This window comes from Dysgonomonas sp. GY617, assembly GCF_015233815.1.
In the GTDB taxonomy this organism is placed as follows: Bacteria; Bacteroidota; Bacteroidia; order Bacteroidales; family Dysgonomonadaceae; genus Dysgonomonas_A.
Map to the genome: position 1 here is coordinate 115,344 of NZ_JADCLR010000002.1, position 43,724 is coordinate 159,067.

33 protein-coding genes (1 of these 33 only partly in view) are annotated in these 43,724 nt (G+C 36.0%); 21 read left to right on the top strand and 12 right to left on the bottom strand.

The features are described 5' to 3' along the window. The 7 genes from IR022_RS04145 to IR022_RS04175 all read right to left on the bottom strand — a co-directional run. Nucleotides 1–3,119: the 5' portion of an efflux RND transporter permease subunit gene (locus IR022_RS04145; RefSeq protein ID WP_194202725.1), read on the bottom strand. It extends 706 nt beyond the left edge of the window; only the first 3,119 of its 3,825 coding nucleotides appear in the window; its start codon is at nt 3,117–3,119; its stop codon lies beyond the left edge, outside the window. A 4-nt stretch (nt 3,120–3,123) separates the two neighbouring features. Beyond that, the gene (locus tag IR022_RS04150) at nt 3,124–3,534 is read right to left on the bottom strand and encodes a rhodanese-like domain-containing protein (protein ID WP_194202726.1); all 411 of its coding nucleotides are present in this window, start codon (nt 3,532–3,534) and stop codon (nt 3,124–3,126) included. A 146-nt stretch (nt 3,535–3,680) separates the two neighbouring features. Beyond that, nucleotides 3,681–4,163 carry an HYC_CC_PP family protein gene (locus tag IR022_RS04155; RefSeq protein ID WP_194202727.1) on the bottom strand — a complete coding sequence of 161 codons (483 nt, stop codon included), beginning with the start codon at nt 4,161–4,163 and terminating at the stop codon, nt 3,681–3,683. Nucleotides 4,164–4,342: 179 nt separating this feature from the next. After that, on the bottom strand, nt 4,343–6,403 hold the full coding sequence (locus tag IR022_RS04160) for an alpha-L-fucosidase (RefSeq protein ID WP_194202728.1): 2,061 nt from the start codon (nt 6,401–6,403) through the stop codon (nt 4,343–4,345). A 142-nt stretch (nt 6,404–6,545) separates the two neighbouring features. Then, nucleotides 6,546–7,046, bottom strand: a complete 501-nt coding sequence (locus IR022_RS04165) for a GNAT family N-acetyltransferase (RefSeq protein WP_194202729.1) — start codon at nt 7,044–7,046, stop codon at nt 6,546–6,548. A gap of 141 nt (nt 7,047–7,187) precedes the next feature. Next, nucleotides 7,188–9,233, bottom strand: a complete 2,046-nt coding sequence (locus IR022_RS04170; protein ID WP_194202730.1) for a RagB/SusD family nutrient uptake outer membrane protein — start codon at nt 9,231–9,233, stop codon at nt 7,188–7,190. A 13-nt stretch (nt 9,234–9,246) separates the two neighbouring features. Further along, complete coding sequence (locus IR022_RS04175; RefSeq protein WP_410492793.1) at nt 9,247–12,390, bottom strand: SusC/RagA family TonB-linked outer membrane protein; 3,144 nt, start codon at nt 12,388–12,390, stop codon at nt 9,247–9,249. A 737-nt stretch (nt 12,391–13,127) separates the two neighbouring features. On the opposite strand from IR022_RS04175, the gene IR022_RS04180 reads away from it, so the two are divergent. The 6 genes from IR022_RS04180 (at nt 13,128) to IR022_RS04205 (ending at nt 16,311) form a co-directional block, all read left to right on the top strand. Then, nucleotides 13,128–13,556, top strand: a complete 429-nt coding sequence (locus tag IR022_RS04180; protein WP_050708668.1) for an SRPBCC domain-containing protein — start codon at nt 13,128–13,130, stop codon at nt 13,554–13,556. A gap of 26 nt (nt 13,557–13,582) precedes the next feature. After that, nucleotides 13,583–14,017, top strand: a complete 435-nt coding sequence (locus IR022_RS04185; protein WP_194202732.1) for a VOC family protein — start codon at nt 13,583–13,585, stop codon at nt 14,015–14,017. Between the two features lie 14 nt (nt 14,018–14,031). Next, nucleotides 14,032–14,421: a VOC family protein gene (locus IR022_RS04190; RefSeq protein WP_194202733.1), complete on the top strand. Its 390-nt coding sequence runs from the start codon at nt 14,032–14,034 to the stop codon at nt 14,419–14,421. 32 nt (nt 14,422–14,453) lie between these two features. Continuing rightward, nucleotides 14,454–14,891 (top strand): SRPBCC domain-containing protein, encoded by a 438-nt coding sequence (locus IR022_RS04195; protein ID WP_050708671.1) that lies wholly within the window; start codon nt 14,454–14,456, stop codon nt 14,889–14,891. After that, on the top strand, nt 14,888–15,361 hold the full coding sequence (locus IR022_RS04200; RefSeq protein ID WP_194202734.1) for a VOC family protein: 474 nt from the start codon (nt 14,888–14,890) through the stop codon (nt 15,359–15,361). The genes IR022_RS04195 and IR022_RS04200 overlap by 4 nt, the downstream gene beginning before the upstream one ends. Before the next feature lie 308 nt (nt 15,362–15,669). Beyond that, nucleotides 15,670–16,311 (top strand): DUF4136 domain-containing protein, encoded by a 642-nt coding sequence (locus tag IR022_RS04205; RefSeq protein ID WP_194202735.1) that lies wholly within the window; start codon nt 15,670–15,672, stop codon nt 16,309–16,311. A 167-nt stretch (nt 16,312–16,478) separates the two neighbouring features. Here IR022_RS04205 and IR022_RS04210 read toward each other — a convergent pair whose 3' ends face one another. From IR022_RS04210 to IR022_RS04225, 4 genes are all read right to left on the bottom strand, one after another. Continuing rightward, the gene (locus IR022_RS04210; RefSeq protein WP_050708674.1) at nt 16,479–16,724 is read right to left on the bottom strand and encodes a hypothetical protein; all 246 of its coding nucleotides are present in this window, start codon (nt 16,722–16,724) and stop codon (nt 16,479–16,481) included. 200 nt (nt 16,725–16,924) lie between these two features. Beyond that, the gene (locus tag IR022_RS04215; protein WP_194202736.1) at nt 16,925–17,884 is read right to left on the bottom strand and encodes a DUF5106 domain-containing protein; all 960 of its coding nucleotides are present in this window, start codon (nt 17,882–17,884) and stop codon (nt 16,925–16,927) included. 100 nt (nt 17,885–17,984) lie between these two features. After that, nucleotides 17,985–18,890 carry a phosphatase PAP2 family protein gene (locus IR022_RS04220; RefSeq protein ID WP_194202737.1) on the bottom strand — a complete coding sequence of 302 codons (906 nt, stop codon included), beginning with the start codon at nt 18,888–18,890 and terminating at the stop codon, nt 17,985–17,987. Between the two features lie 70 nt (nt 18,891–18,960). After that, nucleotides 18,961–19,731: an NYN domain-containing protein gene (locus IR022_RS04225; RefSeq protein WP_050708681.1), complete on the bottom strand. Its 771-nt coding sequence runs from the start codon at nt 19,729–19,731 to the stop codon at nt 18,961–18,963. Nucleotides 19,732–20,096: 365 nt separating this feature from the next. On the opposite strand from IR022_RS04225, the gene IR022_RS04230 reads away from it, so the two are divergent. Next, on the top strand, nt 20,097–22,796 hold the full coding sequence (locus IR022_RS04230) for a cation-transporting P-type ATPase (RefSeq protein ID WP_050708677.1): 2,700 nt from the start codon (nt 20,097–20,099) through the stop codon (nt 22,794–22,796). Between the two features lie 99 nt (nt 22,797–22,895). Here the strand turns inward: IR022_RS04230 and IR022_RS04235 are convergent, their stop codons facing one another. Continuing rightward, nucleotides 22,896–24,824, bottom strand: coding sequence for a sialate O-acetylesterase (locus tag IR022_RS04235; RefSeq protein WP_194202738.1), 1,929 nt, complete (start codon nt 24,822–24,824; stop codon nt 22,896–22,898). A 909-nt stretch (nt 24,825–25,733) separates the two neighbouring features. Here IR022_RS04235 and IR022_RS04240 point away from each other — a divergent pair. The 14 genes from IR022_RS04240 to IR022_RS04305 all read left to right on the top strand — a co-directional run. Beyond that, nucleotides 25,734–26,696, top strand: a complete 963-nt coding sequence (locus IR022_RS04240; RefSeq protein WP_050710377.1) for a hypothetical protein — start codon at nt 25,734–25,736, stop codon at nt 26,694–26,696. Between the two features lie 351 nt (nt 26,697–27,047). Beyond that, nucleotides 27,048–28,010: a hypothetical protein gene (locus IR022_RS04245; protein WP_194202739.1), complete on the top strand. Its 963-nt coding sequence runs from the start codon at nt 27,048–27,050 to the stop codon at nt 28,008–28,010. A 729-nt stretch (nt 28,011–28,739) separates the two neighbouring features. Next, complete coding sequence (locus IR022_RS04250; protein WP_050710375.1) at nt 28,740–29,582, top strand: helix-turn-helix transcriptional regulator; 843 nt, start codon at nt 28,740–28,742, stop codon at nt 29,580–29,582. A gap of 315 nt (nt 29,583–29,897) precedes the next feature. Continuing rightward, nucleotides 29,898–30,335: a DUF3868 domain-containing protein gene (locus IR022_RS04255; RefSeq protein WP_050710374.1), complete on the top strand. Its 438-nt coding sequence runs from the start codon at nt 29,898–29,900 to the stop codon at nt 30,333–30,335. Nucleotides 30,336–30,392: 57 nt separating this feature from the next. Next, nucleotides 30,393–31,649 (top strand): FimB/Mfa2 family fimbrial subunit, encoded by a 1,257-nt coding sequence (locus tag IR022_RS04260; protein ID WP_194202740.1) that lies wholly within the window; start codon nt 30,393–30,395, stop codon nt 31,647–31,649. Between the two features lie 118 nt (nt 31,650–31,767). Further along, entirely contained in the window at nt 31,768–32,778 is a 1,011-nt protein-coding gene (locus IR022_RS04265; protein WP_194202741.1) for a hypothetical protein, read from the top strand. Nucleotides 32,779–32,813: 35 nt separating this feature from the next. Beyond that, entirely contained in the window at nt 32,814–33,413 is a 600-nt protein-coding gene (locus tag IR022_RS04270; RefSeq protein WP_050710371.1) for a DUF3575 domain-containing protein, read from the top strand. An 11-nt stretch (nt 33,414–33,424) separates the two neighbouring features. Next, nucleotides 33,425–35,341 carry an OmpA family protein gene (locus IR022_RS04275; RefSeq protein ID WP_194202742.1) on the top strand — a complete coding sequence of 639 codons (1,917 nt, stop codon included), beginning with the start codon at nt 33,425–33,427 and terminating at the stop codon, nt 35,339–35,341. Between the two features lie 15 nt (nt 35,342–35,356). Next, nucleotides 35,357–37,819, top strand: coding sequence for a Calx-beta domain-containing protein (locus tag IR022_RS04280; RefSeq protein WP_194202743.1), 2,463 nt, complete (start codon nt 35,357–35,359; stop codon nt 37,817–37,819). Between the two features lie 151 nt (nt 37,820–37,970). Beyond that, entirely contained in the window at nt 37,971–38,471 is a 501-nt protein-coding gene (locus tag IR022_RS04285; protein WP_050710369.1) for a hypothetical protein, read from the top strand. A 99-nt stretch (nt 38,472–38,570) separates the two neighbouring features. Continuing rightward, the gene (locus tag IR022_RS04290; protein ID WP_194202744.1) at nt 38,571–39,992 is read left to right on the top strand and encodes a fimbrial protein; all 1,422 of its coding nucleotides are present in this window, start codon (nt 38,571–38,573) and stop codon (nt 39,990–39,992) included. Between the two features lie 12 nt (nt 39,993–40,004). Beyond that, nucleotides 40,005–40,985 (top strand): hypothetical protein, encoded by a 981-nt coding sequence (locus tag IR022_RS04295; RefSeq protein WP_194202745.1) that lies wholly within the window; start codon nt 40,005–40,007, stop codon nt 40,983–40,985. Nucleotides 40,986–41,021: 36 nt separating this feature from the next. Then, on the top strand, nt 41,022–41,504 hold the full coding sequence (locus IR022_RS04300; protein ID WP_194202746.1) for a hypothetical protein: 483 nt from the start codon (nt 41,022–41,024) through the stop codon (nt 41,502–41,504). Between the two features lie 6 nt (nt 41,505–41,510). Then, nucleotides 41,511–43,724 (top strand): PKD-like domain-containing protein (locus tag IR022_RS04305; protein WP_199330263.1); only part of this gene is annotated, 2,214 nt, incomplete at its 3' end.

Sequence of the window (43,724 nt, forward strand, 5' to 3'; positions counted from 1 at the left end):
ACAACATCAACCTCTGCTTTGCCTCCTATCTTGTCGAAAATGACATACCCTAAAAGAAAAGTATTCTCACTCTGAATCATTTGAGCGCCTTTAGTGTATTCTATATCGGCTACCTCTTTTAGTGGAATCTGTGCTCCTGTTGCAGTAGGCACAATTAATCTGGCTAATTCATCGGGGTTACTTCTCAACTCTCGTGGGTATCTCAAGCGTACGGGAAAACGTTCCCTGCCTTCCACTGTCGTGGTGAGAGCCATTCCTCCCACGGCTGCACTAATTACATCCTGTAAATCTGCAACTGTAATTCCATAACGAGCCATATTCTGTCTGTTCAACTTAATCTCTATATATGGTGCGCCTACTGCACGATCATAAAAGACAGTCGAAGGTAAAATAGAAGGTACATCTTTGAGCGCTTGCTCCATGGCTCGTCCTCCTTGCTCGATAGATTCCAGATCGGGGCCAGATATTTTTAATCCCATCGGAGCACGCATTCCAGTGGATAACATTACCAAACGAGCTTCAATAGGTTGTAGCTTTGGTGCAGATGTTAATCCCGGCATATGAGAAACATTTACTATTTCTTGCCAGATATCATCTGTGTTCTTAATATGAGGACGCCATTGACGGAGATAATCACCTCCATTATCAGCCACAAGACTATCGGCAGGTATTAATCTGAATCCGTCTTTTGGCTTATAAACAGACCCGTCTTTAAGTACGAATTCGCCATCTCGGTTTACTTTGAACCTCTTGCGATGACCATTCTCATCCAAAATATATTCAGAGCGGTAGTTAATTGTATTCTCAAACATCTGAGTTGGAGCAGGGTCTAGAGCCGAGTTTACACGTCCCCATTTACCTACTGCAATTTCTACTTCGGGAATGTTGCTTATGCGTTTATCCAGAGTTTCTATAAATTGAAGATTCTGTTCTATCCCTGTATGCGGCATACTTGTGGGCATCAATAAGAATGATCCTTCGTTGAGGCTTGGCATAAACTCTTCACCTATTCCCGGGAATCTCTCGCTTGATGCTTGCCAAAATCCTGTTTGTCTGAAACTTTTCCAACCAACAGTTTCAAAACCTTTGGCTACTACACCAAAAGTAGTATCGAAGCCTAGCCATATAACGATTCCGAAGAATACGGTTATAAGAGGCAACATCATAAATTTCCAGCGATGAGCCAGACACCAGCGTAAAATGCCTTCGTAATAGATAACTAATACCCACAATATTCCCAATATGATGGCGATAGACGCTATCACAAATACAAAATTGATAGATAAACCTTCTTGTGTTCCTATCGGTAACCATTCTATAGTCAGATAATAAACTGCTATTAAAAGAGCTATTCCAATATTTATATATGTAGGTATCTTGTTGTTCTCCCAATAATAGGCGAATAGATTATTCAAGCCTAATAAGGTAAGCCCAAGAGCAGCAATAACTCCTGTGAAAATAAAGAGAATAATACCTCCTGCTACAAGAACTATATTGGCTACTTTTTTTACTTGCTTAGATGTTATTTTAAGTGAGAAAATATAATAAGCAATGGTTGGCAGCATAGCAATACCCAACAAAAATGCTGAAACCAGAGCAAATGTTTTTGTATATGCCAAGGGTTTAAATAGTTTACCCTCCTGAGCTTCCATCGCAAAAACGGGAAGGAAACTGATTATTGTTGTAAGCATAGCTGTGGATAAAGCTCCCGATACTTCGCTTACACTCTTATAGATAAGATTGACAAAGGCTTTTCCTTTCCTGACGGTTAGATTCTCTTCCTCTTCCATATGCCGGATTATATTCTCGACAAAGACGACACCCACATCTATCATAACCCCGATAGCAATGGCAATACCCGATAGTGCTACAATATTAGCTTCTACACCGGTGTACCGCATTATTATAAATGTACAGAGTACCGCAATTGGGAGAATACTCGATATGATAATGGATGCCCGTAGATTGAATACGAGAACAATAACTACTATAATACAAATAAGTATTTCATGCGAAAGAGCTGTTTCGAGTGTTCCTATTGTTTCTTGAATCAATCCCGATCTGTCATAGAAAGGTACAACTGTAACTTTAGATACAGTACCATCCGCCAGAGTTTTTTGAGGAAGACCTGCTTCCATCTCTTTGATCTTTTCTTTTACATTGTTGATTACCTGCATGGGGTTAGATCCATAGCGGGCAACAACTACACCACCTACGGCTTCAACTCCTTCTTTATCTAATCCGCCTCTTCGGGTAGCAGGACCTAGGTTGACAAATGCAACATCTTTTATTTTAACGGGTACACCGTCTCTAACTGTTATTGCAGCCTCTTCGAGATCAGATACATTTTTTATATAACCTAATCCTCTGACCAGATATTCTACTTTATTTATTTCTATGGTTTCTGCACCTATATCGAGGTTACTCTTTTGGATTGCATTCATTACATCCATCACCGAGACATTAAATGCTCTCATAGCATCAGGATTTATCTCCACCTGATACTCTTTGATAAAACCTCCAATAGAGGCTACTTCCGATACTCCTTCGGCAGACGATATAGAGTATTTTGCATAGAAGTCTTGAATGGTTCTTAATTCATCGGGATCCCATCCTCCGGTAGGTTCTCCCGTTTCAGGGTTTCTACCTTCTAGAGTGTACCAATATACTTGTCCCAAAGCAGTTGCATCGGGTCCTAAACTAGGCTGTACACCTTCGGGTAAAGTACCTGAAGGTAGAGAGTTGAGCTTTTCAAGAATACGCGAACGACTCCAGTAAAATTCAACATCGTCATCGAATATTATGTATATAAACGACATACCAAACATCGAAGTGCTTCGGATAGTTTTTACTCCCGGAACTCCTAATAATGAGGTTGTCAGAGGATAGGTAACTTGTTCTTGAATATCTTTTGGAGAACGTCCCATCCATTCGGTTGCTACAATTTGTTGATTCTCCCCAATATCGGGAATTGCATCCACGGGAACAGGATCACGAGGCAATAAGCCTCCGTGCCAATTGAATGGGGCGGTCGATAATCCCCATGCAATAATCATAATAAGTAATAATATTGTTATTAACCTATTATCAAGAAAATACTTGATTATTCTGTTGATCATAGTTTTATTTTTTAGATTTAAGTTTTGTGTCTAAAGTTTGCCAGCCTCCGGCATTATATACATTAGTAAACCCTTTAAGGGTAAGTAATGTTTTTGCTTGCTCAGCTCTTTTTCCACTTTTACAGACAATTACAATGTTTTTGTATTCTTTTAAAGGCAAAAGAGAGTCTTCAAGAGTTTGCAAAGGCATATTTACAGATGTTTCTATATGACCTTCTTCGAACTCTTCGGGAGTACGCACATCAATAATAATTGTAGACGGCTCATCTACCAACTGTTTGATAACTTCGTACTGTGGTTGTTCTGTTCTTGAGATTACAGAATCATTCGTAATAGTTTGCTCGTGGCACGATTGTGCCATGGTATAGCTTGTTGATAAAGCGATACCCATTATTAATACATATAAAGGTTTCATTGTTCATTAATTTTATAAACATATACTAAATTTGATTATAGATATATCGAAAACACAAATAGTACGAAACTTGAATGGCAAAATTTCCACACATGTTTAGACATAAAAGTGCCTTGCCTATAATTAATTATTATAGACTTATAAAATTAAATACGGTAGATGCAGATGTAAGTAAGTAGGTCTACATGTTGATTGATGAGACCTCCGGGCGGAAAAGTTTGTCGAACTTCAACTGTATTATCAGGTTCAATCGAGTTTATTATATAGTTTAATGTAAACCATACATTGTCAAAAGATGGCAATATATGATTGGTGTTAAGCTGTCTTTCTTGACGCTGATAATCGTCTGTTGAGATTTTTATTTTTTGAATGTCACAACAATCTTCGTGCGATTTTGATAATCCTGATTTTTTATGATGAGATGTTGCTTCAGAATTTTCCGCACAACAAGATTGTGGTTCATTATGCTGTGGCATATTTGACATATCATCACAACACGATTTTTCTATATCATTATCTAAGATACCTACCGAATGTAAATTCCCTTCACAAAAATGCATTGCTAGTACCGGATGGGCACCAACAACAAGCATTAATAAAAGTAGAAATATAGATACGATCCGTTTCATTCAATAATTAGAATAATATGTGATGCCACAAAAATAGACATATTTTCCATTTTCGAACAATCATTTTGATTTTTTTAAAGATTACCCGTTTATATTCGAGGTTATTTAAAAACAAAGAAGCTATTCGATAATTCGAGTAGCTTCTTGTTCTTATTATCTAGGTAGATGCTTATTCTTGATTAATCAGTAGTCAAAACTGAGAATTCACCTATACTAGCGCGTTTAACATCGTCAACAACTCGCATGATTTTTAAGCGAACTGTTTGACCTCTGATCGGGTCGAATTGAATTCGTTGTTCTATCGGATTGTGCTTAATGTTCGAGAATTCGCCCGAAGCGACCATTTTATCGTCTACATAAAATTGATAACTATCGATATGTCCTTGAGAATCGCGTCCTTGATTAGGTACATACACAAAGCCGTTGATTGTTTGAGGTTCTGTAAGAACTACTACCAACTCATCTACTGCTTCGGGTAGATAGTAAGCCGAAAAGCCATTTCCATCAAACATCGCAGAAGTCTTCTGATCGTTTATATTCGAAACTCTATAAGATGAAGATGGGATATCAAATCGTCGAGCACTAACAGGGCTCTGTTTATTTAGTCGGCGGTCGTAAGTGATAGCGTTTATGGTTCCTTTTCGAGGAAACGAAAATGGAGCGCTATATACCATTGCTGTTTGCGGTGTGGGTTCGCTACCGTCAGTAGTATAAAGTATTTCGGCGCCATCGCTAGTCGAATTTATGCGAACTTCGTCTTTTCCGTTACGTGTTATTCTCGGTTCTTCCATCAACATGGGTGTAAGATATGCTTCTACATTGTTGATACATAGAGGACCTCGGGCTCTTGTGAAATTGATTCGGATTCGAGTTGCTTCTGTTGTAGCAAAACGTAAGATGCGCTTATAGCCAACGGTAGTCATGGAGTCAGAAGTTGCTATAGGAGACCATTGCCCTTTATTCTGAATTTCAACATTAAACGAAGCTACTCTTTGTCCGAGAGGAATATATTCCTGAATCAAAAGTCTGTTTACAAGTGAAGGTCTCTTTAATGCAATAGTCAAAGAGCCCGTGGTTACTTCATCCGAAGTTGCCCAATAGGTATTCCAATTTCCATCATTTACCATACTTGGCGAAAAGGCTTTGTCTCGAGTATTGGTTGCTGTAACTGTAGCTCCTTTAAGAACATTGTCTTTCAATTCGTCTTGCATTGCTCTATGCCAATCCATTATACGAAGAGAGTCGATAGGGTGAATTCTTCCACTCAAAGCTACTGGAAAATTGAGCAGTAGGTTTGCATTACGTCCTACACTTTCGTAGTATAAGTTTACGAGATTACCAACAGAGCGTACTTGATGATCTTCGCGATCGTGATAGAACCATCCCGGACGGATTGATACATCGCATTCGGCAGGTAGCCATGTGTGACCATCCTCCATTCCCCATTGGTTTTGAGTATAGTGAGTCTCTTTATCGGGCGATATCATAGACCAGTTTGTTTGTCCTGCCCACCCTTCTTCGTTACCTACCCAACGGATATCGGGGAAAGAACCTCCAAAGATCATAGCCGAAGGATGTTTTGCCTTAATCATATCGCGGGCAACTTTATAGCCGTAATAGGTGTTAGCGTCAATAGAGCGGGTTTCATCTGCACCACCATACCAGCCATTACCACCATTAGCTCCGTCGAACCAGTATTCGAATAAAGGCCCATAATTAGAGATTAGTTCATTTATCTGTTCGTGGTATATCTTTACATATTCGTCTTTGCCATAATGGGCACTGTTTCTATCCCAAGGCGAAAGATAAATTCCGAATTTCAAACCTTGGCGTTTGCAGGCATCAGATAAATCTTTTACCATGTCTCCTTTTCCATCACGCCATGGTGAGTTTTTCACACTATATTCTGTGGTTTTGGTAGGCCATAAGCAAAAACCATCGTGGTGTTTAGCAGTAAGAATTACGCCTTTCAAACCAGCAGCTTTTATGATAGAAACCCATTGATCGCAATTCAGATCAGTAGGGTTAAAAGTTGAAGCGGGTGTATTTCCGTAGCCCCATTCCAGATCATTAAACGTATTTAATCCGAAGTGAACAAAGGCATAGTTTTCCATCTTTTGCCATTGCACTTGCTCGGGAGTGGGTATGGGTAAAATAGGTGAGGGTGGAGGTACATCAGCATACAATGAGAATATACCGGTATAAATTCCTAACCCGATTAGTAAATGTTTTAAATACATGGTTATATTGATTTATTGTTAATGCCAATCAGAAGTTTAGAAGTACTTCGTCAAAGGCTTTTCTTTATAAAGGATGAACAGATTTGGTGATAAAAGTAATCTATATATGACTATAAAATGTTACATTTTTGTCTTTTGTAAATTATGGTTTTCTTATAGCATAGATGAATTCATCAAGATACTCTCCATTTTTGAATAATACCTTTTCGAATTTGGCTTCAAGTTTAAATCCTGCTTTTTCGAGGACACGTTGTGATTTTTCATTGTTGGAAAATGGACGGGCAAATATTCTGGTAATATCAAACGTTTTGAATCCATAATCAACAATTTGTTTTATGGCTTCGGGCATAATTCCCTTACCCCAATGCTCTTCAGATAGCCAATATCCTATTTCTGCATTTTTACAATGAATATCAGTTTGAGGAAATACACCAATAGAGCCTGCTGCTTCGCCACCTACTTCTATTGTAAAAACGTTAGTAGGATTGTTATCTCTTATCAACAATAAATAGTTTTTTGCATCTTCGATATTATAAGGGTGTGGAAACTGATTGGTGAGGTATTTCGCTATATTGTAATTGTTTGCATGTTTTGTTATACTATCTACATCCGAATCTTGCCATTTTCTTAACTTCCATTCCATACTATATCGTTTTATTGAATTCTAAATTTCAAATATAGTGGTTTATGCTATCTTCGGAAAATTAGAGCAGCCGTAAAACGAAATAAAAACTATAAAGGGAGTAATTTACACTCCCTTTATGTTTTTAATATTGATTAGATTTTATTCCAGTGCCGATTCGTTTGCTTTAGTTGGCCAATATGGATTCTGATACAAAGGCGAAGTTGAAGCATCATCCATATTACTTGCTGTAATCCGAATTTCATAAGCAGGTATAGGTGTCAGATAATTTGCTCTACTCCATGTATAACCATTAAATACTAAGTTGTTTGTAGATATTATCTGGTATGGACGTAAATACTTACTAACCTTTCTCGAGGATACATTTGGAGTTCCACTTGCAGCATTGTCGGGTTCTATTAAACGATCTATGAATTTGCCCGTAGGTTTTCCGTTTGGATCAAGTATTTCTTCTTTATAATGAGCATTTTCGAACGCTTGATCCCATAGATTGAAACCTTCAATCACATAATTATTAACCTGATCTAATGCTCTCCAACGTTTCAGATCATCCCAGCGCATAGCTTCACCCATAAACTCGTTTCTTCTTTCGCGGCGAATATTGTATAGGGTTGCATCCACTAGCTGTCCTGCTGAATATTTAGCCCAATCGTTTTCTTTATCGAGATTAGTTGCGGCAATTGTCTTGCTGTAATCTTCGTCTACATTTGCTCGGCGGCGGATTTCTTTCCAATACAAAGCAGCCGTTCCGTCAATTGACTTTTTCTTCATGTAAGATGCTTCGATATAGTTAAGATAAGCTTCTACGCCTCTGAAAACAATACTTCCAAATGAACTGTTCATACCATTTACTGGTGATTGAGTGGGATCATAGTTATAACATTTACGCATTCTATATCCTGTAACATCCCTTTGGTCAATTAAATTAATAATCTCGGGCATATTATAAAAGACAGAGTTGGGGCGTGTTGGGTCTCCCGTCATCAATAGTCGGTCTTTTTCTCCGAATACAAATAGTTGTAAACGTCCGTCACGATTGTTTTTTGTTTCTTCAATCGTTTTATCACCACTATATCCTGATCCACTAGCATAAATAGGCAATCCGTTTTTCATAAGATAACTGTCTATAAATCCTTTAGTAACACCATTATTGCCTCCACCTCTGATGTATACGCCTACCGAGTGAGTAAGGTTTAACCCTTTGTCGAAAGCTCTCCAGAATAATACCTCTGAGTATTTACTCATATCTGTATCGCTAAACATATCAAAATAAGGATTCCATCCTGCGGGATTATCTCCTTGCGGATTATAGACTCCCGTATTTGCAGTTAATTGAACATTGTCTGCAACAGCTTTAGAGGCATCCATTGCTGCGGTTAAGAAATAATCAATCTCAGAATCGATATTGATAGTGAATCCCTTGTTATAATCCATTTGCGCACCCGGCCAGTTAGGACCTCCTGGTACATGAGCTGTGCCATTGTGATAAGTAAGCCAGCTAGCTTCGTATAATGCTACTCTCGATTTGAGTAACAATGCTGCATTCTTGGTTATTCTTCTTTTATCTTTAAAGTTATCGCTTAAGAGTGATATTGCAGAGTCCAGATCTTGAATAATAAATCGTGCAACTTCGTTTCGAGGCTTTCTTTTACTTGCTTCTATAAGTTGATCTTTATTATCTTTCAAGGTGTTTTTTACGATAGGAAAATCACCATATATCTTTAATTTCAGAAAATATTCCCAAGCACGTATCATATACATTTCGCCTATGTAATGATCTATTTTGCTAGGAGTCCCTGCTATTTCGCCATTTTTCCATTTAGGTAAAACCTGCTCAAAAAAGAAGTTGGCATTTCTTATTTTCGTGAACGAATAATCACTGCTCGATTCGGGTACTCTCCATTGTCCCTTTGCCCATCTGCTGGTCGAAGGTGTGGTAGTAGCCATATTATCAGTATTTTCATCGGCCGTGATTATGTTGCCCAGCCCCCAAGTTTGTCCATGAGAAGGAAAGTCATATGACCCGATAGTATATGCCTCTAAATCTGCTTCATTTTTAAAATAAACTCCCGGGGTTACCTGATCTAATGGTTCTCTATCAAGAAAATCATTACAAGAGCTACCCATTATTACCAATGCTGATAATAGGCAAGAGATAACTGTGTACTTTTTTATATTGTAATCCATTGTTTTGTCTTTTTTAGAAATTTACATTAACTCCAAATGAGATCGTTCTTTGCAGAGGATAAGTTTTACCTGCTCCCCAGTCTCCACCCAATAGTTCAGGATCGAAAACTCCTGAGATATCAGATTTAGTCCACAAGTTCTCGCCTGACATATATATACGAACGAATTGTAAACCAATTTTCTGAGACATCATCGTTGGGATGGCATATCCTATCTGTAAGTTTTTTAGACGTAAATACGATGCATCTTGCAAGTAGCGTGATTGCGTTTGCTGATTTTTATCGCCCGAAGAGAATAGGGTGCGAGGATAATAAGCATCGAGGTTAGCTCCAAGTGGATCGCCTTCGGGACGGAAAAAATCCCAATGTTCTTTGAATGCAACAGACTGCCACATACCACCGGTAGCTCCCCAGAAATAGGCTCCACCTAACATATAATCTCTTTTGGCTACACCTTGGAAGAAGATACTTATATCTATCCCTTTCCATGCAGCTTCTAATGTCAAACCATATTTGAAGCGAGGAGTACTGTTTCCGATGATTGTTCTATCTCCCGGATCTGTTAAGGTGCTCGATCCTGCATCTATTTTTCCATCTCCATTGATGTCTTTATACATAATATCTCCGGCAGCCCAGTTAGATCCTATTGCATTTTGTCCACCATTTGGCAACGTTGCTAGGTGAGCATTCATCTCAGCATCGGATTTCGCAATTCCTATGGTTTGATATCCCCAGATAGTACCGTCCATTTTATTGGTATACCAAGTATCGATATTGCCTGTTTCATTCGGATATCGGGTTATCTTTTGCTGATTGTCAGCTAATACAAATCGGGCACCATACGAGAAATCACCAATTTTATCTCTCCATCCAACTTCTAGTTCAAAACCATAAGATTCCATATCAGAGTTGTTTACCTTAGGCACGCTTGTTCCCAGTATGCCTGGTAATTGAGGAGCAGGTCCAATCATATTCTTTGTTGTTCTTTTAAAATAATCGAACGATCCTGTTAGTCTGTTGTTTAAAGCAGCCCAGTCTAAACCGATATTCCAAGATTCAACCGTTTCCCATGTCATATCTCCGCTTACAATACCGGGAGCACTCGAAGTATTTGGTCTAACTCCATTATCAACAATCCAGCCACCGCTTTGAGTTCCGATAGGCATCGATTGGAAGAACGGATACCAAGCATCTGTATTCATATTACCCAATTGACCCCAAGAACCTCTCAGTTTCAAAGTGCTTATATGGTCTGATAGACTCCCGAAGAAATCTTCTTGTGCAATATTCCATCCCACAGAGAAAGAAGGGAAAACTGTCCATCTCTTATCGCTTAAGAAACGTGAGGATCCGTCATAGCGAAGATTTACTTCCGCCATATAACGTTCTTTGTAATTGTAATTGAGACGTCCAAAGAAACCGGCTACAGCCCATTCAGCATATCCGCCACCTGTTTTTTGATTTTGGGTAGCAGTATTTAGTGTAGGCACTTCAGGGCTTATTAACCCGTCCTTTTGCCCCCATACATTTCTCGTTTTCATTACCTCTGCATTGAAACCTCCCATTACTTTGAAGTTATGCCCACTCTCTAAATCTTTGGTATAATCGGTATATATATTCGTTGTTAAGAAGTTTTCTTTGTAGGCATTTTCATATATTTGAGTTTGTCCTGCAGCACGTCCATCCCATGAAGCTAAGAAGGGGTCCCCTTTTACATCGTGCCCGTAAATTGGGAGTACATCCCAATGCTCAAATTTATTTAAGGTACGAATATTACCTTCTGTATAGATTCTCCAATTTTTGATTGGCTCGAAAATAAACTGTATTTGATTATAAAGTTCATCTTTTTGTTCTCTATTACGACCGCCATCTTTCATTTGAAGAACTTCCATCCCATCCATAATAAACCCGTTATTATCGTAGACCGGATTGGTTGGCCAACGTCTGGCAATGTTATGATAGAACAAAGGAGTCATATAAGATGGGCGGTCATAATCGTTACGTATCCATTTTACATTATAATTCAGATCAACATAATCAGATAACTTAGCTGTTATACGTGAATTGATAGAATAACGTTTGAGATTGTCTCCTCCATGACGAATCAATCCATTTTGATCAAGGAAGTTACCACTAACAAGGTAAGTCATTTTTTCGCCACCTCCACTAATGCTAACATTGTGTTCGTGAGCTGGTACCGAACTTTTATACTGCTCTTTAAACCAATCGGTATTGGCATTAGCACCATCGTAGTCTCTCCATCTCCCAGTGTTCGGATTGGCTGTTGTACCCTCTTTAAGCTCTCCTCTTTGGTAAGCAAGAATACGACTCATCATTTCATCAGAGAAAACGGGAGATTGTCCATCATTTGTAGCAGCTCTATTGAAATACTGAGCAAACTTATAAGAGTCCATTATACTAGGAACCTGAATAGCACTCGAAAGACGTAGGTTACCTAAATAACTGACACTTGTTCTTCCCGACTTTCCGGTTTTGGTAGTAATCAATATAACACCAAATGCAGCACGTGCACCATATATAGAAGACGATGCGGCATCTTTCAGTACTGAGATAGATGCTATGTCATTAGGATTTAAGCTATTCATATCCCCCTCTATACCATCAATAAGAATAAGTGGAGAAGCTTTCGATCCGCTACCAATTGTGCCCGAACCCCGAATATTCACATTCATAGAACTGTTTAATGCACCTCCATTTGAACTGTTTACCGAGAAGTTAAGTCCGGGAACTACTCCTTGTAAAGCTTGACTGACGTTTGTAATTGGGCGGTTCTCAATAATGTCAGGGTTTACTACACTTACCGATCCTGTTACGTTTACTTTCTTCTGGGTACCGTAACCCACCACTACAACTTCGTCTAACAGTTGTAAATCTTCTTTGAGAGTTACATGCAGTTCTTTTTGTGAACCTACGGTTATTTCTTGTGTTCTATAACCAATAAAAGAGAAGACTAGTACCGACTTAGAGTCTGGAACCGTGATACTGAATTTACCATCCAAGTCGGTAGCTGTTCCTATTGTTGTGTTTTTCACTACTACGCCAATGCCTATCATTGGCTCATTTTTTTCGTCTACCACTGTTCCTTTTAAAGCTATTTGTGCTTGAGCAGATATTCCGATAAGCATCAGGGATATCATACAAACGAGCCTTATCAGGAATCTTCGCCGACCTTTTTTGTTAGGTTGATTTCTCATAATTAATTTAGATTTAATAATTTGTAATTGAGGATTATGTCGTCATTACGGATGACCAATGATGTTCTAGGTTAAATAAAATAACCTTTGTCGTGCAAATTGGGGGATCAGCAAAACAAAGGTTATTACGGAAATAGATTGAAATTTATAAAAACTAAAAACGGGAACTCTGGTATGTACAAATAAAGTAGCCCATATATCCAATAGATATACAGGTATGATAAAATAGATATTACGGAGTTGTATTATCCGATTATTTTCTTTATTTAAAGAAGAATAGGATGTTTTTTTGTAATTGGTTGGTAAACAGCTCTCTCTCTCTCTCTCTCTCTCTCTCTCTCTCTCTCTCTCTCTCTCTCTCTAATATTTTAGCACAAACCAACAAATCTGAAACGTTAAATTTCAGACATTTTGCAATGTTTTCTTGGTTTGATATGTAGTACATAGTATTTAGAATGGTTTAAGGCAAATGTATTATAATATTTTAATATGGAATGATTTTTTATTGTATTTTCTTGACATTTATCTAGTGTTTTACAACATGTGCTAAAAAATGTATTTTAACATTTTGTTTTATATATGACTATTTTTTTCTCAATAAACAAAACTTTATGCTATTCTGTTTTAAGTAGATAAGGTTTAATAAACTTATTTGTAAGAATTACTAATAATAATGCATTATGGAAGATTCAGCAGTTATTGTAGAAGCAATATATCCGGCTCCCCTCTCAAAGGTTTGGCAGGCTATAACAGATAAAGAACAAATGAAAGAATGGTATTTTACGATTGAGGACTTTGTTCTGAAAGAAGGAGCAGTCTTTAATTTTAGTGTATCTGATGAGGAAAAACTATATCGTCATCGTTGTGTTATAAAAGAGATTATTCCTAATAAGAGATTTCAACATACATGGACACACCCAGGTCAAAGTAAGGGCGAGTCTATTGTGACATGGGAACTTGAGCTTTTGGGAGATAACACAAAGGTGACTTTGACTCATGAAGGTCTTGAGACATTTTCTGACGGAGGTCCGGATTTTAAAAGAGAAAATTATTTAGCAGGATGGACCGAAATATTAAAAACGGAATTGAGACAGTTTTTAGTAAAATAATTATTTACCATTTAAATTAAAACACAATGGCAATAGCAATTCAGCCTTATCTAACCTTTAATGGTTATTGTGAAGAGGCTTTCAATTTTTATAAATCAGTATTTGGAGGTGACTTTGCACATATTTCTCGTTTTGGAGAAATGCCTCCTCAGGAGGGAATAAGTTTTCCTGAGTCATTCGCAAAAAAGATAATGCATGTGGCATTACCTGTAAGTGGTCAGTTTATGCTTTTTGGTAGTGATGCCGGAGGCGATTGTTCTCCCGAAGCTGTTGTCGGAAATAATATTTCCTTGTCTCTTCAGATTGGCTCAAAAGAAGAGGGCGATAAAATATTTGATGCTCTCTCGGCAGGAGGTACCATCACTATGCCTATGGAAGTTACTTTCTGGAATGCGTACTTTGGTATGTTTACTGATAAATTTGGAATTAACTGGATGGTTAATGTTGACCTGAACTCCTAAAGGAAATTATTAAGATGAAAGAAACTATTAATCCAGTAGGCTGGTTTGAGATTTATGTTGAAAATATAGATCGTGCCAGACGTTTTTATGAAACGGTTCTCGATAGAGAAATGTTTGATCTCCCAATGTCGGAAGATTTGGAGGATATGAAAATGGTAGTTTTTCCGATGTTGGACGATGCTCCAAATTCTTCCGGGGCTTTAGTCGAGATGAGAGGTGTTGAACCCGGAGGAAATAGCACAATTGTCTATTTCTCATCCGATAATTGTGAAATAGAGCAAAGCCGAGTTGAAGCAGCAGGCGGTAAAATCTTAAAGCCTAAATTTTCTATTGGCGATTATGGATTCATTTCTTTGATTGAGGATACCGAAGGTAATTGTATTGGTCTCCACTCTTTGAAATAAGGTGTTGTACCTAACTTAAAATAACTAAAACTATGGCAGAAAATAAGATTGTTATTACCATTCAGACAACAGTGAAAGCACCAATAGATATTGTCTGGAAGTGTTGGATAACCCCTGCCGATATTATTAAGTGGAATAGTGCTTCCGACGATTGGCACACAACAAAGGCTGTGAATGATTTTCATGTAGGGCGCAAATTCAGTTATAGGATGGAAGCTAAGGATGGAAGTATGGGCTTTGATTTTGGTGGTATCTATGATAGTATCACTGATCATAAGCAAATTAGTTACACGTTGGAAGATGGGAGGACAGCTACTATTACTTTCTCAGTTATAGGCGATGAAGAAACTGAAGTTATCGAATCCTTTGATGCTGAAAATTTCAATCCTATTGAGATGCAACAAAATGGTTGGCAGGCTATTTTAAACAGTTTTAGAAAATATGCAGAACATCAATTCTCTGAACAATGACAGATAAAATTGTACCATGCCTTTGGTTTGATAATCAAGCTGAAGAGGCAGCCATTTTTTATACTTCGGTTTTTAGAAATTCAAAGATCGAAAGTATATCTTATTATGGCAAAGAGGGGTTTGATATTCATCACCAAAAAGAAGGAACTGTAATGGTGGTTGAATTTCAAATTAATGGACAGTTCTTCACCGCTTTAAATGGTGGTCCTATTTTTAAATTCAATGAATCTATTTCGCTTCAGGTGTTTTGTGACAATCAGGCAGAGATAGATTATTATTGGGATAAGCTCACAAGCGATGGAGGAGAAGAGGGTGAGTGCGGATGGCTGAAAGATAAATACGGACTTTCGTGGCAAATAGCGCCATCTATTCTACCCAAGCTCATGAAAGATCCTTTGAAGGCTGATAAACTAATGAAAGCATTTATGCAAATGAAAAAAATAGATATTGATAAATTGATGAAGGTTTAAGGATGAGCTCGCACTTCGAATATTCATTATTATATAGGTAAAAGAAGAAAGTGAGAGCAACTTATTATACTTAAAGCAGGTAAGGCGAAAAAAGTCTTTTAGAAATTTACTTGTTATTTATATAATTGGGGAAAGTTGGTGAACATTATTCATAAAAGTAATGTTATAGAAAGTGAAATAAAATGAGTGTTCGGACTAAGCTAATTCGAAAAGTGTAAATTATAAACAATATACAGCTATTTCTTGTTAACATAAGACGGAAACTTAATCTAGAAGAATTGGATGAACAAAAATAAAATTATAAAATTATGAGAACTTTAAGACTTTTTTCGCTTGTGTTATTTAGCGCCTTAATGTTTGCTTCATGTAAATCGTCATTGACTGTATCCACAGATTATGACCGTAGTGTCGATTTTTCAAAGTATAAAACATTTGGTATTTATAAATTAGACGCCGAAGCTCAAACTATTAGCGAACTAAATAGAAACCGTATTTATGCTGCTATAAAAGCTGCTTTAACAGAACGAGGATTGACAGAGTCTGCTACACCCGATCTTTGGGTAAATAGCTTGGCTTTTGTAGAGTCTAGAGAATCACACTCAAGCACTACTATGACTACCGGTATGGGTATGGGCATGGGTGGTATGGGTATGGGCGGCATGGGTATGGGTGGTTTTCACCGTCCTTACATGTGGGGAGGTCCTATGATGATGACCGGATCGAGCGTAGCCCGCACTCAACACAATGTAGATATTTATCATAAAGGATCGTTACTAGTCGATTTGATTGATGCAAGAACTAATACTCTTGTATGGCATGCTGCAGGTAACAGAGACGTTGATAAAAACTTTGGACGTGATGCAGATGAAAAAATTGCAAAATATGTATCGAAGATGTTTGTGAGCTTCCCTCCTGCAACTATCGTAAATACCACAGTGAAAACTAAATAAGTTTTAAAGTACACAATTAATATATAAAGCTGTTCCTAATTAGGAGCAGCTTTTTTTGTGACTCTTATATTCTAAATAAAGTAATAGGGAGGTATTAAATAAGAATCCCACCAACTCTTTAGAGAGTGGGCGGGACTAATTAATTTGTTACGTGTGACATTATATGATCACTTTATGGGTTTTATACCTATGTTTTTTATGTAATTCTGCACATGCTCGTTTCGCTCTTCTGGCGTAAGGCTGGCAGGAAGTTCAATTGATGTTCTGCTATCAATTACTACACAAACAACTTCACCTATTCTTTTTTTATGATCTTCTAGCATTTGGCTAACTAAGTCATTTGCTCTTACTCGTTCAGATCGGTTAATAGCACCATCTTTTCCTTTTTGAGGTGCTCTTTTTTTAGTTTCCATATTCTCCACTATTTATAAGTAAATAAATAAAACAACCTTCTCAGGCTTGATTTTTGTGAATATACTCAATAATAATCAGATAAACAATTATTTAACAAATTTAGACAAGTGGAGAAAGCCTAAATTTGAATATAATTAGGTTGTTTTTTAGATGGAGAATGAATGCAGTAATAGGATTCCTTATTAGTTGCAGGAGAAAACTATCGGAGTATAACCATCGGTTTATTTTCGAATAACCATTTTTCGAGAATTACAAAATCAACATCTTTTAATATAACCTTTTTATCCTTATCGAGTAAATAAATAGTTGGGATTGCTTTCAGATCATATACCTTTTTATTTTGTACTATTTGATTCTTATCATATCCATTTATCCAATAAGTTGGAATGTCATTCAAGTGTTTTTTCCAGATCTCTAAATCTGCATCGGGATAGAAAGAAAGTACAGCGAGATGCTTGTTCTCTAGTCCATCGTTTATAATATTGGAATTTTTGATGGCTGCAATTACTTCTGCACAAGCATGGCAGTCGGGGTTGTAAAACAATACAATGGTATATTCGCTCTTTATATCATATAGAGTTCCTGTTTTTCCCGATGCTAAAGTATATGCGAAATTTGTAGCTTTATCTCCGATTCTGTTTTTAAGTAACATTTTTAGTTTGAAGTTTGCACGCTCTTTATCAGTTGCATTGGTTTTATTTGACTCTATAATGTAGTTCAGAACGGGAATGTAATATTCTTCGTTTCGCATAGGCGAATTAGGGTCGTAGAGATATTTCTTATACATATCCAGAAAATAAGTATTTATACTACTGTCAGCTTCAGCTTTTATCAAAGTGTTTTTGATAGCCATGCAAGTAATATCCTTATTGGCATGAGGCAGAATCTCAATATAATTTGCCATTGCTTGCTCCGTTATATTCGGTAAATGAATGTAAGCAGTATCTGTGAAATCAAAATTATCCCAGTAATGTTCTACAAGATAATTAGCTCGGTCTAGAGGCGTTTGCAGCGCTTCAGGAATCGTAGCCATTATAAATGTGCGATCTTTCTTTTGCTCGGTTATAAGTTCCTTTTGTTTACTTGCATTACTACATTCCAGAAAGCAGAGCCCAAATAATAGGCACAAGAAAAGACAAATAATATTATGTTTTTTCATAATTGCATTTTGAAGTATTATAGAACATTTTTCCCAAAGTTATAAAAAAAGCATATTCTGGGACTATTTTTTAGTCGTCGTTCTAATATGTTTTGGATAGTTAGAAAGCATATGCTAAGGCTATACCCATATTGCCGGTATTAACTGTTGGTACAATCACGAGACTTTTTTCTTTTTCTTTTATCCCAAGTATATTATGCCATACAGGTAATAGCATATAACCGAGCTCTGTACTTAAGATACCTATGCCTGCACCCGTAACAACATCACTTACCCAATGTTTCTTGTTCAATACTCGCATAGTGCCAGTTGCTGTTGCCACTGCATACCCACCGATGCCAATCCATGGAGATGTATCTTTATATTCTTTGAAAAGAATGTGTGCCCCTACAAATGCTGTAGCGGTATGCCCCGAGGGAAACGAATTATTATTAGAGCCATTTGGGCGTGCAATATGTGTTGTGCTTTTCACAGTTTGAACGGTTGCACCCATTATCAGATATGATGTTGCCATAATGAGTGTTTGGTCTCTAAAATTGTGTTTCGCTTTTACCCCTGCAAAACTTAAACTGTATGTCATTATAGCAGGAGCAAATTGTATATAATTATCGAGCGGGTTTTTCTTTGAGATATGCTCTCCAACTTCATGGTTTGTGCTTAAGTCTAATTCTCTCAGTGGCTTATTGGTTCTTGTTAATACTCCATAAGCAATAAATGTGGTAGGAATAATAAATTTAGAATAGGACGAATTGAAAAACTTCTTTTCTTTAGGTATATCAAAGTTAAAAGTCTTTTCCTCCTTCGAGAAATCAAAACCATTTTCATCGATATTTGTGGGATTATTAACCATAGATTCTATTTGAATACTATTCTGATTAAATTTCAGGGAATCCGGATTTAATAATTTTGATATAGACTGTTGGTGCATTCTTGTTGTATCTTCTTGTGCAGAAGAGAATGATATACACCCGATAAATAATAAAACAAGTAAGGAGAAACGCTTCATCGTTTTATTTTGCAATAGATATTGTATTTGATAGCTAGTGACTGACATGTCTTACATTTTGCAACTACTTTTATTCTTTGATCTTTACATAGATATGTTTGATATGCTTTTTATCGGCAACTCTCACATCAATGTCGAAAACCTTGTTTAGAGATTTAATCAAAGGTGTAAGTTTTGGATAGCCATAATTTCGGGGGTCAAAATCGGGTCTCTTCTTGATGATCAAATTTCCCATATCTCCAAGGAATGCCCATCCGTCATCGTCAGCTAAATCCATGACCGTAGTTTTTAGAAGCTGAATAAGCTTTTTATTTATAGGTTCAATATTGGAATCTTTCTCGCCTTTAGAATGATTTGGAGATGAAGAATCTTGCTGATTGTCCGAATTTTCTATTTCCGAATTTCCGATTATCTCAATATATATAAACTTGTCGCAGGCTACAATAAAAGGATTCGGCGTCTTTTTCTCTCCAATGCCAATAACTAACATACCAGATTCTCTTAGTCTGACAGCTAACCGAGTAAAATCACTATCACTCGAAACCAAACAAAAACCATCTACTTTTTCGGAGTGCAATATGTCCATCGCATCAATAATCATGGCAGAGTCCGTTGCATTCTTTCCCGTAGTATAGCTATATTGTTGTATGGGCGTAATGGCATGTTCCAATAAAGGTTGTTTCCATCCCGATACAGTAGGTTTAGTCCAATCACCATATATTCTTTTAATGGTAGGTATCCCTATCTTGGCAATTTCATCGAGCATACCTTTTATATTAGAGTAGGGTATATTATCTGCATCAATGAGGACGGCTAACTTTAAGTCCTTGTTTTCTCTCATAACCATTTGTATTGTTTAGTAATTTCAAATGTACGATTTCTTTGATGTTATTCATTATTAAGTATTAGAAAAAACGAGTCTATATAAATCTTTCTATTGATGCTGAAAAATGATGGCCTGTATTTTAATCTATAAGCTATCTTTCTCAAGAAGCCATTATTTTATAAATGTTTTATTGTTGTTAGAAGAGTGAATTGCTAATCTGCATCTTTTGTATAGGTGTCTAACCTTTAGTTGTTTCTTTCTTATTATTCTAAAATAATACACCAGGTATTCTATTTTGTTGGTTTTTTATGAAATTTTTCATAGCTGTGAGGTAAACAATAGTTAATTTTTTTTGTTTCAATATCATAATAACCATATTTATGAGGAAAGATTATATTCATACGAAGAGAGAATGGTATTCCATTGATAGTGCTGATGTAATAGACACTTTAGAGTCTGATATTACAGTAGGGCTATTAGATGATGAGGCTAACCAGCGATTAACTCAATTTGGAGAGAACGTATTACCTGAGAAGAAAAAAGTAAGCAAGCTTATCCGTTTCTTGAAACACTTTAATGACATATTAATATATGTGCTTTTTGTTGCGGCAATTGTTACCGCAGTATTAGGACATTATGTCGATACTATTGTTATTCTGTTGGTTGCAGTTGTAAATGCATCAATCGGTTATTTTCAGGAGAATAAAGCTGAGAAAGCATTAGAAGACATCAAGAAGATGTTATCACTTAAGGCGCAAGTAGTAAGAGATGGAGTAAGAACCGAAATTGACGCTTCTCTTCTCACAATTGGAGATATGGTTTTACTGAGTCCGGGAGATAAAGTTCCTGCCGACTTACGTTTAGTAAGAGCCGACAACTTGAAAATAGAGGAATCTCCACTTACTGGAGAATCAGTTCCTTCCGAAAAGAAGGTTGCTGCTTTACCTGTTGATACAATGTTGGGTGATAGAATTAATATGGCTTTTTCGAGTACCACTGTAAGTGCAGGTACGGGAATGGGTGTTGTTATAGCTATCGGTAAGGATACAGAGATAGGTAAGATAAATGAAATGATTTCAGAAGTAGAAGAGATAACAACTCCTCTACTTAGACAAACAGCTAAATTTGGAAAAACAGTATCTATTGTTATTGTAGCTATCGCATTTGTAATTTATTTGTTTGGGCATTTTTTCCGAGATTACGATTCGGGCGAACTACTCATGTCTGTCATAGGTTTGGCTGTAGCTGCTATACCCGAAGGTTTGCCAGCTATACTTTCCATTATTTTAGCAATAGGTGTTCAGAATATGGCTCGTCGAAATGCAATTGTCCGTACACTTCCATCAGTAGAAACATTGGGAGCAGTATCGGTTATTTGTTCTGATAAAACGGGAACACTCACTAAGAATGAAATGACTGTGAAAACTGTAGAGATACGCGATGGCGAATTTACGGTTACAGGAACGGGTTATGCACCAACAGGAGATGTATTGAGTAATGGTGCTAAAGTTGATTTTGATTCTGAGCCTATATTAGAAGAATTGATCAGCTGTTTTAATATATGTAACGAAGCCTCTTTAGGAAAAGATGAGGACGAGCATTGGTTTGTAAAAGGAGACCCTACCGAGGGTGCTTTGATAACTTTGTACCAAAAAGCAGATGTGGATCATAGCCATGTTGAACGGAAATCGACAATTCCGTTTGATTCCGAATATAAATATATGGCTACTTTGATAGAAGATACAGACCATAATATTATATATATTAAAGGTGCTCCCGATCGACTTTTGGATATGGCGGAGAAAGAAAAATCTAAAGCTGGAGAGCAAGATTTTGATCGTCATTATTGGGAGAGTAAAATTACAGAGTTGGCTCAAAAAGGACAACGTATTATTGGTGCTGCCTACAAAAAAGTAGATAAAAGTATAATTGATATAGATCACGAAGATATTCATAATGGTATTGTCTTTCTAGGTCTTGCGGGAATCATAGATCCACCACGTGAAGAAGCTGTTGAGGCTATTAGATTGTGTTCGGAAGCAGGAATCACAGTGAAAATGATAACAGGAGACCACGTAGATACAGCTAAAACCATTGGTAAAGAAATGGGTATTGGTGATGGAACAAAGGCATTGCAAGGAAAAGATCTTGAAAAAATGAGTGATGCCGAGCTCGAAGTAGCTGCTCAGGAATATGATATTTTTGCCCGTACAAGCCCCGAACATAAGTTGAAATTGGTGAAGGCTTTACAAGCCAGAGGTACGATTTGTGCAATGACGGGCGATGGTGTAAATGATGCACCGGCTCTTAAAAAAGCAGATGTAGGTATTGCAATGGGTATCAAGGGTACGGAAGTAACAAAAGATGCTTCGGAAATGGTATTAGCTGATGATAATTTTAGTACCATAGTGGCTGCCGTTGAAGAAGGACGAAGGGTATATGATAATCTGAAAAAGACTATCTTATTTATATTGCCGACGAATGGTGCTGAAAGTTTCTTGATAATAGCGAGTATATTATTTGGTACTATGATGCCATTAACTCCCGTTCAAATTTTATGGGTAAATATGGTGACATCAGTAACAGTTTCTCTAGCCTTAGCTTTCGAAAGAATAGAACCGGGAGCTATGAAACGTCCTCCACGATCGCCACAAACGCCATTGTTAAGCGGCTATTTTATCTGGCGAATATTGTTTGTATCAGTACTTATTGGTGGTGGAACCCTTTGGATGACTATAAATTTATTAGCACACGGTGTTAGTGAAGAAATTGTGAGAACCATTACATTACAAACTATTGTAATCGCTCAGATGTTCCACTTATTCAATAGCAGAAGTATTCGTGGCTTTGCTTTCAACAAAGACTTCTTTACAAACAAAGCAGTATTTGTAGTATCGGGTCTTTTGGTTATTCTCCAATTGGCAATTACCTATCTTCCTTTTATGAATAATGTATTTGGAACTTATCCTTTAGAGTTAAACGATTGGGTATATCCATTTATTCTAGGTTTTGCAGTATTTGTAATTGTAGAAGTTGAAAAAGCTGTAATGAGAAAAATAGATGCTTTAAAAACAAAATAAGGTACAGGTATTTCTGTTCTTAATAGTGATATATTTTGCATTAAATAGAAAAGACGGACATAGTAATATGCCCGTCTTTTTTATTTTAAAATAATGAACTTACTTATCAGTTCTGAATGGTGCAGCGGGAAGTCCTTCGCTATTGAAAAGGTTTACTTCGGGGTTATTAGACCATGAGTATCTTACTGAAATAGGACTAGAAACTTCTGGGCTCTCAACAATTACTTTGTCTCCATCTAAGTAAGCTTTTGCCCAGACAAATCTGTTGTCAGCACCTGCAATTGCGAAACCTTTGATAGATTGATTATTGTCACTCACCTTTAGACCTTTTGCTATATTATCAAAATAGATAATCGCTTTATTTCCTGAGATTTCCATCTTGTTAAATGTAGGACCTGAGTAAATAACATCACTGCGTCCATAATCTTTATTTAGAGCAATTAAAGCAAGTCTAGCTCCTACATCTTGCTTGTTTCGGGGGTGAATATCCTTAGCATCGCCAATGTCGGTAATCACCGCTTGTCCTGTATAAGGTAGCGAAAGAGTCATATTCTGAGCCTCACGCAATTCTGCCCATTTACTATCTTGAGGTTGTTCATCTTTAGCCATATAATTAGCTAATTGCACCCAATAGAAAGGAAACTCCGATTCCCATTTATCTCTCCAATCGTTGATTAGGGTAGGGAAGAGTGTACGATAGTTATAAGCATCATCTGCATTGCTTTCACCTTGATACCATATTGCCCCTTTTATCGAAAAAGAAGTCATGGGATTAATCATAGCATTGTAAAGTAGGGAGGGATAAGAGTTTGGAGAAAAATCAATATATCCATATTCTTTATTAGTCACCGATTCCTTGTATTCCCATTCTCCGGATAGAGGATACTTTACACCATCAATCTCTAAATATAGCTCATGAGGCTGACCATAAAGTCCTCCGCCTCCACTGTGATCTACAATTTTTACAGTTAAGGTGTTCACTCCACTTTTTAAAATGTCCTTTGTTATACTATATGTTCTAGGTAAGCCATAACCTACTGTCTCTCCAACTTTAATACCATTAATCCATGACACATCATCATCATCTACGGGACCTAGGTTCAATATGGCAGTTTTTCCTTCAGCGTCTTTTGGAAGTGTGAAATTGTATCTGAACCAAACAATTCCGTCTATTGAAGCAAGTTCAGTTTGTGACCATTCTTGAGGTACTTGCATTTTCTTCCATGCAAAGGTAATTTTTGTAGGAGCTTTAAACCATTCGCCTTTTATGCCCGGATCGTTTTTTAAGGCATTGAGGTAGATCTGCTTTTTTGCTTCATTCTCTTGAGCAAATCTAGCTAGATCAATACCTTGTAATGCTGCATATCTTTCTTTGAAATTATCGGGTAAGCGAGCGAATGAGTTTTGGCTTATCCATGTCTCAATCTGAGTCCCTCCCCATGAGGAATTAATGATGCCAATTGGTATATCTAACTCTTTATTTAATTTGCGTGCAAAGAAGTAAGCCACTGCCGAAAAGCTGGAAACGGTTTCGGGAGAACAAACTTGCCATTTCCCATCAAAGTCAGAATTGGGTGTCATACTCATAGCTTTCTCTACATTAAAAGCTCTTATTAGGGGGTAATTAGCTTCTTTAATCTCCTGCTCATAATTTTCAACCTGGCTCCATCCATTCACAGGCATTTCCATATTAGATTGTCCGCTGCATAGCCAAATGTCTCCAATAAGAATATTATTAAAAGTAATAGTATTACTGCTTCCTTGTACTTTCATTTGATAAGGGCCTCCGTAAGGTATTGGCTCCAAATTTACAGACCAATTACCTGCTTGGTCGGCTTGCACATTTCTAGTCTGGTCTAGAATTTCAACTTTGATTTTTTCATTTTTATCAGCCCATCCCCATATCTTGAGAACTTTGTCTCTTTGGAGTATCATATTATCCGAGAATATATGAGGCAATCTAACCTCTGCTTGTAAAACTGAAGAGAAAAGAGTGGCAATAAATAAAAGATAAATGTACTTTTTCATGGATTATAATTAGTTATTAAGTATTTACAAATATAATATATCGAACTGATATTTTATATTGTCTAAATCTTAAATCATTTCCTATCTCTATATGCTAAAATAGAATGGTGGATCTAATAGATTCTCTTTATCTTGTACTTTTATTCATAATTTGAGATGTCTGGGATTTTGTATTTTGCTGATAAATAGGTTTATATCTTTTTAAATTCGAGATTTAACGTTTTGATGCAGTTCAAATGTATAATAATATTGAAACGCAATTGTATCTTTGCCATTCACTTTATATAATAATAAGCATTCTTTGTAGCTGTTAAATGTCTCATTTTTTAGGAAAATCAATCAAAAAAATGCTTGTGAAAAATAATAGTAAACTATTTAACTTCCCCAGTTTAAATTGGTTTAACATTGGCTTTGTTATAGTTGACATGTAATAACAGATAACACTATTGCAATGAAGGATCTTTCAACTTTTATTGCTGTAAATGTTTACTATTCAAGAAAGAAACGATAATAATTTATATATAGTAATATGTCTTCCTTTATTCTCAATTGCAGAGCGTATACTAAAGGTACGCATTGTGAAGAAAGTCTTTATGTTCATATAATTTACCAATGGAAATTGGTTGCTGTTATAATGGCATATTGTTTTTATCCGGATAAATGGGATAGGTATAAATGTAGCACTACTGATACGGCTAATTCGTTTTGGCTTAGATGTCTTCCTGAAATTAAAGCAAAATCCAATTAGAGAGAGTATTAGACTCGGTCTATTCAATGCGGGATTGAGTTAATACTCAAATAATAGTTTTGCTAAGTAATTTGAGGACGAAATCTAACCTATTTTTTATAAGATGATTAAATATAATAACTGTGTGGACTTTAATAGTTTGTGTGTATTAACACTAGATTATGAATCAAAAACTGAATGAAAATCTGGTGGGTGCAATTAAAGGTGCACTTCCGGAAAGAACGAATGTCGCTCTGTATTTGATGGATTTACTATCATTGGGAAAAGAAGCCGTTTATCGTCGTTTAAGAGGTTCTGTGTCTTTTAGTATAGAAGAGTCAGCGCTGATATCCAGGGATCTAAGCATCTCGTTGGATCATATTATAGGGATGAGAAGTAAAAATAAAGCAATTTTTAATCTTAATCTTATTGAAACTGCCAATATGATGGATGATTATTGTGCGTCTATAGATATCTATACACAGGCTTTCAGAAAAATTAAGTTGTATTCTGATTCGCAGTATCAATCGGCATGCGGTTCTATTCCTTGGTCTCTTTATATTCAGTACGATTTGATTTCAAAATTTCACCTCTACAAATGGGCATATCAGATGAGAGGCTACGAAAGTATGTTGAAGTTCTCTCAATTTGCTGTTCCTCAGAGTGTTTTAGATGCTCATCAGGAGTTTGTAAATGAAAGGAGCTGTTTACCTAAAGGATTCTTTGTGTTATCCAGAGACATGTTTGTCTCCTTTGCGAAAGATATAGCACTCTTTTCGAGGCTCAATCTTCTTGCAAAAATAGAAACTCAGCAAATAAAAGAAGAGCTTATGAATCTTCTTGATGAATTAGAATCAATTACAGCTTCAGGAGGAGGCAAGCAAGGTAGCGAAATTTCCTTTTATCTATCCAATATCAATTTTGAGTCATCTTGTACTTACTTAGAGTACCGCGATGTTGAGTTATCTATTTTTCATATTTTCTCTTTAGTTTCAATTAACTCTGATAAATCTCAGATTTGCAAGGCTCATAAAGAATGGATAAATTCTCTCAAAAGATCATCAACTTTGATTTCCAGAAGTGGCGATGTGCATAGGGCTGAGTATTTTAACGAACAGCGAGAGTTGTTAAATACGATTTTATGATTCGTATAATGATTCACTAGACCTATTTCTCCGAATTTTATCATCAAAATAGCTTACTATATTTTTTGAAATATAATGTATGAGGGAATAATGTTTCTTTCGGAGAAATTTATTCCTCTTTTCGAGACATATCAAACTATGAATGTTGAAAATAGAACATTCAATTCTTAAAATTCCACAAAATGAGAGATTTTCATTAGTTAACTTCGTATATCTTTGTGCATGTAGAATAAAAGGGGAAATAAAAGAAGAAAAATGACTTTAAATGTTTTTTGAGGCTAGTTGGTCTATCAACAGTTATCAAAGAATATTGTGTATGAAGTTGTACCCTCTCTTTTCATATCTGAAAACATGAATCAGAAATTCAGCGAAAATTTAGTAAGTGCAATTAAAGATGTGCTTCCTGACAAAACGAATGTAGCTATTTATCTGATGGACTTATTATCATTGGGTAAGGAAGCTGTTTACCGTCGTTTAAGAGGTGCAGTATCTTTTGATATTGAAGAGTCTGCACTAATCTCAAAAGATCTAAATATTTCATTAGATCATATTATTGGAATGAAAAGTAAGGATAAGGCTGTTTTTAGTCTTAATCTTATTCAAAGGCCTGATATACAGGAAGACTATTGTCGGTTTATTGATAATTATATACATGCTTTTCATCGACTGAAACCGTATTCTAACTCCAAATCCTATTCAGCATATAATGTTATCCCATTTTCCTTCTATACTCCGTATGATCTAATTTCTAAGTTTTATTGGTATAAATGGCTGTACCAGATGCAGGGATTTGAAAATACCCTGAAATTCTCAGAATTTACTCTCCCTCAAAAAATATCGGATGTCCACAAAAGATTTACTGAAGAAAGTCGTTTTGTAGAAAACTCATCTTTTGTTCTCTCACGAGATATGTTTATCTCATTAGCTAAAGATGTTGACTTTTTTTTGAGGTTAAATTTACTTACCAAAGAAGAGGTGCAGCAGATAAAGAGCGAGTTACTTGATCTTCTGACTAATTTGGAATCAATAGCTGCCTCAGGTGTCTGGAATGGAGGAAAAGAAATCTCTTTTTATCTGTCTAATCTTAACTTCGAATCGTCTTATACCTATTTAGAATGTAGCGATTTTGAGTTATCTATTTTGCGTGTTTTTTCTTTTGGGTCAATTCATTCTTTTAAAAATCAGGTGTGTGAGGTACACAAAGACTGGTTAAATTCCTTGAGACGTTCTTCCACCTTAATCTCTCAGAGCGGCGATGTCCACAGGGCAGAGTACTTTAATGAGCAAAAAATCTTGCTTGACGCCATTTTATAAATAATGGTTTCCGATCAAATTATTCCTTTGTTCGAATACTGAATTTACGACTAAAATACTCTTGAAATTGTTTGTATTCACCTATATCTTTTAATTGTCATTTTTTCTTCATAATGCTTTTCAATATATGTTTTGCACTATGCTTTTGGTGAGAATGGAGTTTTATTAGATTATTATTCCTCTTTTCGAGACAAAAGGATGTTTTATCGTCGAAAATAGAACATGTTTAAGAGTTTTGTTCCCTGCTTTGATTCGTTTTTATCAATAAACTCCCTATACTTTTGCAGTAAGACATCATAATATCATATACAATTTAGTCGAATTTTTCTCGAGAAAGGTTCTTCTATTCTCAATCTAGGCTTTTAGTCTTGGTTTAGATTTACTGTCCTTATTAGAAAAAAGAGTAGTGTAGTTTTTCTTTGACTATTGGGGACGAAATAGATAACAGCTAAAGTGTAAATGTAAGTTTATGAGATGATTATCTGTCACTTCTTAAGTGATGAGTAGAGGGGAAATTATACAATAAACCACATGTAAAAGACTAACAGTTAAATAACTAATTAAAAACGACCAAAAATATTATTTGTAAGATAAAAAAATAACACATTACTGAAACGTAATAACTACCTCATGTTGGAACGAAATTTCTGGCATGCAGATGCAATGTTCAATATGATTTATTGAACACTTAACAGACAACAGTTATCAAATATTTAAAATCGTTTAATAATGAGCAAATTATTATATAAAGACGAACACCTTGCGTGCTATAATTATCAAAAAGATGATAAAGCACCAATAGAAGGTTTAAAGATTAATGCAACGCATTCTATCGAAAATATAGTTGAAGAAAGTGAAATTATATTCGTAATCGAAGGGCGTTTTAGCATATCTTATGGCGAAATTTCTGATAGAAGAGTTAATTCAGGTCAGATGTTTGTGCTTAGACAAGGCTATCAATATAAAATTGATGCAGAAGCAGATACTTTTATAATGATCTTTCGGATTAATTCTCAAGTGAATTTTTGTGATCGATTCTCCATACAGCAGCTATACCAGAAAGAATTTAAAATAGAAGATGAATTTAACCCATTGATTATTAACAATAGGCTGAGCGATTTTTTGTCTCGAGCTTATGCTAATATCTCGGATGGTTTACTGTGTACTCATTTCTTGGATCTCAAAAGGCAAGAGCTATTCTTCTTACTAAGAGCTTATTATTCGAAAGAAGATCTTGCTCGTATGTTTCATCCATTGTTAAATAATGATCAGGTTTTCTCTAATTTTATTTATGATAATCATTATAAAGTTAAGAATATCCAGCAGTTAGTTGCCCTTTCGAGTTACAGTGTATCTGCTTTTAATAAGCGATTTAAGAAGAGTTTTGGAATCTCTCCCTATAAGTGGATGAAAGATCAGAGAGCAAAACGTATATTCCATGAAATCAATAATTATACAAAGAATTTTAAAGTTATAAGTGAAGAGTATGGTTTCTCTTCTCTCTCTCAATTTAATGATTTTTGCAAAGTACACTTTGGCCTTACACCAGGAGAGATAAGGAAGAAAAGTTAGTGTGAATTTTCCTATTTAGATGATGCTTTCAGTTTTAGTTTAAATGATCTTTTTTTGTAAGTGTCTGTTTCTGTAGTGTATATATGCTTTTTGGTGAATGCTTCTTGATGTAAATAAAGCCTGCTTTTTTAGAGAAAAATTACTCTTTTGTTTATAAATGTCAAAATTGTGAATTAAACGAGCGGAAATTATAAAAGGTGTTAGTCTTATTCGGGCTAAGTTTGTATCGGTTTATTTTTTTAGAAGTTCTCCTCTATTCATCGCTAACGAAGTGATAGGATTTAATAACATTGATTTGAAGTAAATTTCACAGCTATGGTTAGTTCATTAGTATATACACTTTCTTTATGGGATTCTTCATCGGATTTAGGATCCATTGAGATCTACGAAAGTTCGTTAATCGAACGAAATGGGCGTATGCACATTAACCTCGACTTTGGCATAAAATGCTTATCTGTGGGAGCTAATCAGTCTTTAACGTTTACACCTGTATTGATGAAAGGTTCTCATCATCAAGAGCTTCCATCTATTGTGATTTCAGGAAAGGAACGATTCAGGGCTTATCGTAAATGGAAAATGTGTCCATGGATATTATCATTTAAAAGTGATTATAACATTTATAAAGTAATTGAGGCGAAAAATGGAGAATGTATGTCTTTCTCTTATACACTAAAAACACCCATAGAAGGATGGATGACTGGTGCCTCAATAGGATTTTATGATAATGCAACAGGTAGATTACAAACACAATAGGATACATGTAATCAATTGTATCACATTCAAATTATTTATAATTTAAAGTTTTTTAAAATGAAGAAATCTTTTCTAAGCCTATTTATAATAGGAGCCTTATTCTCATCTTGTAGTAACGACGATAGTCCGATTGATTCTCCAGAAAATGTGGGTGAATTAACGACAAAATTGTCTTTTGAAGAAGCTGGTGGGAATAGTGTAAGAGCAGCATTGTCGACAGCAATTCCAATCACGAACTGGAACAATATTAAACAAGTACAAATGTTTTTGTATGATGCAGCAGGTAAAGTAGCTTATTCACAAACAATTACTCCTACAGCTTCTAATCTTAATTTTACTTGGACTAATATTCCAATAGGTACAAATTATAATTTGGCTATAGTTGCAAATGCAAAAAGTAGTTCAGATAATATTTATACATCTCTAGATGGAGGTGCGAATGGTGTAGAGTGGGGAAATTATAATGTGAAAAGTAAGAATATAAACTCTCAAATTTGGATGGGGTTAAAACCTTTGGCTACATTTCCTACAGCATATGATGCAAAGAAAGAAACCAATGACAAGCCATATGCCGAAGCTTCTGAAATTTTCACAGCATACGCATCTAATGTAACAATCGCACAAGGTGTAACTACTGATCTTTCGGGTTCTCCTTTGCAATTGAAAAGAGATGTTTCGTTGCTACGTGTAAGAGTAGATAGATCGGATGCTAAGCTTGCGGGTGTAAATTTTGCTCATGCAAACACATCAATACTTATTCACCGTCAACCAGTTGGGTTAGGGCTTAAATTAGGTTCATTTGCAGGAGGTATCTATGCAACAGCTTCAAATCCCGATCATATAATGGTTGCAGCTAGCGGAGCTTCTACTTTTAAAACAACAGATCCAACAACTACAACGCATAATCCTACAAAAATTATTGATAGTAATTTTTCTTTGTGGAGAGATATTGTAGTATTTCCTAATGCTACAATGGCAGAAGTTGCAGCAGGTAAATTACCAAGTGGTTTAGCAGATAATGACAGAAAATATTTTATCATGATTTCGGCTAGAACTCCTGATAATATCTCGGTAGCAAATCCTTATAAATTAGAAGACGGAACGATTTTAACTGCAGCAGCAGATTTATTCTGGTGGGCAACTGTTAATGAAGTGTTCTTATCTAATAACATACGTGAAGTAAATATTACAATAAAATCGAGTGGAAGTATTACTCCTCCGGTTAATCCAACAGAAGAAGGTGGTTTGAAAATAACAGTTAGCGCACCTCTACCTTGGAATTCAGAAATTCAAAGCACAAACACAGAAGTGTAAATATCAATAATTTCTTTTAGTTCAGTTCATAACCCTGTGCAATGTCAGGAAGAATATTTCCTGACATTGTTAAGTGGTTCATTTTGAGCTAACCGTTATCTTTATAAAGTAAGAACTAATGACCAATATACATAAATATACCGGAAGTTTCTATATTATTATTTTGCTTACATCTCTATGTTTACTTTCGTCATGTACGTATGATTACTTCGAAGATGAAACAAACTATGTGGTATATGTACCCAAAGCAGATGTCAATAAAAGAACGGAGACATACAAGGTCGATGATGTTAGAATCTTTATTTATAATACAGATTTAGAAAAAGACCGTTATTCTCTGCATCCTTTTGAAGATAATGCGAGGACAACAGTTGGAAATTTTAATTTTAAACTTTTACCGGGATTACACCCTGTTCATTGTTTTTCAAATATTAATGGTGTCGATTTCTCCGATATACAATCTTACACAACTGCAAAATTTGCATTGCAGAAGCTCGAAGATGGTTATTATAAAGAGCCTCCAGTAATTCTTTCTGATAACACGAGTCCCCTTATCCGATTTCCGGGACCACTTGTAACAGATACAGCATGGTTTGAGCACAAATATGTAGGTCGTATCTGTGTTGCATTTAAAAACCTTCAAAATGTTGACCCAAAACTCACTTTTGATAATATTAAAAAAATTGAAGTTTTAGCTTCAGGTGTTGGAACAGTCCAATATTTGTCTAACATTTCAGACTCAATCAACACACGTTCATCTCGTAAAGCAGCAGATGATGTGATGAGATTGACTACTACTCTATATCAGAATCCTTTTCAGGATTTTGACCTTGGATTTGAAAATTATTATTTACCATCTCCGGATCTCTCTTCCGAAGGAAATTCATTAGAGCCAATTGCTCTTCAAATAAATTTTCTGGATGCTAATAACAATATAATAAAAACTCTTAATGTAGATGTAGTTGATTCTAATTATGAGCCGATTATACTACATATGGCTGAAACTGTTGTGGTAACAATAGATGGAAATAATATACAAATACTTCGATTGAGCGATCCTCTTGATTGGAATCCTAACATCGAAACAGGGGAAGATAATACACCCAACGGTGGAGGTACAGAAGTATAACCAGAATTTGAATATCAATAAATATAATTAATCAGATGAAACGCTTTCTACAACACATATTAGCTTGTCTAGCACTATGTTTATTTTATTGTCCGTCGTCTCAGGCACAAGCATTAAAAACAAACATCCCTTTGATATTAACAGGAACTCCCAATATTGGAGTAGAATGGTCTCTAGGTAAACAGCTTACTCTTAATGGAGATGTTTTATGGGCACCTTACCTTTTTAAGAAGGATGAAGAAGTTTTCAGAACTCTTATCGGAAGTGTTGATGTGAGATATTACATTAATCCTAAATATTATTATACCAACGACTTGTGGGATGGTTTCTATGTAGGACCTTACGCGATGTACGGTAATTTTAATATTGGACTGAAGAATAGCGACGAAGAGAAAACCAGTTACAGACGAAAAGGTTGGGGCGTTTCTGCAGGTCTTTCAACCGGATATAAATTTTATTTATCGAGTCGTTTTAGATTGGAGGTTAATCTGGGATTAGGGTATGCCCATATGCAATATGACAAACACGAATTGGGAGGGGAGTTTGCCCACTATCCATTAGAAAGAAAGAAGACAAAAGCTTACGTCGGACCCACAAAATTTGGAGTTCATCTAGTTTATAACATATTCAGATAATATCAAAAATAATGATAAATAGAAAAATGAAAATCGGTTTTCTGGCTTTGTCTCTCTTGGCTGTAATGTCGCTGCATGCAAATCCCAAAGATAAACAACAAAATAAGCAGGACAATAAAGCTCGAAAAACGGAGATAAAGGCTGACCGAAAATTTGTCAAGCAAGAGTTTGAAGGGGCAATGAAGCTCTATGAATCAGCTCTTACTAAAAAAACAAGTGATGATTATACTGCATTGCTCCATCTGAAAACAGCACGATTGTATCTGAGTTTACTTAACTATACAGCTTCTATACCTCACTATGAGAAAGCGATGTTGTTGAATGAAGATTTATTTGCTGCTACCGATATATGTAACTATTTGGATGCTCTTAGATATTCGGGAGCAAAAATAGAAGCTATTAAAATTGCCCGTAACTATGCATATCGCGATGTTTATAAGAAAGATCAGCGTTATCTGAATATTGTGCATGCCTTAGATTATGAAGAGGGGTTTATGCCTGTTGGTGTTCCCGAATTCATTGTAAAAAGATTAGATAGAGGTAATACTCCATTCTCCGAATTCTGGATAGGGAAAATGGAAAACGAGTATTTCTATGCTACCAGTAATAGTAAGTTTCATGATCCTAACAAGAAGTTCTATCATAGAACAAAATACTACTCTTTAGATGAGAATTCTGAATACTCGATGAATGCTTCTGTTGGAAAGAAGAAAGCTAAACCATTGTTGCACATGGTTCCTATCGATTTGCAAAATGGACCTCTTTCTTTTTCCGAAGATATGAACAGGATGATTGTAACATCGGTATCTTATGACAAAGGTGAGCAAATTGATATTTCATCAAGAGGTATTAATGCTTTTAAAACCAAGTTATATTACTCTAATTATAATAAGAAACGTAATGGTTGGTCGTCTTTTGATCTAGCCTTTCCTCAAAAGAAAGAAGCTTCTTATGCACATCCATTTCTTTTTGATAATGACAGGTTTCTACTTTTCTCTTCCGATATGCCTGGAGGATATGGAGGTTATGACATTTATATAGCTGAATGGAATGACGAACTTCAAAGATGGGGAGATCCTATAAACCTTGGAGCACAGGTGAATACAGAGGGAGATGAAATATCTCCTACCATTTATGATGATCTGTTGATTTTTGCTTCTAACGGACATGTTGGTTTTGGTGGATATGATATCTATGGTATTATTTATGAAAGAGGAATAATTGCCAAAGGAAGCCTAGTTCATTTTGATTATCCTATTAATACTGTACTGAATGATTTTAGTATGCTTAAGATTGATAGTAACAGAGGCTATATAGTCTCAGATCGATTATTGCAGCATCAGGATGATATATTCTATTTTTACCGTAATAATATGCATCAAAATAGTAACTTAATCTACGGAATGTCAGAAGCTAATGCTATTTCTACTGGAGCTATAAATCTAATAAAGAATGGTGGAGATTTTAATGCTCCTAGACACGAAGAACTACCTAAATTTCCAATATATACAGAGTCAATGCTAAGTGTGTATTTCGATTTCGATAATTCGGAATTAAACTATGCAGCCATTGATGCACTACAAAATTTTCTTACAAATACCGATTTCAGCAGAATTGAATCTTTAATTATTGATGGGTATGCCGACGAAATGGGAGGAGAAGGTTATAACTTTTTGCTATCTGAAAAAAGAGCAAAATCTGTTTATAGCTGGTTGATGAGCCAAGGGATACGAGTGAAAGCTAAAATTGCAGGTAAAGGTCAGATTTTCCTTACAAAGAAAGATTTGGAAGACGAAGGACAAGATAAGTTACCCTCCTTTTATAGTAGAGAATCTCAATATAATAATGGTACAACTTCGGTTTGGGAACAGAAAATATGGATGAACCGTAAAGCCAGACGTGTTGAAATAAAAGCAATAATAAAATAACAAATGAATATAATTATGAAGTGCAGAAAAAAGATATATGGCAGCCTGCTTGCTTGTGCCTTATTGATTGGATTTCCGGTAAACACACTTAAAGCTCAGTATATGCCTGTTGTATTCGACAGAACATATGGCGAAAATATAGATTACCAACATTTATGTCCTACTGCTGATGGTGAAGCTGTTTTGGTGGGTACTGACAATAATAAAACAACGGTAACTTGGGTGAAGAGAGAAGGTGATACTCGTTTTTCACGTTCGTTGCCTACGGGGTTTCTTTCGGTTAATAATGTGTATTATGCCGGAAACAATAAAGTGTTGATTATTGGTCAATCAAATGTTAATGCAAAAGGTAAAAGATCTGCTCAGATTTCGGGTCGTGCCCTAATTATAGATAATAAAGGAGATATTTCGACAGATGTTTATCTGGGAAATGAAGGTAGTGAATTATTCTGCGGTAAAATTCTCAAAGACGGAAGCCTTATTTTGGGAGGTTACGAACCTTCTCCATTAGGTGTAAGAGCCGGAATGGTTGGAAAAATAGATGCTACGGGTAAAAATACAGTATATAAGTATGTTGCAAGTGAAAGTGGAACTTGCGTTGCTTTTGATGTGTTAGGCAGTTCTACTGAATTTGTGTATGCCGCTTTTACTTCAGAAGATGGAGCAGGTGCATCGGTTACTCGTCTTGATAGTAATGGAAAACCTGTATTTGTAACTCCTCTTCCTGAAGCAGGTTTTCATATCAATAAAATGATAATAGCTCAGGACGGACATGTGTTCTTAGTAGGTAACAGCAACTCAAGCGGAGGTAGAGTCCTTAAAATAAGAGCCGAAGGAGATGTTGTATTCAATAAGGAAATTGTACCTGCATCACCACTAACCTCTCTTGAGCATTTATATGTAGCCAATAACGGAAACATTCTTGTTGGAGGTAATGGTAGCGACAAGAGCTATTACTCTTTATTACGTAATGATGGAACAGATTTACAAAAGTATGTAATGAAGGAAAGCATTTCGGGTATGGGTATAGACGCAATATCGGGCGAATCGGTAATCGTAGGTTTTGATAATGACAGAGCACGAGGTACAATTATTGGACTTGCTAAAGACGGACGTCAAATATATCAGAAATCAACCGACGGTAATTTCAATAAAACCCAATTAAGTCCTAACGGAATCTTTTTGGCAAGTACATCTTCGGGTCGTATTTGTATGGTTTCTAATATGGGTGACTTATTATTCGATCGTTATGCTGTTGAAGATTCAAAGAAATCATTCAATGAAATTAATTTCACATCAAATGGTGATGTTCTCCTAAAAGACATGAATAATCGTCTTGTAAAATTGGGTCATGGTGTGTATGTGTCAGATGTTAAAATAAATAAACCTGTAAATGGTTATACAACAGCATTGTTTACAGTAACTCTTACAGGGTATTCAACAACAGATCAGGGAGTTCCTGTTCCTGTTACAGTAGAGTATGCTACAAAAGAGGGTACAGCCACCGAAGCAAATAACTATTCTCCGATAAAAGGTAGTTTATCTTTCGTCCCTTCTAACGATGGAGCAGCTAAGTACATGATTAAGCAAGATGTAGAAGTTCCTATCAAAGCTAATAATTTGGTAGAAGGACGTAAATTGTTCGAAATGTATCTTGCTAATATAAGTAAAAGTTACTTAGTAAAACCTAAAGGAACTGCTACTATTGAAGATCAAGAAGTGATAGTGAAATTGGTTAATACAAGAGATGGTCTAGAAGACGAAAGAGATATAATTTATGAATTGGGAATCTTCAAAACAAATGGAGAGTCTCTGGTAAATGCAACAGGATCTGATATTGTAATAGACGGTAGCTATGGAAAAGGAACGGCAGATGCTCTTGACTTCGATATGGGTATAACTCCTCGTTTGACCATTGTTAATGGATCGAAAACAGGAAAGTTCAATGTGAAAACTTTAAGCGATACACGCTATGAATTGCCTAAAACTGTAATTGTAGACTTCAATAAAGTACATGCAATCAGCGATGCTAATGTTGGCTTCGAAAGTTCATTGTTAAGTTGTTCAGGTACAGTAATAGATCAACCAGCAATGCTTGCTGTAACATCATTGGGTGACCATGGTCGTATGAATAATATTGTATCAGGTTTCTTCCGTATCTCTTTGTTAAGAGCTTCTGATGGTGCATTGCTTACAAATTCAACTGGTGGAGATATAACCATTTCGTCTTCTGTAGCTGCTGAAACAACTGCTAGTGAAGGTAAGGATTTTGTATTCACAAATCTTCATGATTTACGTATCTGGGGCGATGGAAACAGAAGTGCAGTTAACTTAAATGGAATAATTCTTTTTGATAAAGACAAACTGGGAGCTAAAAAACTGGTTGTAGGTTTAGATTCTGTAATAACACCAGCTAATGCTCCTCAAATAAATATTTCATCAGATGGAAAATATGCAGGCTTTACTATTAACGACTAAAAAATTACTCTCTCATCATGTGGTGTCTTATCACATAAATACTAAGGCACCAGTGATGAAAGTGATGACAAAGCGTTCGGATTATCATTGTCCGTTACGTCCTTGATTGGATATCCTTTTTCGAATCGAACTTTAGAATAAGAGAAATAATATGAAAAAAAATATTTTACCCTTGGTTCTATCTTTCAGGCATTGCCAGATTAAAGAATTTAAAATGTTTGCAGGCTCAAAAAAAGGAGCTGTAGAGTTAGAAACATCGGGATTAGATCCGCAAAAAATGTGGGTGGATTATATAGGTGTCAAAGATTCTTACTTCGAACATTCGATGTTGATATTTATTGATGATTCTAAACTCTGTTTCATGCCCGAGAACTATACGTACGAGTATCGATTCGAAAAAGGTGCCCTAAAGGTTTACGATACTCAACATAGCGAATGGATAACATTTGCTTATGGAGATAGAAATAAACTGGTCGTAATGAAAGGGCTCACAAGAGTTGAGAAGTTGTATGGATCTGACAAATTAAGAGTCAAAAACAATGAAGAGACCTTTTCCGGAGCCTTCTCTTATGCTGGAATCTCTTCGATGTCTTTATTGAAGGATAAACAAGCTAAAATTTCGTGGTGTAATGTGCACTATACTTTTCAATAACTAAAAATTATTGCTGTACCTAAAGGCTAAGATTCTAAAAGTCTAAATAAAAAAAGAATTGCAAATCAATTCAGTTTCATGAATAAGATTGAACAAATAATGAGAAAAAGAAACATAAGAAAATATCTGAATGATGTGTTGGTCTCGATGCTGGTTGCAGTCTGCATATGTTCATGCTCTAGCGACAACCTGACTGACGACATAGATAATAAGGAGAAAGACCTGAAGTTTTTGGCAATCTCACTAAATACAACCGATAAGGAGAATGGAGCCGAAAATAATGTTCGCTCTACGGGAACTCCTGTTTATTCAGACGAAAATAAAATATACAGTTTAGAGGTTTTGGCTTTTAAATCTGATGACGGAACACTTGATGGTTATAAATCAGTCCCTCGTGCCGTTGATGCAACCGGCAATGCTAAAGAAATTTATGAAGTAAAAGCTGTAGGAATAACGGCAGGCACAAGGGAGATATATGTTGTTGCCAATGCTCCTGATAATTATTTCAGTGCAAAAGTTTCGAGCCCAGGAGGTTTAAATCTTGCAGATTTTAAGGCTATGACTGTCAATTTATCCGATCAGAACGAATACGCTCATTCCGGCGTGATTGTAAATCCCGAAGATATTCCTATCGGTGGAGTAACACCTTCAAATTTGAGTACTGATCTCATAATGTGTGGATATAAAAAAGTAATCTGTAGCAATCTGCACGAACAACAATATCTGGGTTATACAACAAATAACGGTCGCCCCGAGAATATCTTAGATAATTCAGGTTACGTACTTGATGGAACCGAGCCATATTATGTAGAACGTCTGGCTGCCCGCGTAGCATTTAGGAAAATAACTTTCGATTTGCCTTCTACACTCAACTTAGAGGCGGGTTATCCTACTTCTGTTTATGAATACGCTCTTGATTCTGTTTTTATGTTAAATGCTAAAACAGCATCGTACTTCGTCTCTAGCAATGCAACTCCATTAACAGGAAACTTTGGACATGGAAACCGAGACGGATATCAGTTTTTCAGAACAGGTTTGACCGATATTTTCTCCTCAAGCACACTCTCGAACTCTCTGGAAGAAGCTATAAATGCGTCAGCCTATGATGCGACGCTTGAAGGTAACCCTATACAACCACCTACGGGTGCAAATCATTCTCCTTTGTGGTTCTATGTTTTCGAAAATTATAAGAGCGTTCAATATCCGACCTATTTTATTATTGGTGCCAGATTCGATTTTATAAGTACTCGCGACGGCAAAGCTAGAACCGTAAAATGCTATTATCCCATAGTCATTAATTCCAATGGAGTTGCTAGTGGGAATGCTGACCATAATTTTATCAAACGTAACTATCAATATAGTGTAACTGCTGTAATAAAGGGATTGGGTAATTTTTATAACGAAAGCCTTGTTGAAGAGTTAAGATCTGCTTCGGTTAGTGAATCGTCTCGCTCTGTTATAGAAATTAAAGAAACCGTAGGACAAAATCTTTTTCCCTGGATTGGCAATGTTTACAAGTAAAAACGATATAATATGTATATAAAAATAATCGGAAAATATATTAGAAATCGAGAATTCAGAATGCTTCTGTGCCTTCTTACTATCTGTCTAGTATCGTCAGCCTTGTTTCAGTCTTGTGATAAAGCGGATGGAGACTTAGATGATGCAGATAAAACAGACGCAAAACTATCTCTGAATATGAGGTCGGTTCCTGCTGAAATAATGAGCAATACGGCTGTTTATGTTTTTGACCAGTTGGCCAACTACCATCATAAGCAACTAAATTTAGTTCAGTCAGGAGATATTATTTCTACTAATATGGTAGCAAATACATGGGACTTGGTACTCCTTAGTTGTAATACCGATATTTCCAATAAAATACTTTTACCCAACTATGGGCAAGCTATGAGTACTACTCCTATGTGGAAAACTGCATTGAAATCGGGGGGAGAGTTTTTAAATCAAATGCCCGAATTGCGATATGCATCTTTAATACCCGTTGTGATACAGCCTAATATAATAACAGAGAAATCAGCTGTACTTAATAGAAATGTGGCTATGGTGAGAGTAATTCTCAAAGAACATAATGGTTTCGATCAGGTAATTGGTACCCATGAATCAGCTTATGCTGAATTATTGGATGTACCTACGACATTGTTCTGGAATGGAAAACTATCTACCGCTTCTGCTGATATTTCGAGCAAACCTCTAAGGGAATATTTTGTATTTGATGCAACGGGCAAGGCTAATATATTAGAATATATTATTCCTGCAGATATAGATGCTGACTCTTTTAATCCAGCAACAGCAAAAAAACTGAGGCTTAAGGTCAGTATGCCTATCAATAATTTACCTTTTTATGGGAATAGCCCTGTTGAAATCCCCTTTGTACCTAAACCGAATGGAATTATTGAAATCAATCTGACATTCAGAGGTGAGCCCGGTACAAATCTGGATGTGAAAATCACAGCGAAAGACTGGGAACCTTATATTGATCAAACAGAAGAGCTTTGATTGCCAGGCTTATAAAATGGAATAAAATAATAAACAATGAAAACGATATATATAAAATTATCACTGCTATTACTAGCCTTCTGTATGACAGTAGGAGTAAGCGGGCAGTCTATCAGAAATGCTGAGGGGAAAGAATTAGCTCGTATGTTGACCGATAATTCTTTTGAGATGGTACATGCTGGTGTTGTCTCTTATAAATTAGAGAATGGAAAATTCATCATGTTGTTTAATAATGTTCCACATGAGCTGGGATCGGTAGGGAGCTATGAAAGATCAGATAGTAAAATTCAATATTACAATAAAGAAGGTGATATGATAGGTTACTATGTATTGGGAGAAGGTCGTTTCTATAGAGTGACAGCTAATGTAAGAAGAGTTGTAAAAGAAGAAACTGCTGCTACTATTTTAGATGGCATACTCCTTCGTAATGACGGAGAAGGAGCTACAACAAAATTTACGGTTGATAATAATTTCGATCCGACAGTTATTGGATTTATTCTCTTTTATATAATTGGTTAATCGGATATGGAAACAAAATATAAGATTTTAAGAATTATACTTTTATTTATCACTTTATTAGTGGTCAATGGGGATTTACTCGCACAGTCAGCTCAGACTATTAATCCTAATGGCGGTGCTAGTGCAAGTTTAGATGATGGATTGAAGGTTGTTGTAAATATAAATGGTACTCTTTCAGTATATAGACAAAATCAGACCCAATATTTTTCAGGATATGTTTGGCCTGATGGTGCTGGGAATGGTGTTACATTAAATTTCCGATTTGATAATGGAACTACTTATAATTCTACATCATTAACAATGACTGCTTGTTCAACGACTGCTGCACAACAAGTGGGTAATGATTGGACTACAAGCATATCTGGATATGTAACATCCCCAATAAGTAGTAAGAAATTCTTTGTAACAATGAATTTTAAATATACACACCCAAACAGATATTTTTTGGTTGATTATATTGTAAGAGCCCCTTTTGATCTGCCTGCACCAGAGACTGTTCACCTGTATTTAAGTCATGATGCATATATCTTAGGTTCCGATGGGTCGCGAGGTTATATAACACAGAATACTTCAGGGCACTTTGTTGGAGATTATCGTGATGCCTCAGATTCTAACACTACTTGTTCAGGAAGTAAGAAAAATCCTGTATTCCCATCAACACATGGATTTAAGACATCAGGAACTGGTTTTAGAAGTTATTATTCTGGGCCTTACAGCCCACGTAATACAATTGATGCTTCGACATTAAAGTTGACAAATACGCTTGGTACAACTTGTATTGATGATGGTATTGCCGTTGAGTTTACAATTGGACCTTTAGCTGCCGGTCAGGTAGGAACAAAAGGGGTAATTCATGCTTATGGTAATACTAAAGGTGAATTTGATAATACTCCTGTATCTGATCCGGTACCTCCTACAAATATTTCAACTCCTGTATCAGTCAATTTTGTATCTGCAACAATTTCAGAACCGGAAGGTAATGTTTCGCATCCAGCAAATAATATACAGATAGTTGCAGGTGGTGGACGATTGTATCAAGAGCAGGTGTGTAATTTTTCTGTTGTAAGTGGAGGAACTGCTGTTCAAGGAACTGATTTTACTTATGTAAAAGGTTTTATTATTCCGGCTGGAGATTATTCTACGCCTAAAACGCTAACATTGGATAACTTTACTATTTTAGGTAATACTACTTGTCAGAATAATAGGACTATAAGAATTCAGATCGATTCCGAAGTTTGTAACGATTTGGTACAGAGAGGAACAACTATCCTAACTACTTATACTATTGCAGATGATGATATACCTACTGTAAGTCAGCCATCAAATAAAGTATTCTGTAATAAGGAAACAGTTGCAGCTAATACGTTTGTGTTTACAGGAAGTACATTGCCTAACACAACTTATACATGGACAAATTCTAATACAGCAATTGGCTTAGCTGCCAGTGGTACAGGTAATATTCCCGCATTTACAGCCACAAATACGGGAACTGCACCTCTAATTGCAACTATTACGGTAACTCCAAATCAAGGAAGTTGCGTTGGAGATCCTAAACAGTTTACTATCACAGTAAATCCTACAGCTACTATAGGTACAGTTTTGAATAATTTAACTTATTGTGGAGGCTCAAGTTCACCAGCTATAACTTTAACAAGCGCTACTACGGGTACAACTTATGCTTGGACAAATAGTAATACAGCAATTGGCTTAGCTGTCAGTGGAACAGGTAATATACCAGCGTTTACTGCCACTAATGCTACCGCTAATCCCATTACAGCAACTATTCGAGTAACACCGACTGCTAATGGTTGTGTTGGAACTTATAAAGAGTATACCATTACAGTAAATCCTACCCCAACTGTAAGTACAGTTTTAAACAATCTAACTTACTGTAATGCCTCAAGTTCACCAGCTATAACATTAGCGAGTGCCACTACAGGTACAACTTATACATGGACAAACACTAATACAGCAATTGGCTTAGCTGCCAGTGGAACAGGTAATATACCAGCGTTTACTGCCACTAATGCTACCGCTAATCCCATTACAGCAACTATTCGAGTAACACCAACTGCTAATGGTTGTGTTGGAACTTATAAAGAGTATACCATTACGGTCAATCCTACGCCTACTGTAAGTACCGTTTTAAACAATCTAACTTACTGTAATAGCTCAAGTTCACCAGCTATAACCTTAGCCAGTGCAACAACGGGTACAACT

Coding starts and splice junctions, on each gene's coding strand:
- IR022_RS04150 (WP_194202726.1), bottom strand. CDS start 3,534: ATGAAACCTTTATATGTATTAATAATGGGTATCGCTTTATCAACAAGC.
- IR022_RS04155 (WP_194202727.1), bottom strand. CDS start 4,163: ATGAAACGGATCGTATCTATATTTCTACTTTTATTAATGCTTGTTGTT.
- IR022_RS04160 (WP_194202728.1), bottom strand. CDS start 6,403: ATGTATTTAAAACATTTACTAATCGGGTTAGGAATTTATACCGGTATA.
- IR022_RS04165 (WP_194202729.1), bottom strand. CDS start 7,046: ATGGAATGGAAGTTAAGAAAATGGCAAGATTCGGATGTAGATAGTATA.
- IR022_RS04170 (WP_194202730.1), bottom strand. CDS start 9,233: ATGGATTACAATATAAAAAAGTACACAGTTATCTCTTGCCTATTATCA.
- IR022_RS04175 (WP_410492793.1), bottom strand. CDS start 12,390: ATGATATCCCTGATGCTTATCGGAATATCTGCTCAAGCACAAATAGCT.
- IR022_RS04180 (WP_050708668.1), top strand. CDS start 13,128: ATGGAAGATTCAGCAGTTATTGTAGAAGCAATATATCCGGCTCCCCTC.
- IR022_RS04185 (WP_194202732.1), top strand. CDS start 13,583: ATGGCAATAGCAATTCAGCCTTATCTAACCTTTAATGGTTATTGTGAA.
- IR022_RS04190 (WP_194202733.1), top strand. CDS start 14,032: ATGAAAGAAACTATTAATCCAGTAGGCTGGTTTGAGATTTATGTTGAA.
- IR022_RS04195 (WP_050708671.1), top strand. CDS start 14,454: ATGGCAGAAAATAAGATTGTTATTACCATTCAGACAACAGTGAAAGCA.
- IR022_RS04200 (WP_194202734.1), top strand. CDS start 14,888: ATGACAGATAAAATTGTACCATGCCTTTGGTTTGATAATCAAGCTGAA.
- IR022_RS04205 (WP_194202735.1), top strand. CDS start 15,670: ATGAGAACTTTAAGACTTTTTTCGCTTGTGTTATTTAGCGCCTTAATG.
- IR022_RS04210 (WP_050708674.1), bottom strand. CDS start 16,724: ATGGAAACTAAAAAAAGAGCACCTCAAAAAGGAAAAGATGGTGCTATT.
- IR022_RS04215 (WP_194202736.1), bottom strand. CDS start 17,884: ATGAAAAAACATAATATTATTTGTCTTTTCTTGTGCCTATTATTTGGG.
- IR022_RS04220 (WP_194202737.1), bottom strand. CDS start 18,890: ATGAAGCGTTTCTCCTTACTTGTTTTATTATTTATCGGGTGTATATCA.
- IR022_RS04225 (WP_050708681.1), bottom strand. CDS start 19,731: ATGAGAGAAAACAAGGACTTAAAGTTAGCCGTCCTCATTGATGCAGAT.
- IR022_RS04230 (WP_050708677.1), top strand. CDS start 20,097: ATGAGGAAAGATTATATTCATACGAAGAGAGAATGGTATTCCATTGAT.
- IR022_RS04235 (WP_194202738.1), bottom strand. CDS start 24,824: ATGAAAAAGTACATTTATCTTTTATTTATTGCCACTCTTTTCTCTTCA.
- IR022_RS04240 (WP_050710377.1), top strand. CDS start 25,734: ATGAATCAAAAACTGAATGAAAATCTGGTGGGTGCAATTAAAGGTGCA.
- IR022_RS04245 (WP_194202739.1), top strand. CDS start 27,048: ATGAATCAGAAATTCAGCGAAAATTTAGTAAGTGCAATTAAAGATGTG.
- IR022_RS04250 (WP_050710375.1), top strand. CDS start 28,740: ATGAGCAAATTATTATATAAAGACGAACACCTTGCGTGCTATAATTAT.
- IR022_RS04255 (WP_050710374.1), top strand. CDS start 29,898: ATGGTTAGTTCATTAGTATATACACTTTCTTTATGGGATTCTTCATCG.
- IR022_RS04260 (WP_194202740.1), top strand. CDS start 30,393: ATGAAGAAATCTTTTCTAAGCCTATTTATAATAGGAGCCTTATTCTCA.
- IR022_RS04265 (WP_194202741.1), top strand. CDS start 31,768: ATGACCAATATACATAAATATACCGGAAGTTTCTATATTATTATTTTG.
- IR022_RS04270 (WP_050710371.1), top strand. CDS start 32,814: ATGAAACGCTTTCTACAACACATATTAGCTTGTCTAGCACTATGTTTA.
- IR022_RS04275 (WP_194202742.1), top strand. CDS start 33,425: ATGATAAATAGAAAAATGAAAATCGGTTTTCTGGCTTTGTCTCTCTTG.
- IR022_RS04280 (WP_194202743.1), top strand. CDS start 35,357: ATGAAGTGCAGAAAAAAGATATATGGCAGCCTGCTTGCTTGTGCCTTA.
- IR022_RS04285 (WP_050710369.1), top strand. CDS start 37,971: ATGAAAAAAAATATTTTACCCTTGGTTCTATCTTTCAGGCATTGCCAG.
- IR022_RS04290 (WP_194202744.1), top strand. CDS start 38,571: ATGAGAAAAAGAAACATAAGAAAATATCTGAATGATGTGTTGGTCTCG.
- IR022_RS04295 (WP_194202745.1), top strand. CDS start 40,005: ATGTATATAAAAATAATCGGAAAATATATTAGAAATCGAGAATTCAGA.
- IR022_RS04300 (WP_194202746.1), top strand. CDS start 41,022: ATGAAAACGATATATATAAAATTATCACTGCTATTACTAGCCTTCTGT.